Below are 57671 nucleotides of genomic sequence, written 5' to 3'. Positions count from 1 at the left end.
ATGGAATATCTACTGCAATGATTTTCTGTTCATCTATTCCTTCCCATGAACAACCCATTTCTTCAATAGCCTTTGTTACATTTTTTATTTTTTCCTCATTAAAAAATACAATCTGTATAGTACTATGTTCTGAAGCTTGAATTAGATCCTCAAAATATAACTCTCCTTCATCATTCTCAACCGAGATAATATCATCATATGCTAAATTCGGTGCAAAAAAGGGTATGTTTTTTATTTGATATTCCAAATCACTTTTCTTTTCGACCCACAGCTTTTCTTCAGCTATCTCTTGATTAACATCGTAGTACACAACTGTTACTTTATTTTCCATTTTACTAATTTTTAATGTTTATCTAAATTACAACCTCTACACAATACCTGTCCATTATCTGGGTTTCCTCTTCCTCCTTCTCTTTTTCTTTTTATATGATCTACCTGAGTTTCAGTCTTCTCAGGAACTACACCTTTTTTAGACTGCTTTGCTGGTGTAGTTTCAATACCACACATTTCACATTTTACTTTTCCATACTTTAATTCAGACTTTTTGATAACGACTTGTTTACCTGCCTTTGTGAAATCCTTACCTTCTCTTCCAATCTTATTAAGTCTTGCTGCTCTTGCTTCATTCTTTTGAATTGCTTTAACTGATTCGAAAGCTCTTAAAGCAGGAACTTTTCCTCCTTGTACTGTCAACATTCCTTCAGGCCCACCTCCAATGGATAGGGCAATAGTACCCCAATCAAGGGCTCCATTTGCCACTTTTTCTTTGAAGGATTCCTTAGGAACCCCTGTAAGCAAAGTCAGTCCACCATCTCCATCAACTACATATTTATTCCTTACAGCATCATTCGAGAAAAAGTTTGCTGTTCTCACCACATTATTGGAAACAGCAGCCCTTAGACTATTAATACCTCCGCCAATCATCTCCGCAAATTCTACAGGATCACTTGGAAGACTAACCTCATTAACCTTTTTAGCCTCCAAGCCTTCCAGTTCCCTTGCATCAACAACTCTGTTTTCTGAGAAATTATAATGTGATTGATAGTCGTACTGTTCACTTAATGGATCAGCATTAAAGAACCTCGCCATTCCGGCATCATAGTTCCTCCATCTGTAAGAACTCCATTTAGTGTCAATCTGATTTTCCTGTCCTTGTGTAGAGTATCTATAGCTTGGGGTTACTGTACCATTAATATTTAGATCTCCCCCAAACTCAAGCCCGAAAGGATAGTAATGATTGGTCCTGTCTATTTTCAGGCTTCCGGAAGCATCTTTATAATACGCCAGTCTGATGTTTCCTACCTGATCAGTATAGTTGTAAATATACAGATTTTTAACAAAGTCATAATAGCCTTCTGCAGTAGGAACAAAGCTTAATATGTCATCAGTATATTGAAATCCATCCAGATAATCAGTTTTGCTGACGGCTTCCGTCTGTCCTCTTCCTGTTCCATAGGTATAGACTTTTCTCAGTTTGGCTCCGGCAGCATTATACAGGTATTTTGTATTGACATTGTAGGTCTCAAAATCATGTGTATTATATAATTTATTAAATTTTATATAGTTGGGAAGATTAAGATAATTATAGTCTATCTGGAGCATCCCCCTATCCTCATGGGTAATCATATTTCCGTTGCCATCATAAGGAATTGCGGTTGATACAGAAGCCGGATAGCCGGCATAGTTACTTGTAGCATCACTTACCGTATTCACCCTGTTTCCGGTATAAGTATAGGTGAGATCGTCAATCTGCTCTGCTCCAAAATTTTGCAACAATCTATTTCTTTTCAGACTTTGGATATTACCATTTACATCATAGGTAAGACTTTCATTAAAATAGTTATTCTTTGGAAGGGCTGCATTGGGTTCAGAATAAATTCCATTTTTGAGCCTGTCCAATCCATCGTACTGATAATTATATCTTCTAAGCATCCCACCATCAGCAGCCTGCCAGTCTATTTCTGCAATATTCCCATTGTATTTTCCGGTAGAAACCTCCGAATAAACAGGATTATGGTATTTAAGCTCATAGGCAAAAAGTTTTCCATTTAGGTTAGTCGGATCATTCACTTTCGATAGCCAACCTCGGATATTGTAAGTCTGGTCTATAGACTGTAAAGGAGTACCTGTAGTATTTCCTGTTTTTTTATTGGTAAGCTGTCCCAGATCATTGTATGTGTTTTCTACTAATAGTTCTTCTGTTAGACTGTTCACCTTATGATAGAGCTTCAGCAGTCTTTTCTGGTCATCATATACAAATCTTTCTTTGATAAACACCTCCGCATCTGCACTTCCTTTTTTGTGATAAGTATAGCTTTCATCTACCGCGCCGGAAAAATCAAGTTTAAATTCCTTTTTAGTATACCCCCCTAAATGATTCCAGCTTTTTTCACTTACTTTTTCCCCTTTAGTGTTGTAGTAGAAATAGGTTTTCGTCCAGTTATCATCTTCAATGTTTTTTACATAAGCTGCTGTTGACAAACCTTGGGTATTGGCACCTCCGTTCAGAGCCCTGTCTTCGTTCACTACATATTGATCAAGGATTTTTGCAGGTGGAAACTCTTTAGTATCCCTTGGGTAAGAGTCATAGTAATTAACCGTTAAAAGCGTCGTAAAGCCGGACAGAAAATTATTGGTGTAATATACAATGAAGCCATTTTTATCAAACCCATTGGCTGTCTGGCTTTCACTGACCACCTGAGAAGCAAGTGGACTTTGCATTGAAGCTCTTTCTCCACCTGTAATAAGTCCGGTATAGGCAACGCGACCAAATGCATCATACTTGGTCAGCAGCCACAGCCCTTTATTCTTCAGGTTCACATCCTGGGTAAGCACCGGGCGGTCGGCAGCATCGTACACCACAGATTCCCAATCGTCTCTTCCAGGCAGTCTTTTTTCAACCTGCCTGTCCAATCCATCATATCGGTACTGGTAACATAAAGTGTTTACAATATCTGTGGTAACAACATTGCTGTTTTGCTCAATTTTTTTTACCGCCAGAGGGGGAATTACAAATGCTTTTTGTCCGTATTCATTATAGACATAATAGGTATCAACGTTTTGTGTTCCGTCCGTCCGACGTACCAGCACCGTTTCACCACGTCCGTTCTGAAACTGGATAACCGGAGTTCCATCTTCATCGGTTACCGAATTTTTATATAATGTTCCAGCACCATAAAATTCACTGCCTGGAACTATGTATACAGAGGAAACAGTTTTTTTATCTGTTCCTACCGTTGTAGTTACTGTATTGGTGATAAATTTCTTTACTTCTGAGCCTTGATTTACTTCATATTTAAGCTTTTGGGTATGTCCGGATGCCATTTTCCATGGTTCACCCGGCTGAGCTACTTGTTTTACCCTGTCCAATGGAGAATTTTCAATCTCTTTTTCTGTATACGCATTGGTGACACCGTAATAAGAATTAGCCACAGTTTCATTCATAATCCCGGTATGAATGGCAGAATTGAGAGTATTGGCAGGAACAGGAAGAATATCTTTAACCTGTCTTCCAAACCCATCATACGTAATAGGAGTCACCAGATCCTTTCCGGTAGTGGTAGCTTTTACACTAACAATCTGCTTAGGTCGTCCCAAGCCGTCAAAATAGGTAATAGTTTCAGTTTTCTTACTGCAATCACCACTCAGGCAGGTTTTAGATTGGATGTAATTTTCGGTTGTGCTTTGTGCATAGGTCATCATCGCTGTAAACAGCAGACCTAAAAATTTTATTTTTTTCATTTGTGTTTACTGCTTATAGTTATACTTGAATTCTTTAACGACCTTATAGCTGTACGTTCCAGCGTTGTCTCTTTCCCTTACCTGAACCTGTTTCAATCGATTAGCAGTATCATAAACATAAAGTTCTCTTTTTCCTGATGGGGGTGTTATGGTCGTTACCCCTACCAAAGGATTATAGGTATATTTGGTCGTCATTCCAACGGGCTGAAAAGCATCCAGAGCCAATAAGAGTTCAGCTTCTTTGGTGGGATCAACAGCATCTTCATTGGATTTGGTTACAATAGTACTGATCATCCCTTCTACCTGGCTATATAGTGCACCTACAATTTTTGCAATCGGTCTGGTTTTGTTATATCCCCAAACTATACTTACCGGAGTACCGTCTTTCTCCCTGTATTGAAGAATATTTCCTTTTTCATCATATTTTTCATACGTGACATCCTTAGAGGAAACAGTAGGGTTTAAAGTATCATACGAATATTCAGACAGAGGAAGCATTAAGTTTCCGGTAACTGCGTGAGGCAGAGCCGTTGGATAAATAGTTTCTTCCCTGGAAGTCACTTTGGTGATGCTGTTTGCCGTCTGCTGTGTCTGGGTTTCCAATGGAATACCCACCATGTTTTTACCAATCATCAGCTGGTTGTTTTTCTCATGGGCGTACTGATATGTTTTGCCCGCAGAAGTCAGATCAGGGAAAATCGTTTTCTCACTGGTCAGTTGATGATGTTTGGGATGGGCGTAGAAATACTGGGTTTCCGTTTTCATGGCAGTCCCGTTCAGGTAATCTATCGCTTTCTGAGATTTCAGGTACTCAAAACGGGAAATATTCTTATACTGCATAATGTCAAGATTATCCAGTTGATCAGCATAAGTCATTACTGTTCCTATACCTTGCCCGAAACAAATATCTTTATAAGTGGCAGTTTGGTTATTAGCTCCGGGATTAATGCAGTTTTTATATCCGTCAAATGCTGTATAGTGATGTGAATGGCTGGCACTACAATAGGTGTAATCCATAGTTCTTACAACATCCTCTGCTGTGCAGGTTCTTGTTACATTTTGCGAAACCGGATTATCATAATTTTTTCTGATCGAAAAACCATCTACCTGATATTTGCGGCTGTCATCCTCTTCATAGTTCATTTCAACTGTACGAACCAGATTATTTCCGCTGTCCAAATATTTTGTCAGTTTCTCTTTTCCGTTATTCCATCCAAAATTGGTCAGCACAGAGTTTCTGATATTGTTTCCATAGATCACTTTACCAAAATCATCCGACTCTGTTGAATAATAATGGATGATATTTGATTTTCCCTCTACAATTTCCTGTACCGTTTTATAAAATACATTGGGATGGGTAGCAAAGAGCTGATTGATATTGGTTGAAGTGATGGTATAGTATGGGAACCTCTCTACTCCAGTGGGAAAGCCTCCGCCATTATTCCCCGGATTAGGAGTGGTACTACATGTCCTTGTATAGTACAGCTGTTCTTCAAATTGAGGCTCTCTTAATACAGTAGCTTCTGTATTCTGTTCACCCAGATCATGGTAAACAAAATTTCTGGTCGAAGCCACTCCGTTTTCGGTAGTGTCCACAATTTTAGCAATCCTTAACCCACCAATAGGTACCTCTCTGTCTCCTCTTACTTCAAGCGCTTCAGTATAGCTTGCTGCTGCCTCTGCCTGTACGCAGAGAAAAAGTGTTGTAAGATTTAGAGTGAGTACTTCGTTTTTGGAAACCATTGCATAATAGGCATAGGGGGAGGGAAATGTAAGGGAAGTGGTTGGGCTTGTCATCATGCCACTGGATGTTTTTTGATATAGCGTAACACTTTCTCCATTGGCACGTTTAAGATTAGCAACAGCTCGGTGTTTACCGGCAACCTCCCATTGGGAATCACAAGCATCACTATTGAACCATGCTCCTCCACCTATGGTGATCTCCTCATTTTTAACGGGTATAAACGTAGTTGAATTAGTTACCTGCGGACCGCTGCTTCCTTTCTCTGCTCCAATCTGAACACCCGTTTTCTTTTCAGGAATAAGCACAACATTCTTTTCTACGGATGTATTATTTTCGTAGAAAAATTCTGAATATCCTTTAGTCGGATACGTAATCTTTTGCAGTATTCCGATAGATGTTTTAGAAGGATTAACACTTCTCATAGAAGATTGGTAGCCGCTCCAATTTATGATTTCTATAATTGAAGGGATCAGATTGGTATTATTTGTAGCGCCATTGAAATACCCCCAGTCATCCCTGCCGAATGAAAGTCTGGGTGGGAATTGGTCAGGCTGGTTATATTGAAAACTGTATACACTGCCTGCCACACTATCAGAAACAGAATTCAGAAACAATCGGTTATTAGAGGTTAAGGTATAATTTAAGGTAACATCATTGATAATACTATTATTGATCTTTTTGGTGACTTTTTGCAATCGCTTGTAATCCGCACTTCCTCCAGACTGGAAGTAATCAAATATAATTTCGCCATAGGAAGGGTTATTACTGTATATTCTTTTAATCTGCTTACCATTGACCGTCTGGTTGTGGCTTATCAGTTCGCTGACCTGCGGGTATCTGATAAATGCAGGGTTTCCGCAGGAAGACAACATAGGTCCTCCATTAGGGCTCGTATAGGATAAAGTCTGTGACTGGCTCATGGTGGCTGTATATCCGCCATCCACATTTTCAATAAATACAGTTTCTCCGGTAGAGATATCTTCAATCTTTGTCAGATACCAGGCTGTGGTAGAAATACTGATCAAAGAATGTCCTGCACCAGCAGTACGGTTGGAAGTGGATTCTTTATCTGTAAAATAGTATTTGGTTCCATTATCAACAGTTATGGTAAATGAATCTCCACCGCTCACCCCTTCAATAATGACATCTTTTTGAGAATAAATAACAGGAATTCCTTTCTTGTCAAACACAAATTTGATTTGCATTCCACCAAAGTTAGCCATATATAAATCCTGCTCTGTATCTACATTATCATTGGAAGCATCCTGAAAAAATTGCATGGCAATAGGATTATTAGGCCCTATATCATCAAAATTGGTCGGAATAGAAACATTAGATAGATTGTTTTCATCCGGAAGATCACGGATGACTCGTGTAATCACTCCTCCTGAAACCATAGTCCAACCGAGTCCAGTAGAACCGTTCATATCATCTACTTTGATTCCATTGGAAAAATAATTAAGTCTGATGGGAATAGTAATATTTCCGGCCGCAAAGGACGTTACAGGAATATCTACATTAGCATTTCCTGTAAACAAACTTACCGGAAGGTTTCCAAAGGAGCCCAGTTTATAGGACTCCGCTGATGGTGGGATGATATTCGGAAGGGTGGATGATTTGCTTCCTGTAGTTTGTGCTAATGCTGTTCCAAGGGACAAGCAAAAAAACAAACTGGTTATATTTTTTTTCATTGTGTTTTTATTTCTTAATTAATTTGGCATTCGCCGTTTTATTGGTATCAGTTTTTATCGTCACCAGATAGGCTCCCTGCACCAAAGCTTGGGTATTGATCTTCGTGACTCTGTTTTTGGTTTTTATACTTTGAAGTTGTCTTCCGCTCATATCGTACAACAGAATATCAGCATCTTTGAAGTCAAATCCGATTTCCACGTAAGCATAATCAGACACAGGATTCGGATAGATTTTGATATCGTATTTTTCGATTAACTGGTCTACCTGTTTATCGCCCAGTTTTACAATTTTCCAGTTTTCTTTACCCAGTTCTTCTGCGCTAGTTCCGGCCAGAATAATTGAACCGTCTCTGTTGAGTTTCAGATCTGAAAGTCTTTCTTCTTTTTGTCTGGATTCTCCTTTTACATGTTTTCTCCACTGCTCATTTCCATTCTGATCAAGGTAGAGCATCCAGAAGGTTTCATCATCGGTTTGGATTCTTCCTTCAGCCTGGGTGTACCCCCCCAACAGAATGCCTTTAGACTTATCGCTTCCATCTTCCAGCCTCCCACTTACCACACTCATTCCCATCAAAATATCTCTGTTCTTGAAATTATAGGATTTCTGCCACTGCTCTTCACCTCTTTCATTGAGAGCAATCAGCCAAAGGTCTGTTCCTTCTTCCAATCCAACGGTTTTATTTCCCGATCTTTCTGATCTGGATTCTCCACCAATGATAAAACCCGTAGAGGTTAGTGCCAGGGTTCTCAAATGATCATCTCCTTTACCTCCGAAGTTCTTTTCCCATTCTACTTTTCCGTTTTTATCGAGTTTTACGATCCAGTAATCTCCTTCACCGTAATTGTTACTAGCCTTGGAATAAGAGTCGATCTTCAAACTGCTTCCAGCCTCCAGCTTCCCGCTTCCCGCCTTTACTTCAGAACTCCTTGAATAAATCCCCAGTAATGCTCCTCCATCTCTCGTTGGAATCATCTTTTCCAATTCATCTAAACCTTTTCCGCCTAAAATTAATTGGGAGAGTTCTTTTCCGTTTTTGTCTAATCGGGTAATTAAAACATCTTTTGAACCGTATCCTTTGGGTGAGTTCTGTACGTTTCCGACCACAAAGAATCCTAAATCAGTAGCCTGGATAACCGCTCTGGCTTCTTCATCGGAAGAGCTTCCTAACGTTTTCTGCCATAATTCATCACCGAATTCATTGATCCGGATCAGCCAGATATCTGAACCGCCTTTGGAATCGTCTTTCTTATCCAAACCTTTCCCCGAATACGAAGTACCTGCTAACAAACTTCCACCATCCTGTGTAGTAACGGTTGCTGACAGATAATCATGATTCCGCCCGGAAAAATATTTTTCCCACACTTCTTCTCCCTGCTGGTTTAGTTTTACTAAGTGAAAATCATAACCGTTGTTTTGCTTATTTGCTTGCAGAAGTTTGTCGCTCTGAATTGAGCTTCCCGTGATCACATACTGCTGATCGATGGTTGTAGTAACCTGGCTTAAAAAATTCTGGGTGGAGGATTTTATATCCTTCTGCCACACCACTTCCTGAGCAGATATTCCCAGGATTGTGCATAACATAAATGCACACTGATAAATTTTTCTCATTGATTGTGTAATTGACGTGTAAAAATATAGCTAATACTTAATATACGTACTCCGTAAAAAACCCATATTTTCATGAATTTTTCTTAACATATATAGTATTGCATAAATAAAATTGGATCATGGTACAAAGCTATATTAGCATGGCGTCAAACTATGTCGCATTAATAATAAGTTTTGTTGACTACACAGTTGAAGAAAAAAGAAAAAAGGAAAATGTATTTATAATTTATAATGAATATAGACTTGTACATACATTTATATTTGAAAACAAAGACAACAACATTAAACTTAATGTTATTGTTCTATATGATTTAAGTTAATACCATCGAATGGATCTATGGTATTAATAAAAAAGCATAAAATTAGTCGTACAATAAATAGTACTTAAAGATAAAGAAACATTATTAATATATGCTTACACTCATAATATCTAATCAAAATTTCTTACCGATTCAAAAGTCTCACAGAGCGAAGCAGCAACTTTGTTAGGACGTAAGGACTTTCAAAGTTGCGAATGAGCTCCTAACTTCTCCGTGTAGTTGTAAAATCGCACGCATTTTTAATAAACAATAGATTTGTTCTTAAAACAAAATTTAAAATAAATTACTTTTCACAAAGTACCCTTAATTTTGATTAATGGTTTAAAAAGCACAAACCTACTTTAAGGTTTCCTCCTAAAAGGTGAGTTTCTAAAAATAGGTATATACTTACTTGGCTACAACAGAAAAATTTTTAAGCTCAATCCTTAATATCTGCATCAATAAAAGGCTTCTAATTTTGACTTTCATTGACAATCGAAGCCAAATAGTTCCTCGCACTGCCATTGTACAGACATACCTCATTTTCAGGATTAATTTTCTGAAAAATGAAATTATGCTCCATAAGGAAACTGTCAGTAAGGAAATGTGGGAACTTCTCCAAAGGTTGATGAAAGATGAAATACTAAAAGATTTTAATCTCGTTGGAGGAACTTCTTTGAGCCTTCAAATCGGTCATAGATTGAGCATCGATATAGACCTGTTCTCCACTAAAGAGTTTGATGAGCAAGCCCTGCTAAAACATTTGACAGGCAAACATCCTACGGTGAAGGTAAGGGATATATTTAGCAATACAATCCTGCTTGATATAGGTGAGGTCAAGGTCGATATTCTAGCACATCAATATCCATTACAAAAAGCTTTTGAGACAAAGGAAGGTGTAAGGTTAGTATCACTAGAGGATATAGGAGCGATGAAACTTCATGCTATTTTTCAAAATGGTACACGGATAAAAGATTTCATCGATATGCATTTTCTCTTGGAACACAATCCGCTTAAGATTTATCTGGAATCTTATCAAAACAAATACAATGGCAACCCTGTAATGGCTTCATACGCTTTATTGTACCATGACAACATAGACATGGATGCAAAAGTGAATATACTGAAAGGAAAGAAAGTTGATATGGATACGATGAGTGAGCGATTAAAAAAAGCGGTCAATGATCCATTGCTAAAATTCGGAGAAAGGCAAGAATCTCCTAAAAAAAGCAGAGGATTTAGACGCTGAAATACATAATGTAAAGCTGAAAAATCGTATATTTATAGTATGGAATCAAGAGCAAAAATAAATAAAATTCCAAATCTCGACCGTGTTTTTTTCTGGGATTTTGACATTGATGCAATGGACTTTATGCAAGCCTATAAGACCATTATTGCCCGAATTGTAGAACGTGGAGGTCAACAGGAGATTGATGAGATCATCCATTTTTACGGGTATGAAAAAGTAATCACTGCTATCCGCGACGAAATTTACTTTCTGCCCAATTATGCTATCGAAAAAGCCCTGAAATTTTTCCCTGAACTTAAAAAAGAAGAAATGCATTGCTATCTAAATAGAAAGGGCAAACCTTATCACTGGATATAATTTTTGCAAACTTTATTCCGAAACTCAAAAGCAATCGTTTTTTGAGCTTTTATTGTTTAATTTTTTGTTATGGTACTAATAACCCTCATGAAAGGAATTTAATATTTCTTCAGTAAACATATCTATTAATAGATAATCAGAAATTACTTGGAATATTTATTTCTACTTAATAGTTTTCAGCCAACTTTGATAAATTGGAAACCAAACTCGATCACCATTTGACCCGTTGCATAGAATAATAATACCGTTTTTAGTTGGGAGATCCAAAAACATAGCCGCACTCCAGCCTGCATTTTCACCCGTATGTCCAATGGTTCTAAAACCTTCATAATTCATAAACCGATAGCCCAGGCCGCTTTCGCCTTCATTGGAGCTTGGAAGAACAGGTGTCTCCATTAACTTGATGGTGCTTGGCTTCAAGACTTTATTCAATTGATGATAATTAGGTTTGATAGACAATTCTGCAAAATGTGCCAGATCTTTAACTGTGGTCTGAAGTCCTGCCGCTGCTTTTTCAGTGAAGATCCGGTTTTTTATAGGATTACCATTCTCGTCATATGCCGTTGCTGAAGTAGCCATCATTTCTACTGTCCATTCATAATTGGTATGCTTCATTCCAAGCGGCATGAAGATATTATTTTTCATATATGTGGCAAAACTTTGGTTTGTTTTCTCTTCCAGAAGCAGTTGTGCAAGAGTATAGCCTCCCCCGGAATAGTCCCATTTAATTCCTGGCTCACTGATAAGATGTACGGTTTCACCATTCCGTTTGGTTTTTCCGTTCAGTGATTCTTCCAGACTTAGCAGTGGTATTCCTTGGTCCGATCCGCCGTAGCCGTGTACAGAAAGTCCTGCAGTATGGCTCAAGATCCGTCTCAGTGTTACTTTTGATCTGTCAAATTCAGATTCCGGCAGATGCCATCGGGTTAGATATTGATCAATTGGATCATCCAGCTTGACAAGATCTTTTTCACTAAGTTGCATAAAGCCCCAGGCAGAGATCAGCTTGGAGATAGAGCCAATATTAAAGATCGTTTCAGAAGTTACAGGTTTTTTGCTTGCAAGATCCGCATAACCAATCGATTGTAACCAGGCGACCTTTCCATCCCGGATCACAGCTACTGCAACTCCGGGAACTTTATTCTTTAAAGTAAGTTCATGACCTAACTTCTCAATTTCAACATATAGAGAATCTGTCTTATACGGAATTTTATTCTGTAATAAGCTTGCTGTCGAACAAGAAAAAATGATTCCCGAAAAAACAATTATAAAAGCACTAAAAAAACAAGTTTTCGAACAAATATTATTTCTCATTCTCCAATTTTCAGGTTTATAGACTATACTAAACATTCAGCAATTTATTAAAAATTACGATAGTACTATCTAATCGTTTTTTGAGATTCAGTTATATCTATTATTAACATCGTAGCTTGGCGCAGTTGCAGGCTGTTTTATTTTTTACATTGTTTGCACCATTTATTATTTCTAATTACCTTTTCTGGAATTGCTTCCCATTGATGATTATTTTCACAAATCCAATTTAGTTTTATTTTGTAACCCAGATATTCACTTGATATACATTTACCATTTTTGCTTTCAGCAATTTTATGCATAAATTCAATATCATATTTTCTTCTGCTCAATCCAGACTTATTTCTACCACAAATTGGACACCAATATCCAGTTGTTACATTTGATGGCTTTGATGAAAACTGATGTCCAAGTTTGCATTGCCATAAAAGATGCGTGTTATTGTTAATATATTTTTCAGATAAACATTTTCCTTCGAATTTGTTTGCTAAAATTTGCATATCTTTTATTGTTTGATTTCTACCTAAACAATTTGGACACCAAGAATTACTATTTTTTATATTATTTGCAGCAGCTCTCCATTTATGACCTTTTTCACATTGCCATTCTAACGGTTCAAAAATCCCTAAATATTGTTTTGATAACAACTTACCTTTTTTACTTTCTGCAATAATTGATAGTTCTTTAAGCTTGTTTGGACAATAAACATCTTTTAAGTCTACAATTTTTTGTTCAAAATTTTCAGGAATCATTATTTTATTTTTTAAGCATTCATCCTTAATAAAGGCTTTAAGGTTTTCAACTCCGAGTTTTTCTAGAATTGATGGAACTTGAATAAGAATTACGTTGTTTTTAGAGCAAAGCTCTAACTTGAGTTTGTCTCGGTTTAGAGTTTGTTGAAATTTTTCAGGCTTTGCCGAATAAAAAAAATTGATTTTCTTATAATGTTGTTCTCCCTGATGTTCAAATGCTATTTTTAGTTTTTCTGAAAAACCATCTAATTCCATCCAGTTATCTTTTTCAGTTTTTAGCCAACTTGGTCTAGCTTTTTCAAATTCAGTTTCAAACAATTGTTCAAAATATTCACGACATATTTTTTCGCCAATGCCTTGACTACATTTTGGACACCAAGCACCACGCTTAATTAAACTTGGCATTGCTTTCCATCTATGACCTTCGGAACATTGCCATTCTAATTTAGTTGATGAATTTTTATAAATAGAGGATAAACATTTTCCATTTCTCTCTTTTGCAATTAAATCCATTTGTAGAATATTGCCTATATAATTTCCAGCACAAAATGGACACCATTTGTTACTATTAATTACATTATCGGCTACTGCTTCCCAAATGTGACCATTTATACATTCCCATTTATATTTAGATTTGATATTAATGAATTTTTCAGAATTACAAAACCCTCCTTTTTTTATTGCGAAGTCTTTTAAATCTTCAATAGTATATTTAATTCTATTTCTTGCACAGTTAATAACTGCACAAGTCGGACACCAATTTCCACCATTTTTAATTTTATGAAATGAAGCTTTCCAAATATGACCTTCTGAACATTCCCAGTCATATTTTTTTTCTACACCTAAAAAAACATTCGACAAACATTTTCCATTTTTGGCTAAAGCAAATTCTTTCAAATCTTCTATAGAATATTTCATTTTTCTATTTTGCAAAAATTCAATTTTATTAATTTTTATACTTTTAGAAAAATTTGGCACTTTATTCTTCTAAAATTTATATAAATATACTAATAGCCAAATTGTTATTTTGGTTTTCACCTCTAAACTTCTTACTTGATTCTCTGGTAATCCAACGTTATTATTTAATCTTTTTTAGGATTTAATTATTGATACATTTTTCGTTTTGAAGTTCTTTAAGTAAAATAATCAGCTTTGAAAAACTATCATTAAAGTCCCGGTTATAATCTATAGCAAATATTTTTACTCCATATTTTAAAGATTTTTACGTTTTTGATTATCGAAAAACTGCGTTTTGGCTAGACCTTCTTTTCCTCCAAAAAAAATCTATGGGATGAAAATGTTAAATACCATTATATTCTATTGCAATATTTAGTTCTTTAATAAATATATCGAACCTCTGCCCATTTAACCATTCCGGAGAATATTGGCTAATAATTCTGTAAGTAGGAAATTCGATAGTAAGTAGATTTAAACTTCAATTGGAATTTGTAAAAGAACTGGAGTGTAAATATCCACATTTATATCTGATGTCTCAATTGTTACGATTAAGCTATAGCGAATTTGATTGGGGTAGCGAGCAAGTTGCTTTCTATTTTTCCACCATCCTCCTACGGGATAAATTGCAATTTTATTTCGCGTTGAAAGATCTATAGCTGTCCCTTCCCAAATATCTTTATGGATAGATCCTTTATCTCGAGCTTTTGAGCCAAGAATCCAATGCTCATTTCCTTCAGGAATATAATTGTCATCGCGGGCTGCTTTACTTACTCTTGCAGAAAATGCCTCTTCACTCTCGTTTGTATCAATCGTTTTTTGAGATTATTTTACAAAATAAGGTTCAATAACTAATGTCATAACTCCACCGTTATTTTCATTATCATCATCAGAAATAAACATTCGACCAACTATTTCAAAATAAAAGGTTTTAAAGTCTTCTTCCAAATTTGCACTATAAGACTTATTTCTAAGATTAATAACATCTCCTTTGCTTAGATTATATGTTGTTTCTAAATCTAATAAATCATATAGTTCAGTTTTAGATTTATCTTTTGATGAGATTTTCAGAAAGTAAATATTTGAATTTCCATTTATCGTTTTTTGAGATTTTAATAGCAATAGCAAAGTCCTTTGGCTTTGCGGGAGTTGAGGAAATTAAAATTGAGTTTGCTCGGCTGGACTAAACAACAGCAATTTTGCAAAACCATTGTTAGGCAGTTTTAGGTATTTTTCTCATTTATTAAAATCTTCAAATTTAATATTGAAATGGTAACTCATATCGTATTGGTCTTTTAAAATTTTTGCAATATGAGCCTTTCCAATATCCGTAATATTTTCCCAATCATTTATGGCATCAAATTTTTTTAAGGTTTCTATATCTGATGCCTCTAACAATACTTTTCTTTTTTCGAAACTATCATTCATATAAACATTAAAATTAGCTCCATTAAGCATTCGTAAATCTATATTCTCGCTACTGAAGATTTTTGCGAAAATTTCTGAAATATTATCAATCTTAAGTGATTCTATTATTTCATTTTTTAAAAATCCAAGTTTATGTTGGCGACTATATTCCAAAGTCTGTTTTGAAATTCTTGTGGCTAAATCACCATTAAACGGATTGATAGTTTTGTCAAAACAATTAACTATAGCTTTCATCGTAGCTTCTTCAAAGTGCTCTGGTCGAGTGTCCACAACATGAATTCCAATATTTGTTATTTCAAATTTCAGAAAAGTTGTTTTTCCTTTTATTCCTGAAACATAATTTGTAAAAAATGTTAATGTTTCATCTACAATTGATCTATGTCCAAAGTTGTAAGGAATTTGATTTTCACTTATGTTCCATAAAACTTCAGATCCATAATCAATATCGGACTTCTGCATAATTAATTCTATATGCGCATATCTATCGCTTCCGGTAAATTTTGCAACTAAACCTTTTCCTTCTATTGGTAATAAGTCCCATCCTACAATTTTTTGATTTATAGGGAATAAACTAGCAGATTGATAATTTCTTTTAAGATAAGTTTTCATTTATAGTCGATCGTTTTTTGAGATTTATATAATTTATAATCTCTCATTGAAGAGATTATATCTAAAATCTAAATCTTCCATTCTATGAATTTATACTAAAGTTGATAAATTCATACTATTTTTATTTTTCAACACGACTTCTGCATTATATTTATTGATATGTAGATCCTGCATAAATGCATTAGTATGAAGCAGGTAGCTATATCCTCCATAATAAAACTCGTACAATCTGTATTTTCTATGTAGTTCCAGATCTGACTCCATAAAGTGAAGTTTAGGATTATCCAACTGCTCCTGATCAATAAGTAAAATAGGATACCGAGGCTTTAAGTAATATAAAGGTACATCATTTAAATTATATCGTGAAAACTCCCTGATAAAATTAAACTCTTCAGAATGAGAATCTCCACAGATTCTTTCTCTTTCTTCTAAGAATATTTTATATATACCCCGCTTGAAACTTCTAGCAAAATTTTCTTGAAATTTGCTTTGAAGCTTATACTTCATTTTGATATTAATCTGTCTTCGTTGCAGATTTACCTTAAAATATTCTGAGCTGAACCTTTTGTAAGAAGAAATATTTTTACTATCTGAAATTAAAAATCTTGAAAGATTAAAAATCTCTTTGACTGCCAAATCCACAGATGGTTGAAAGCTTTGTTTTTTCCCAAACTCAAAGTTGCAGGAGTCACATACATTTAAGCAGATGTTTTTTCCTCCTAATGATTGAGGAAAAGTGTGTGCTAGAGTATTAAAATTTACATCATGATCATTTCGGCTACACCAAATACATTTTTTCATTTATTGTCATAATTTAAATTATGTAGTCAACGAAATAAAATTTCGTACTTTAAGATTAAACACTTACAAATTGTTCTTTTGAGATTTTTATATTTTCTATTACTTACATAGCGATGTATATTATTATTCATAAGATTCTGGCTTCCAAAAATCATTAAAGTTTTCTAATTCTGCAATCATCGTCTTTTCAACATCTTTCAATTCGGTTGAAGTAGAAATACCAATTTCAGTTAATGCATCTGTTATCTTATCAGTTTTTTTTAATATTAATCGTCCAGTTCTTGAATGAAAATCTCTTTTTAAATAAGAAAAATTCTTAGTATAAGTATTATCCCTTCCTATAATAATTATATTTTCTTTAACATTTGAAAGAACAACTTCCCAATTAATCTCATCGCCAATAGAATAATTAGGTGATGTCGGAGGATTGCCAATAAGCTTTCTTTTATGAGCTTTATTTAATATCTCATCAGTTGTATACAATAAAGTATTTAATCTTGTACATTCTCTTACCATATCTGTAAAAAATGCATAAACAGGATCTTTTTCAGGAGCTTCAAGTATCATATCCATAGCTCCAATAACCAATTTTCTTTTTTTATGATAATCACTTAATGATTTGACTAATTCTGTAAATTCTTGTAAGTTTTCTAAAAATGCACTCGGTTTGTACAGGATATTTGAATCAAGTTCAAAAGCCTTTTTCATTTCATTTATGACAACTTCTCTATTTCTTTCAAATTCTTGAATTATTTGATCAGTCAAAATAATTTTGTCAAAATGTTTCGCTAGTTCACTTAGTAATTTTATTGAATCTTTTTTACTTCTATAAAAATCTAAATAGATATTTGTATCGATGAGAATTTTTACTTTAGCAGATAGAGCTTCAGGAGTTTCTTTTTTTATTGCTTTCATAGTGTATAATCTTCAATTATAGCCGATGAAGCGTTCATTTTCACAGACTCAATTCCTATTTCCATCCCATTTTTAGATTCATACATCTGGCTGGTTCCGATGATTTCTCCACTAGATGCTTTTAGATTAAAATAATATCTACCATCTTTTGCAGATCTTCTTTCATATTTATCATCATTTTGAGAATTGAGCACAACAGATTCAATTCCTTTTTTACAACCTTCTTTAGAGGAATAGCCTTCACTCACCAAAATAATTTGACCATTAATAGCTTTTAGGTTAAATTGATAATCTCCTGTAAATCTTTTTGATATTACGAACTTTCCCATTTATTTCTTTTATTTTTTAAGATTTTATTATTTTATTATTTTATAAAATGTTGCTTTACTGCCTATACTAAAAGCTTTCATAATTTCCTCAATTGAAACATTCTTACTTTCATAAGAGCTCTTTACTAAAGGTGCGATTTTTTTATATTTTTCGGTCATACCCTTTGGTCTTCCTCCGTTTTTACCTCTTGCCCTAGCAGATTTCAATCCAGCATTTGTTCTTTCAATCAAAACATTTCTTTCGTGCTCAGCTAAAACACAGAAAATCTGGAAAATTAATTTTCCACTTGCTGAACTTGTATCAATGTTTTCAGAAATAGATTTAAAATGTATTCCTTTTTCGTTCAGCTCTGTCACAAACTGAATTAACCCAACTGTAGTCCTCCCAATCCTATCTAATCTCCATACGGTTAAGGTATCCCCTTTACGTACGAAATTTAATAAATCGTTAAGTTGCGGTTTTTCTGATTTAACACCACTAACTTTATCGTTTTTTGAGATTTAATTTTATCTAGAACGTTTCGGGGCTTTGCGATGGTGGGGCAATCGAAGCATAAATCTTCAATTTTGAACAAATGTTGAACCGAAGAAATACCGTTGAACTTTGCAGTTTCGCCTCACTATTGCAAAACCCTTGTTATAGGCAGCTCTTCTGTCAATCAACGTTACCATAGTTTCCATCTACTTTTGTTCTTTATCAATTCCTTTATAGTTAGTTTAGTTGTCGAACGAGGTTTTGTTTCTTCGGATTTAATTTGTTCGTCAACCGCCTGAATTATGTGGATGTCAAAATCCGCTACAAAACCAAACGTTGAACTATTTATGTCATACTTTTTCTGGACTTCTAAACTATCAGTTGTTTCAATTAGCTGAGCTATATGCTTATGTCGAATTGGAAGATACCATTTTACATTCGGTTTATTGTTCCAAATTGCAAAATTCATTACAAGAACTTCGGCATCTTCAAAGTCTTTTTTTGTCGGTTTATTCGATTGGTTTATTCTTGTTGTTGCAATTAAATTATGTCCATACTCATTATCTCTAATTGCTTCTAAAACAACTGCTCCACCAAAATTTCCGTTTTCGAGCTTAAAAGTCAAGCAGTCTCCTTTTTCAAAAACGGGCTGGCGAATTATTTTCTTTTTTCTTGATTTCGCTTTTGGTCTTTCTGTTTCTAAGTCCGCAAGAAATTTGTCGAGAACTACTTTACGTTTTTTAATTTCCTTTTCGTCAGCGTCAAGTTGTTGCCAAACTTCAAGTTCTGCTCCTGTTTCAATAATTGTTTTTACACGGTCAAAAATGTCTTTGTTGAGTTGTTTGCATTCCCATTGTGCTTTTGCCAACGCAAACCAAAAATTATTACAATCATCATTATCGCTGATGATTTCTTGATTTTCAGCAATTAACTTGTTCGAAATTTCTGCCACGTCAAGTCCATCATTATACAGGCCGAAAAACTCACTGTAAATGTCAGCATAGGTGTCATTAGATGATATTGCTGTTCCCCAAGTTCCCATATTCTCTGTGTTGTGTCTGTCTTTTAGAGTTGCCTATAAAGTTCAAATTTACGCATTATGTCAATCCAAACTATATGATATTCGCAAAGCCATTTATGCTACTAATATAAAATTTAATTTTGATCATTTTTTGAGAATTATTATTCAGTTAAGTCTAGTAATTTTTTGTCAATATTAATCATAATTCCATAGACTGTAATAAAGTAGTTAAGAGCCATTTGTTCCGAATATTTTTGTTGATATAGTTGAGAAAAAGTTGATGATAAAGTTGTTATTTTCTTTTTTTCTCCGAGTTGGATAGGCTCTCCTTTAATTAATGATTCTTTTACGTCATTTATATTAAACATAAATCCTGTGAAATTTTCAGGAGCATCAATTAGTATTTTTTTTATTTCTGCATGAGAGAAAGGATTTCGTATTTTTTGTCTTAATGCAGTAAGTATAACTTTTTCAGATTCCGTTATCAAATTTTGTTCTTCTGCAGCATCCAATGATTTAAATAAAATAAGATTATCGTACAAATCAATAGCCTCTAAAGTTTTTTGATTATATGTTTCATGATTTGAATAATCTAAGCCCAAAGTATGTTTTTCAATTAGAGCAAATTTTATCATCCTTTCCAAAAAATGGTTTGTTCCTAAAATTGCTGTTTGAAATAATTCAAGTTGTAAATTCTGTAAAATTTCATTTCTTAAACTTGTTAATGGTAAGAAATGACGGGGTTTATGTAAAAAATAAGTTTTTAAATTTCCATAATTTATTTCAACCATTTTAGTGTAATTAGGAATAAAATATGTTTTCATTGGCACCTTTTATTTTATTTATTAAGAAAAATATTATATCTAATTTATAATCCAAGAAGCAAGATTTCTGAACAGCTCGTATTTTGGAATCTAAAGATTTACTTATATAGCTCTTTAGTACGTTTTTTCCAATACTCATGTAATTCATACCGTGTTGTAATAATTAAATTTATGATTTCTTTTAAAGAATCTTCAGAGAACTGTATATACTCTTGTTCCATCCCATTACTTGAAATCTTTAAGTTTACATAGGTATAACCATCGTCATCAGTATTTTCCCAATCAGCATGTACTACAAGGTTTCGTAATCTCCCCGTCTCTCTTAGATCTGCTATTAATTTTTGGTAGCCTTCAATCTTAATAGCACAACCGAGATGAAAATCATCACTAAATCTTTTAAATAAATCTACCTTAGTAGCATATGCCATTTTATGTAATACAATTAGGCCCGTAGAATCTGATCTGTCTGTAAATATTTCACATATTATACTATCTAACGATTTTTCTAAACCATTAAAATACATTACTACTAGGCCGATAAGTGAGAGAGAACTATCCAAATATTTTTCTGCCTTTTCCTCATCTTCTATTTCATGATATAAATGTTGTACAAATACTTTCCTCTTTTGTTTCATAATATTGTAGATATTTCACCAAAAATATATTCTGTCTGCGTAATCTATTTGCGTATATTATTGTTTTTTAATTGCCATTTTCTTTATTTCTTCATTTGTATGATTATCAAGAATTTTAGCATAACGATAAAACGTTGCTCTAGTCAAACCAAGTGGCTTGTAAATCTCCTCTGGAGCCTTAGTTGGATCTTTATACACAGACCGCATAATTATTAACTTAGAAATTGTTTCTTTTGTATAACCTTTTGGTCTACCTCCCAATCTACCTCTCGCTCTGGCAGCTTGCAAACCAGCATTAGTTCTTTCTCTTATAAGTTCTCGTTCATATTCTGCTAGAGAAGCCATGAGGTTTAGAAATAATCTGCCATTAATAGTAGAAGTATCTACACCATCAACAAGACCTTTTATTATAATTCCTTTGTCACTTAAACTTAGCACAAGATCAATAATATTTTTCAGGCTTCTCCCCAGCCGGTCTAATCTCCAAACATAAAGTTCATCACCTTCTCTAAACTGCTCTATCATTTTATCAAGTTCAGGACGATTCTTTGTTGCACCCGAAATTTTCTCTTGATAAATTTTCTCACAACCAACTTTTTCTAAGGCTTCAATTTGTAAATCCAAATTTTGGTCTTTGGTTGAAACCCGTGCATACCCAATTTTCATATTTTGTTACATTAAACTCATACTCTATAAATTTATGAAACTTTGTTTAATGATACGAGATTTTGAGAAATTAAAATAAAAAATAAAGTGTTCCGAATCAGTCAATTGTAAAAATCTCAAAATACCACCGAATAATCTATGCTACATTATAAGGGGAAATGGTCTAAAATATAAGATTAATAATTGGGGTAATAAATAGTAGTATTAAGAATTTAACTTTACCAATATTTCCAAATCATCAACTAATTAATTCGATAATTGTTCATCTTGGATTACAAAAGCGTTGATTTTTAACGCTTTTGTAATTTAATAACTCCAAAATTCATTATTAAAAATACTCGAAGTATTTTTAGAATATGCACGAAATATGTACGAATCAATTTATTCAGATATTTTTCAGACATTTTTATCGAACCTTCTTTATGATGAAAGAGGTAATATTCTCAAAAGCGGGATTAATGTTCTTTCATTGAAGTTTTTACCTATATTTGCGTGGTTTAATTCTGCTGAATTTCAGGATAAAACCGCTGACTCTATCGTCAAATATCAGAAATTAGTTAAATAAATAATTATGAAATATCAAGCGATATTTATCGTTTTGTTATCATCTGTACACCTCTTTTTTGCTCAGGTACTTGATAATAATTTTGGAACCAATGGAAAAATGGTTTATGATATCAATGCAAACTCAAATCTTGAAAAAATAGGGTCGATGATTGCTGTGAGCAACAGTAAAATACTGGTTGGAGGTACTGACAATACCAGCGCTTATCTTGTGAGACAGAATTCTGACGGTTCTATTGACACTTCTTTTCAGAGCAACGGAATCAAACAGCTTCCGTTTAAATCAATTGAAAAAATATTAAAGACAAGCAACAACGAGATGATCATTCTCGGAACTAAGCTTGCCACCGACGGCTATTTTAACATCATCGTCTGTAAAGTTGATGAAAATGGAAATTATGTTACAAATTTCGGCACAAACGGTATTCTGGAAATCAATTTTGGCGCTCAATCAGATGACAATGTCTTTAACGGTGAACTGCAATCTGACGGAAAAATAATTGTGGTCGGTAACAAAAGAGGCACGAATGCATTTACAGAAGGTTACGTTTTGCGTTTATTACAGAACGGTCAATTTGATACTACGTTTAATAATACCGGACTATTCACTATTGCACCTGTTAATCACCGCCATTATTTGAATGCCGTAAATATTGCTCCAAATGGAACAATAGTTTGTTCAGGCTATCTTTTGCTGACGACAGGCTCCAACCAAGATAGAATGTTTATATTAAGATTGTTACCAAACGGAACTTTGGATACTTCATTTGCCACCGTAGGATACAGATATTTTAATGTTACGAATATAGGTGGCTCACTGTCAAATACCAATATTGTTTTAAGTGACGGAAGTATTTTATTGGGCGGAGAATCATTCTCATCAAGCAATAACAATGTTTCATCTAACTTTACAATAATAAAATTCAATGTGGATGGTTCTTTTGAAAATTCTTTCGGAACGAACGGTGTTGTACAGACACTTCTTCCAAGTATCGGAGGTCAGCTGAGAAATATGAAATTAGATTCTTCAAATAATATTATCGCAGTTGGTTCTACGTACTCGGCGACCAATGGTAATGAAAATTTTGCGATGATGAAATTTAATCTATCTGGGATTTTAGATACACAATTCGGAAATTCCGGTGTTGTAATTACAGATTTTTCAGGATTTCAGGATATTCCGTACTCATCGTTGGTTTTTGATTCAAAAATAATTCTTGCAGGATTTGCTTCTTCTTCAGATTTTCCCAGCAACAGCAAATTTGCACTTGCACAATACACATACAATAACTTAGGAATTGTTGAGCCTAAAAAAGCAGATAATTTCAAGATTTTCCCGACAGTTTTTTCAGACAATATTAATATAAAATGTGAAAAAGAGACCAAAGTAAGCGTTGGTATTTTTGATTATTCGGGTAAACTTATTTATGAAAAAGAAAATTTCAGATGCTCTCAAACTCCGGAACAGCTGCAACTGCCGATCTCAAAGCAAGGAGTATATTGGTCACAAATCAATTCAGGAAATAAAATTTCTGTTCAGAAATTGATAAAGAAGTAATATTGGAGTTGCTAACTTTGTTAGGACATAATTCTTATACTCTTTAACGTTAAGAGTATGAAAAAGATCAGAAAAAAGTACCATATTTCTAATTATCTATTCCACTATTCAAACTAACTTCTTATAACTGTAACGTTGATAAAATTTCAAAATCATCAAAGAATTGGTTCGAGATTTGTTCGTGGGGGTCTACAAAAACTAGAAGTAGCAACTTGGCTTCCTGTTTATTATACAAAATAACCATGGCATTTTAACCATTTTTCCAGAACATGTCTGACTTTTACACAATATATATCTTTGAGTTGTCAGCATCTGCTTACATTATCTATAAATATGAATGTCTTTTTATTATCGGTTCAAATCCATCTTTAAGATCTGTACTATTATGATCTTGCTCATATCATTCCTAAAGTTAAATTTCGAAATTTGATTTTCAACCCATACACCCATACAATATATTATGAAAAAATTATTTTTATCAATAGCAGCAGCAGGTTTCATTATTTCGGCATGTAAAAAAAAGGATACAACAAATAATGTCTCTGCTAACGACTCCGCTTACCCTCAGAAGAATTACTCTGATACTGCAGTTTCAACAGCTGGAGATACTCAAAGTATTAAAACAAGCAATGACAGTATTAATACAAAGACTCACGTCGGAGGAAGAAAAACCAGTAATAATAATACAGGTAATGGTACGGGCAATATCAACGCTGCAGTTTCAGACAGTGCGCATAACCTGCAGGGAAGATCCCGAAATGTAAACAAAAAGTAATTGAAATTCAATTACTTTTACATGTCAAAACCGATATAAAAAAACATTTTTTTATATCGGTTGTACTGAACCACACAAAAAGAATTACATTTTTAACCGCGCGGTTATATTTTTAACCCTCTAAATGGTGTGTATAATTGAGTTCAGAAAATAATACAATTATTTAATTGTTATTGTCATATTAGGTACTACGATGTCCCCTATTATCCCTGTATAACGCTGTGCAAATATTTCAATATAATCATTGGTGGATAATTCGGTTGTACCGTTGATAGGCACTACCACAATATCATTTATAGCAGCTCCTCGTCCATATACTTTATACTGGCTGATTGCAGTTCCGTTTTTTGCGATATAGATGATATAAGTTCCGGCAGCGGGCACCTGGAATGACACAGAACCCGTTACCTGGAAAATTCTTTTCTTTTTCCCGACGTACTTTAGTCTGTTAGGAACTCCATCCGTAGTAAATCTGAAAAGATTTGAAGAAGTAGAAACAGATGAAGCAGTACCGATTTTTACAATATTGCTGGGATTAGAACTGTTAAAACTCACACCTATTCCCGTCCCCACTGTATAATCTACTGAAAAATCTCCGACTGCATTGGTATCCGCTTCAGTAGGAAGTCCTGCCGCTCTTACCGTCCAGCTGTTATTAAAATTATATCCGGAATACGTTCCTGTAGTATAAGGCTTAACATACCCTGCTGTATTGGTTCCTGTAAATACAACGGATTCTATCACCGCATCTCCTGTAATGGTTAGCCCGCTTGTAGAAACATCAAAACCGATGGCTGAGCCATTGACCTGGCTGAATCCTCCCTGTTTTTCAACCGATGTAAAGGTTCCCGTAAGCTTTTCATAGGTACCTGAATTATTAGCCGCCCATCCCATATTGCTGAGCAGAAGCTGCCCGATATTATTATAGGTAATACCATTGCTGTTTCCAACAAACTGGATAATACTGAGAAACACCAGTCCAAGCCCTGAAATGGTTCCCACACTGCTCGAGTTTGCTACTACACTATCTCTGAAAATAAGGTTCTGGGTAGCAGTACCTGATATATTAAAAACACTTCCGGATGCTGCACTAAGGGTAACACTCTTAATGCTTCCACCTGTAGATCCTTCGAAAATATTTCCGGTGGTCCTGACAATAATATCATTATTGGTATCAAGCCCATGTACATAAGCATTATTAAGCTCTATCGGTTTGTCAAAAACTACCTGTCCATTAATTTCATATAATGTATCAGCATTCAAAAGGTACTTTGCTCCTCCTCCTGCACTTAGCTCCGCTGCGAGTACCGTGGCTAAAACATCAGTAGACGTTATGAGTTTAAAGTTTAATCTGTCGGAGGTATTACTTCCTACAGGATACCACGCTGCCGTATTGGCGGCATAATAATAAAGCAATTTGAGGGTAGTATCGTACACGACTAGTCCATCCGCAGGCGAAACAATAGCAATCCTCTGCGATGTTGTCAGACGGGGAGGCAGAAGCCCGCGGGTTGTGGAATTAAGATCTAAAATAGAGCTGGGGTGAGGAGTTGTTGTATTGATCCCAACCTGCCCACTAACTGAAAATACAGTAAGGAAAGCCATTAACATCATAAAAAGTTTTCCTGTAAAAGAAATTGTTTGCGTTTTCATATTAAAAGATTTTGGTGTTTTGGTATTGTTACAGTGGATGTTCAGGGATACGGTTCATCGGGATAACACTAATTTTGTGTTATCCAAGGGTTATCCCAAGTAAGAATCAGTAAATCGATAAGAGTCTACAGTACTGTATACTTTTCGTAAAATGGCGTAATCCGTGTTCTGACAATAATTAAAGATACCAGATCATTGGAAACCAAACAGGATATGGTCATCGTTTTGTACCATTTGTAGATCATAACTGTAATCCATCTGCCTTTATCAATCAGTCTATACATCTTTTTTTTAAAGTACATTATGACAATGTCTTTCCTCTTGCCTTTTAGTGAAAATAAGTCTATCATAATCTTTGGTAATTTTTAGTTTAACAAGTTTTTATGTTGTCCTTATTTCATGGATAGTTTTATTATTCCAAATATGGTGAAATAGTTAATACTTTCTTATGACGCAGATCATAAAAATTCATGGTTAGTTACTTTTTATTAATAAAATAATATTATGACTATATTCAAAATATATTGTCACCTAATTAACAAAAGAAACCGAGCCCTATTTTTTCATAAATTTTAAATGCTAATATATTTTTTAAGTACTTCAAGAAGATCCGCCTGCCTTATAGGTTTGGGAAGAAAATCATTCATTCCGGCTTCAATGCATTTTTCTTTTTCACCCAGCACATTTCCAGCTGTAACGCCTATGATAGGGACATGTTCATATCCCGGCAGCATTCTAATATTTTGTGTTGCCTCAATACCGCTCATTATCGGCATCTGTACGTCCATCATGATAATGGAAAACTGTTTTTTCCTGCATTCTTCCAAAGCCTGCAGCCCATTGACTGCTTCCGTTAGATGGATACCGGGAGCAAGAGATTTCATTATTCTGTTATTCAGGACCATATTCACGACGTTATCATCAACCAAAAGCACTTCTAATTCTGAGGCAAATACAGGCGAAACTTTCTCAGACTGATCCTTCGTAATTTCTACTTTATTACTTTGGTCTACCTTTTTTAAAGTTTTGTATAGATCATGTGATTTGATGGGTTTCAACAGTAAATGTGCATTTTCTATTTTCCTGACTGAACTAAGTATGCCCAGCTCTTCAGAGGAAGAAGAAAGTACTATAAACGGAGAAGTCTCATTTCGCTGATTGAACAGCCCCGTTATTTTATCTATTGTTTCCAATCCGGACATAACAGGCATATGATAATCCATCAGGATCACATCAAACCACTCTCCTTTCAACAGGATCTCTAAAGCTTCCATCCCATTGGAAGCTAAGGTAGACTTGATATTTTTATAGGTAAGCATGTGCTCAAGAATGATCCTGTTGGTTTCATTATCATCAACCACCAGGGCCGTCTTAATAGTTATTTCCTCCTCCTCTTTCAATTGAGGGATCTCGTAAGGAATCTCAATATCAAAGAAAAATACAGAACCTTTTTCCATTGTGCTGCTCAGCGACAAATGGCTTCCCATATATCCCAGGATATTGTTCGAGATCGTAAGCCCCAGACCCGTGCCACCATATCGTTTACTGATGGAACTGTTTTCCTGAGTAAAGGCATTAAAAATGTATTTCTGTTTCTCAACAGGAATACCGATCCCTGTATCCCTTACCGAGAAGCGCAAAGCAATGATGTTATCATCCATGCGTAATTTCTCTACTTTTAGCTCGATCTCACCCTTTTCTGTAAATTTTACAGCATTCCCCAAAAGATTAATCAAGATCTGTTTTAACCTTGCTTCATCGGTAAAAAGTATTTTTGGAAGACCTGGTTCAATATTGAGAAGAAGTTCGATATTTTTTTTCTGGGACTGATAAATAATAACATTGATTACCTGACTCAACATATCATAAACATCACATTTTTCAATCAAAAGCTCCATTTTTCCGGATTCTATTTTAGAAAAATCCAATATATCATTGATGATGCTCAGAAGATTTTCTCCTGACTCATTGATGTAATTCAGATATTGCTTCTGTGTTTCATTCAGTGGTGTTGTGAGGAGAAGATCTGAAAATCCAATAACTCCGTTTAAAGGAGTTCTGATCTCATGACTCATATTAGCAAGAAATTCGGATTTTGCTTTGCTGGCTATATCTGCTGTTTCTTTGGCATTTTTCAGCTCTTCAGTTATCTTTACAGCATTTGTAATATTCTGGATGGAAATAATTACGCCCCCTACTTCATCTTTTGTAAGATACCAAGGTCCGACTTTAAGGTCGTAATGCTGAATTTCTTCTTTTCCTTCCACCTTTAACATAAAGTCACTGTTGATGTATGTTTTTCCCAACAGCGCATTGTCATAGATCTCATTTCGTTCTTTGGGAATATTCGGTGATATTGTGAAAAGATTATTACCGATAAGATCTACATTATTCATATTAAATTCCTCTCTCCATCTGCTGCTTACAGCAATATAGTTAAGGTCTTTATCAAACATCGCCAAAGGAACAGGAACATCAGTGGCAAAAGACTTCATTATAGCCTCTTTCCGGGTAACCTCAAGAAACATTTTTTTGAAGGCATCAATGTCCTGAATGATTCCGAAAACCCTTTTACAGGTATCATCTTCAAATTCAGGAATACCTTTTACTCTTACCCAGATCGTAGCGCCATCATTACGCAAAAGCTGAAGCTCCTCATCAAAAGGAATTCCTTGTTGTATTGCCCTGTTAAAAAGATATTTTATTCTCTCACTACTCTTTCCTCTGTAAAATTCAAAAGCATTTTCAAAAGTAGGCTGGAAATTATTTTCTACTTTGTGAATTTCCCTTGTACTTTGAGACCAGAAGAGCTTTCTGGTCTTCATATTGGCTTCCCAACCTCCTACCTGGGCTACTGAGCCTGTTTCCTCAAGCATTTCCTTGGTATAAAACAGATCGTTTTCTAACTTACCACGCCGGATAAGGTCAGATTTTAGTTGTATATAAACAAAAACGGTTACACCAATGGCAGCAATGGCAGAAAAGATAATAAACAAAACAGTCCAATTGGAAGATTTGTCCAGATCTTCGTTTTTTATGGCAAGTTGAACTTCCTCCTGTTGTACAAATTTCTGAACGAGCATGCGGCATCTGTCCATAGCCTTCTTGTTTTGTACAAGTTCTTCCGGACTCACTACTATTCCTTTTTTACGGTTTTCAATAAGCAAGGCATATTCTTTCATCAACATTTCTGAAGTATGCAGCAATTCATTTAGGACATTAATCTGATCTTTATCTTTAAGATTAAGTCTATCTTTGTGAGAAACAAACTGCGGATATTCATTTCTGCTTTCATTGAAAGGCTCAAGAAAATTTTCCTGTCCGGTAAGCTGATATCCCCGATTACCCGTTTCAGCATCTAAAAGAGTATTTAAGATATCTTTTGCCAGGCTAATAGATTCCTTACTTTTTAATAAGTTTTCTCTATTCTCCATCTGCTTATGTATGCTTATATAAGATGCTATAGAACTAGCAATCAGAAGTATCAAAGAAATAACTACTCCTATTTGAAGATTTCTTATAATTTTTTTCGGCATTGAATAGTATTTTTGTAATAAAATACTAAAAATAGGTCATTTTGTAATATTATCAAATTAATTTAAAAATTTGTCAGCAGATATTGGAAATGAAGTGCAATTAAAGTTGCTTAAAGATGGATTTACCAACTTTACAAAAGCTTATTTTGAATGGTATTCTTAGTATTTTTCTCCAAGCAATCCTTTAGGACTCAAATTCAGGTTTCTAATACAAAGAACAATTAAAAATATTCTATTCCAGCTGCTTACATCCAGGAAAGGTAATGCCCTACTTCAATGAATATATTTTCGAACCAGAAGTAGAAAGCATAGCTGTTCCTAATTTTTCTGGGTGACTGCTGTATTGCTATACCATCTTTAATCAATTTTTGATACAGATCATCAACCTCATCCAGGTGATTTAAAATAAAACCTATATGGAAGTCTTTGGGATAGGTGGTATCTTCATTTTTACTGTTCATCAGGACGAGGGTAAAATTTTCTTTATTGCTTAATATAGCAATTATGTGTTCTCCTTTTATAAGCTCACAAGTGAACTCAAAATATTTCTCAAAAAAAAGAACCGATTTACGTACATCGGTAACGACGAGGTTCAAGTGATTAATTGTCATAGTATCAATTTAAATGGTTATATATTATCGAACATTCATTCGATTAAAAATTAAAATTTTTATGTTTGTAACGCTTTTGCGACCAGCTCGAAAGTTTGCCGTAAATTTTGGGCAGTTAATGAAAATGGCTTACCAGACATCGTAGCTTTATCAAGATGGAATTTGATGAGTGTATAAAAAGGTCCATAAGCGACAGTCCAAAACACTTCAACTGGTAACTCCGGTATCTCTTTACGCATCACAGCGTTTTTAACAAAGTCACTCATTATTTTCCTGAAAACAGTTTGCTGCATGCCCTTTGTATTGATTAGTGGCGAATTCCTGAATTGTTCATGGAAACGGTATTCCAAAGGATTTTGTAGGATATTTTCAAGTCGGTTTTTCCATTGAAGCCACAATCCTTCTTTAAACTTTAACTGAGCATCAAACCCGATCAATGCTTCCCTTTCAAATTTATTATGTACCTCAATATAGAGCTGATTCACCAGATCTTCACGGTTTTTAAAATAAACATAAATGGTAGATGGAGATATGGCAGCCTTTTTTGCCAGTTTCTGCATACTAAACCCATCAAAGCCATTTTCCACGATCATCTTTATGGCCTCCCGGCGAATGATCAGTTCTTTTTTGTCATCTTTCAATCTCACTCTGCAAATATAAACGAATAATCATTCGATTAAAAAAAATTAACACTTTTTCGTATATATACATCCGGGACCGCTGTTTTAAAATTACCACCTGATTAAATCTCTACAGCTATAATACAACTTTAAAAGTTATTCTTTTACTTTCAATTTTTTTATATAGAAATCAGGATCAATATCAATTTGATCAATAAATGTATTTCCCAAATCATATGACTGCCAGGAAGTACTTGGTGAAAGCCAGTCTTCAATACCGATAATCTTCATTGGCATTGAAAAATTATGAATACAATTTGTAAATCGATACTGCAGTTGATGGTCTTTTATAAAATATTCCAGTACTGGAATTTGGGTAGTTCTCAGATACTGATCAAACACAGCATTAAAATCTATTCCTGACTGACTATTGATATAATTTTCAATTTGTTTTGTGGTGACGACCTTATGATAAAATTGTGTATTTAGCCCATGTAGAATTTTTAAAAATTTCTCATCATCATTTATAATAGTCTTAATCATATGGAAATATTGGTTATTTTAAAACAGGAACCTCAACAAAACTATCATTAAACCATTGGACAATCAAGGGTTCTTTTGCATCGGCAATGGTTTCCGTGGTTACTGTTTTTCCGCTTCCGTAGTTCAGTTCTGAGAAAGGATTTTTGTTGACATTCAGCACCACTACCAACCGGCTTCCTTTCTGCAGCTGTTTGCTGATCAGGTGGGTATTTTCAAATATGATGGTTTCTTTTTTACCTGGGGTCAACAATTTTCTTTTAGTATTGTCTTTGCTATAGCTCGCACGGCCGATATAATAGGAAAGATGAAAATATTGGCCTCCAGGTGTGAGTTCATAAAGGGTAACTCCCAGATCTACATCTTTTTTGTTGATACTCAGTTTTATATTTCCTAAAAATGATCCGTTCACAATCATAGCATCCAGAGGGTCACTCATGAAAATATAACCGTTATCGGATACACTTTCCCGAATAACAGGATCAGGATAATAATCATTATTATTGATTGTACGATCTGCAAAATCTATTTTCTGAATCAAAAACTGATTGGGTTCAGGCTTATTTCGTCTTAGCAAATACTCATTATTGCTGACTTTATACGAACTTAGATAGAATTTCAAATAAGTGTTATGCATAGCCTCCAGTGAAGCTGCACTTCGCCATTCATCTGTTCCCATGACCTGATAATTGATTTTATCTTTCAGAAAAGCCGGTTTTTCTGTACCGTTCAGAATATAATCCAGCCACTGATATGTGTATTCCTTGATAGGGAATAAAGCATTTTTACTGACTGTATATCCATTGATAACTTCCTGTCCCCCCATTTGTGTTCCAAAGTGACCATAAGGCCCAATCACCAGATAAGCCGGAGTGTGAGGACTGTATTTATTGAGCTCGCGCAGATAATAAATTCCTGAATTCTGAGAATCATTATAATAACCGTCAAATGCCAATACGGGAATAGTAATCCTTGCAAAATCTTCTTTATACGGAGCCATATTCTGCCAATAAGAATCAAAGGCAGGATGACTTATCCAACGCTGAAAAAGCCGGTTTGGTGTACCATCAATACTGTCCATTTTATTGTAGGCTACTCCGGTTTCCCACCATCTGAACATCATATCACGGAACCTCTTCCTGTCATCCCCCGTTTTATTATCCAGATATTTATTATTGCTTACGTAAAAAGACCATTCGTAATTGGGATTGATAAAAATATTATTTTCCATGGGAAGTCCCATTCCCGGACGATTGGCAACGTAAGGAACAATCGTTTTCAGTGCAGGATGAAGATTTTTTGCTGCTGCCCATTGTGTGAAGCCATTGTAGCTTCCTCCATACATTCCTACTTTGCCATTACACCATGGCTGTCTGCTGATCCAGTCAATGACATCATAGGCATCTTTTCCATCAGTTTCATACGGATAAATTTCAGATTTGCTGAAGCGCTTTCCTCTTGTATACGCCATAACACCTACATAACCTCTATCTGCAGCTTCTTTAAGCGACTGCATATCGCGTCCCTGATCCCGAACATAGATTGTGAATTGTAATATGACAGGTCGTGGAGTATGGTCATCTTTTTTACTTACCACCATTGCAGAAATCTCCTCTCCATCTTTTGTACGGATCATTACACTATCCTGAATACTGTACAGACTTCCCTTTTCCTGCTGACTACCCCATACTGTTTGTTGAGCCTGTACGGCGGGTATCGGAAAAAAAATCAATAGAATCAGAATAAATGTATATACTTTCATGAGGTTATTGTTAGAGAATTAATAAATCTTTCTGTAATCATTAGTATCTAATGGTTAAGATGCTGGCTAAAGGCTTCATATTAGTTTCTGTTAAAACGTTTTCCATTTTATTTAACTCAATACTTTGCAGCCTGTGTAAGGATGGTTATATTATTTTAACTATATAATGAAGACAATTATCATCTCAAAACTGTTACATCAGAGTCAATTGCTTTTCCAGACTTCATCTGACCGTTTTTTAACAAAGTATCATAAGGTGAAAGTAGAAAATTTGGATCTAGTATATTCACAGGATCTGTGTCTACAGCCGCTTGAATATTGTATGGTCATCCATTTGATTTTTACCCTAAGTTATAAAAAGAAAAACCCCCGGACTTACCGGGGATAAAAAAACTAATAACCATGAAAACTCAAATATGAGATGAGTTGCTTTTTATGAATAGACAAAGTTTTCAACTTTGTTCATCAATTTAATACATTTTGTATAAGGGCTATTGATACTATACGCTGATTATTTCTTAATCACTTTCAGCGTTTGTTTAGAGCCATCTTTCTGGTGCAAAGTAATGAAATATCCTCCTTGTTTCAGATCTTCTAAATAAAGAACAGCATTGGGTTTATCTATAGTTTTGATCAGCTTCCCTGAAGTATCAAGGATCGAAATTGACCTTACTTTGGTACTATCTGAAATATGTAATGCATCTATGAAAGGATTGGGATATAATTTAATAAGGCTGCCAGCTTTTGAACCAGAAATTTCATTAGTAGCCAGTGAAGCTTCTGTAGTGATCTCAATAATGAAATTTCCCTCTTTTGCATCAGTATTACCTTCATTCTGGCCAACATTTATATAATATTTAGTTCCCGGTACAGTGGAAATGGTAAGTGTTTCAACTTTTCCTATACCAGATTGTATTTCATTATCTACTGTTTCTACACATACAAGATCATTACAATTTCCGGTATATACTCCTATTTGATGATCCCACTCAGAAAGAGTAATAGCTTTAATGGTTGTATTCTTTCCGTCTCCTGTAAAAGAATACCAAAGACCATCATTCATTGTATCCGGACAAGTATTTTTCAAGCCATCAGCTGGAGATGTTATTCCATCTGCCTGATCAAACGTATAGGGGAATTGGGAGACCTCTCCGGCAGTAGAACAGGTATAATTGGTCTGCCCGAAGCTTATCCCTGAAAATGCTAAAAGAAGCAGAAAATACAAATTTTTCATTCTGTAATAATTTTAGTTGAGATATAAATTAATGAACGATCGTTTTGATAAGGTACCTTTTATTATGGGGCAAATCTACAATGATGATTACTGTAGTCACGAAGCAATTCTGTAGATATAAATTATAGTGGGTGTAGATTTTAATGGTGCTTCTTATCAACCTATTTAGAATAATAAATTCTACATGAATGAGAAGTAATGCCCTTTATACATCAGAATTTAATGTATTATCATAAAAATCCCCGGATCTCTCCGGGGATAAAATCAAATCAATATAACATGAAATATGTTATTTCTTTATTAATATATGGACGTTTATTAATGTTAAATTATGTAACCGCTTTCAAAGGAAGTGATGAATTTTCATCAGTACTTTTTATTATGTGCAAATGTACAATGATCATTAAGGAAGTAACAAAGCAATTCTGTAGGTATAAAATTGCAGTCGTGTAGATTTTGTTTGTAAATTTCTCCGTTTTGTTTGATCCCTGAGGTGTGTTGTTGAATAGTACAATGTTTTGATCTGCCTATTTTTTATTCCACGTGAGGCTATAATTTAAAAGAAAAATCCCCGGATTTCTCCAAGGATAAAAAACTTATAAAAAAAAATTTGATTAACATTTCAAAATTAATAAATCTCTATTAATAGAGTTATGATTATGGTCATAAAAAAAAATCTGTACTTTGTAAGTATAGCTACCGATCTGCGCAAAGATTATTTATTTAATTTTCCCACAAAAAAACCTCCCGAATCAATGGGAGGTCATACTGTAATTTGTCAGAAATATGAAATTTTCAATGCCCAAATATAATTAAGTGTTGATACCACCGAATATGATTTCAATCATATGCCAGCTAAAAAGTATAAACAGGTTTATTATAAAAATCTTTAAACTTTGGCTGTAATTTTAATTTCCACTTTTTGTCCGGGAAGTGCCAGCGCAGTCACTCCCACTATGGTACTGGCCACGATGCAGGACTCACCATAAAATTCCTTTCCAAAAACTTTTCTGCTTTCAAATCCTTCCTGCATATCCGTGACATAGATGACTTCTTCTGTGACGTGGCCGGCATTGAGTCCAAACTCAATCAGCAACTTTCCTATATTCTGATAAGTCTGCCTGAATTGATTGTCCATTCCTTCTGCGAGATTTCCTTCCATATCGTGGCCTAATTGTCCGGAAATCCACACCGTGTCACCGCTTTTAACAGATTGTACATAGCCATATCCCTTTTCCCAGGGCATATCAAAAGTTCTGAATTCTTTAGTATTCATAATGTATTTATTTTTACAATACTTCAGAATCAATAACCAGGCGCCAAAGCAAAACAAACTGACTAATAAATATTTACAATACAAACCTATCTGCAAAAACGTACGAAATACCGTAGTTTTTTATATTTACTTTATCTCATATCAGTAATCTATCGGTATTGCTTCAAACTCAAAAAGAAAATTTTCCGATCCATGAAATGATAGTAAGAACTGAATTTATTGTTGCTTTTTAGAAGAAAATATCTCGTACTTTTCTTTATCATTCAATTTTTATCAAATTAAATTGTACATTTGCTTTTCTATTATGCAAAAATTTCTCAGAGTCTTTTTTGTTTTTTCTTTACTTCTGATATTTGTTTCAAATGTCAGCGGGGTAACTACATGTCTTGATCATGCCAGACACACCAAAAGTAAAGTAATCTATAAAAAGGGGTCAAAAGAAGAGAAAATTCCTTCCTTTTCACAGGACGACGAATGCCAGTGTGCCCTTCATATGCATATGGCTAATGTTCTTCTCCCTGAACCCTTAAATCTGGATTTTGCCATTGATACTACCAATGATAACGAAATGCCACAGCCAAAAGCCGTTTCTTATCGTTGTCTTCTCGATTTTTTCAGCTCCAGAGCTCCCCCAGCCTTATTTTCCGCGGTAGCTTAATCAATGCTGCCCTGATTTTTCGTTTACAGATTTCCTAGTCTGTACTGTGATTCAGTGGATACCTGTGTTTTCACACAATTAAAGATATCCTTTTATTAATGGGCATTTTTACTGCCCGTATATCCCTGTTCATGATTACCAGTAATTTTAATTATTCGGGAATAATTCATTGTATTTCCCCAAACTCTGCGAAACTTTTTAGTTTAAGTTTCCTCACCGCCTCTTCATTTCTGTATGCTCAGTCCCATTCTGAAGATTCCTTATCTACAGTGGTTCAAACTGTTGAGGTTATCGGAAGAAAGTCTAAAGATTATACTTCCGGCTACTCTTTCGCCGCTACTAAGATTGCGATGAAAAATAAAGATCTCCCTTTAACGCTCAATACCGTTACCAAGGAACTGATTAATGACCGCCAGGCTTTCCAGCTTGGAGATGTTATGAAAAATGTGAACGGAGTTTCTCCTTCCAGCTATTATAATCAATACAACATCCGTGGAATCAGCCAGAATGAAGAAGGCCAGATCATCAATGGAATGCGGACAAGACAATATTATTTTTTACAACCTATGACTTCCAATATAGAACGGGTGGAAGTTTTCAAAGGTCCGGCCAGTATTACCATGTCCAGTGTAGATCCCGGCGGAACAATCAATATGGTTACGAAAAAACCGTTATCCAATCCCCGTTACGAAATCAGTTTGTCAGGGGGGAGTTTTGATACCCACCGTATCACCACGGACCTCACAGGTCCTTTAAATAAGAGCAAAACCTTACTATACCGTTTTAACGGAGCATATCAGAATGCTCATTCATTCAGGGATCATGTTAAAAACAGTGGTATTCTGATCTCTCCTTCTATCACTTTTGTTCCTAATGAAAAAACATCCGTGAATGTAGAGATGATTTTCAATGATCTGTATGGAAATTTAGACCGTGGACAGCCTATTTTCGGTGCTGTTGCAGGAAAAACAGATTTGTACAGTACGCCTAGATCTTTGAATCTGGGAGCTCCAGACGATTTTTTTAAAACCAGGGAATTAATTTTAATGGGAAGCGTTGCCCATCATTTCAATCAGTCTATCAGCTTTAATGCTTCTTATATGAAACAATACTGGAGAGAAAACCTGCAGGAGCACAGAACTACCAATTCTTTTGTCCCGGATGTGGATAACAAACCGATTTCCAGCCTTGCCATGATGCAGTTTGTACAAAGGAATCAAAACTGGGCAACAGATAATATCAATGCTTATTTTAATTTTAAATTCAAAACCGGTTCAGTTCAGCATCAGGCTTTGATAGGCTATGACAGTCAGATCTGGGAAAAACGCAAAGGAGGACAGCAAAATGCAGCAAGAGGTTTTCTTTTAAAAAACGGATCTGTGGTTTCCACTTATAATCCTGCAAAAGCTTCAGATTATCAGACTATCAATTACAATGGAACAATCCTCCCTAAGCCTAATGTGACACCATTTGACCTGAATCCGGGAGCGGTCAATTATCACGGCACTGATTTTAATACGCTTAATGTGATCACTGCTCTGCCTTCTGCCCTTACTACCACTCATGCAGCGTATATTCAGCATCTTTTTACCTGGAAAAAGTTTACAATATTATCGGGAATTCGTCAGGAATGGTTTCAGGATATAACCAATTTCAAAGAAACGAATGAGACGTCTTTTAACAACAACAAACTTCTTTACAGATTCGGGATTACCTATAGCTTAACGGATTATATCAATGTTTATGGGACTTATCTTACAGGCTACCAACCACAATCCAACACCGTAACGCTGATGCCTAATACCTCCAGTCTTACGGGATCGGCAGCCAGATTCAAACCTTTAACTTCTGCTCTTAAAGAACTGGGAATCAAAGCACAGCTTTTGGGAAAGATTTCAATAAATCTTGCCGTGTATGAGATTAACCAGAAAAATATGATCATCAATGCCAATAACCCGTCTGAACCTGATGAACTTGTACAAAGAGGAGCTGACCGAAGCCGCGGATTTGAAGCTGAATTTTCAGGGCATATTCTTCCTCAATGGCATATCTACGGAGGCTACAGCTATATTGATGCTAAAATACTGGATGATACCAACAGTGATCTCGTAGGAAAAAGGAAAGAAAACACTTCTAAAAATTCAGTGAATATCTGGACACGCTACAATTTTTCAACTATTGAATTTCTAAAAGACTTTGGAGTCGGTGCAGGAATTTTATATCAAAGCTCTAAAGTTCCATGGTTTACAAGAAGTTTTGAACTTCCCGCTTATACTACATTCGATACGGCACTGTATTACACTCCGGCAAAATCTATCCAGCTTTCTTTTAATCTGAATAATATCACGAACAAAGTCTACTGGATCGGTGCTCAGAACTACTTAAGGCTGTTTCCTGGAACTCCGAGAAATTTTTTACTAACTGCTACTTATAAATTTTAAATTATGGCTATTTCAAACTTACAACTGATGGTGAGAAAAACCTGGCAGGATTTGTTTAAAGGAAAACAAAATCTCCTCACCACTATTGCTGTACTTTTATTCTGTATGCTAAGTATTGGCATAGGATATACAAAATACACGGACTCCTTTTCCAAAATAAAAGAATACCGGAAGGATGTACGGGAAAGCTGGGAGCACAGACCTGATAAGCATCCGCATCGTATGGCTCACTATGGCTATCTGGTTTTCAGAATCGGGCATCCTTTGAATATTTTTGATAACGGACTGGATGATTATCTTGGAAATGTGATATTCCTGGAAGCGCATAAACAGAATACCGCTAATCTTTCGGAAGCCGGAAGTTCGGGTACTCTGGTAAGATTCGGCGCCTTTAGCAGTGCCTTTATTCTGCAGAGTATTGTGCCCTTGATTATCCTTTTTTCAGGATTTGGATTAATTGTACAGGAGCGTGAAAATGCCACTTTAAAAATCATCAGTGTACAGGGAACTTCCGGAAGGGATATTGTCTGGGGGAAAATCCTGGGACTCTGGCTGTTTTCATTATGCTTCCTGATTCCGGTAATTCCTGTTGTTTTCATCGCTGCATTCCTGTCTGAGACCACAGATTCGACGGATATTATAGTACGCTTATCACTTCTGTTACCTGCTTATATGATCTATTACTTTTTTGTCTGCTCGTTAACCGTTGTCATTTCTGCAAATAGTAAAAGAACCTCATCAGCATTGATCAGCCTTATTGGTTTCTGGCTTCTTTTTATAATCGTTTTGCCTAAAGGAATTCAGTTTGCAGCACAGAATTTATATCCGGCCCCTTCCCGTATTGCTTTTGAAACGACCCTGGAAAAGGATATTTTAAAATCTGGGGACAGTCATAATCCTGATGATCCTCATTTTAAAAAGATCAAAGATTCTTTACTGGCAAAGTATCAGGTAAAAACAACCAATGAACTCCCTTTCAATTATGGTGGATTCGTCATGAAGGAAGGGGAAAAAATAAGCTCACAAATCTATATCAGGCATCAGAAAGAATTGCAGAACATTTACCATAACCAGCAAAATCTGACTGATATTTCAGGATTCATTAATCCCGCCATTGCCATTAAAAATTTTTCCATGATAGCAACAGGAACAGATTTCTTCTCCTATAACGAGTTTCAGAAACAGGCAGAAGAGTATCGCTATAAAATGGCTCAGCATTTAAATGATTTACAGATTGAGCATATCAGCAATATTAAACCGGAAAACGGCGGACCGCCAGCTGTCATTGACAAACACAACTGGGAAAAGTTCCCGGACTTTCAGTATCAGTATACTCCTGTTCTGAAAAGTTTACAACAACAGCCGATATCTGCTGCTGCATTAGTTTTATGGATGGTTATCTGCATCATTGCCATCGAAATAAGTGGAAGAAAATTAAAACTCATCTAAATGAATCGTTATTTATATACCCAATTTTACCGTAACAGGTCGTACATCATTGCACTCCTGTTTTTACTGATGGCCGGACTTATGGCTATTTATACAGGCAAAAAATTTCTGGACAGGAACGAAGATATCATCTCCAAAAGCGGAGCATTTCAGAAGGAAAGTATTGAAAGAAACACAAAATTTCATAAGGATGATCTGGGACTGGTCCTTTATTATATTAAGTTTAACCTGGTGAATGAAACACCAAGATTGGCAGCTTTAAATATCGGAATGCGAGATTTAAATCCTTCAATTCAGGGAGTAACCATCCGGAATCTGGAAGAACAGCGCTATAATGGAGATTTTTATAATCCCGCTAATGCTGCAGTTGGAAATTTCGACTTTAGTTTTGTCATAGTTTTCCTGTTTCCACTGGTAATTGTCGCATTCTGTTATAACCTGATTTCTGAGGAAGAAGAAAGGGGAACCTGGAAACTGCTTTCAGTTCAAAGCGGTAATTTACAAAAGCTGCTGGATCATAAGATGTTCATACGTCTTTTAGCTGTAACCATTGTTTATGTTGTATTAATTATCATCGCATCAGTTTGGATAAAAATACCGTTAGACTCCTACTATATTGCCTTTGTGATCTGTGGCTGGCTGTATATTCTGCTTTGGTTTACTTTGTGCAGGTGGATTGTTTCTTTCCGTAAATCATCAGCTCAGAATGCATTAATTCTTCTGATTGTATGGGTGGGCATCAATTTCATTATCCCGATGAGCAGTAATATTCTGATACAGAAACTTTATCCTGTTCATGAATCTCTTAAAGCAGTAATGGAACAGAGAGAAGGCTATCATAACAAATGGGATGAGGCTAAACAGCCTACTATGGAAAAATTCTACAAAGCCTATCCCCAATACAGAAATTTCACCGTGGAAGAAAATGATGCTTTCACCTGGACCTGGTATTATGCCATGCAGCATATGGGAGACCTGGAATCTGCAAAATCATCTGAACAATACACTGAAAAAATGCAGAAACGGAACCAGGCAGCAACTTACTTAGGGTACTTCCTGCCAAATCTACATACCCAGCTGACGGAAAGCCACTTAGCAAAATCTGACATGAATAATCATTTGCAGTATGCTTTAGCGCTCAGGAAATTTCATGAGAAAAAAAGGCTGTTATTCTACCCTCTTATTTTCTCAGGTAAGAATGCGGAATCTGTCAACTGGGCACAGCAAACCATAGAGGTATTCAAATTTTCTTCATCTATTAAATGGGTAAGAATGTTTCTGCCTTACTTCATCTTCATCGCTTTATTCATCATCCTTTCACAATACAAATACAGAAAACTATGTTAAAAACGGTCAACTTACATAAAAAATATAACGATTTTACGGCACTCCATTCCCTTAATCTGGAAGTAAAGAAAGGCGAAATTTTTGCGCTGCTCGGACAGAACGGAGCAGGAAAAAGTACAACGATCAATATTCTTCTCGGACTCATTAAAGCGACTTCCGGAGATGCTTTCATTAATGATATTTCGGTTCAGAAGGAACCTCAGAAAATTAAAAAGCATCTTGCTTACATCCCTGAAACGGTTCTTTTGTATCCCCATCTCACGGGAATAGAAAACCTTGATTTTTTCTCCAAAATTGCAGGATTTGATTATCAGAAAGATGAACTGTCTGCTTTACTTAAGCGTACCGGTCTGCAGGAAACAGCACACCAAAAAGCTTTGGGAGGTTATTCCAAAGGGATGCGCCAGAAAGTAGGAATTGCGATCGCTCTGGCCAAAGATGCCAAAGTACTTCTCCTGGATGAGCCTACCAGCGGACTGGATCCTATAGCAACAGCAGAATTTACCGAAATTGTAAGACAGCTGGGTAAAGAAGGCAGAACTGTTTTAATGGCAACTCATGACATCTTCAATGCGGTAAGTGTTGCGACTAACATCGGTATTATGAAACAGGGAGAACTTGTACAGAACTTACCTTCCAAAGCATTTACCGCACAGGAATTACAGGAGCTCTATCTGAAAACAATCTGATGATTCCGTTACTTCAGTAAGTAACTTTTCATATTAAATATCAATGGGTTGATGCCCGGTGACGATTTTGTTACCGGGCATTTTGCTTAACCTGCTATTTATGTCAAAGCTTTTTTATATTCGGATAAAGCTCTTTCACGGGCAAAGGAATGTTCCACTATGGGTGACGGATATGCTGATGTATTCCATTCCGGAAGCCATTTTTTGATATACAATAAGTCTTTATCAAATTTTTCAACCTGAGCTGCCGGATTAAAAACCCTGAAATAAGGAGCTGCATCACAGCCGGAACCTGCGGCCCACTGCCAGTTTCCATTATTTGCAGAAAGATCATAATCATTCAGTTTTAAGGCAAAATATGCCTCGCCCCAACGCCAGTCGATCAACAAATGTTTACATAAGAAACTCGCAACAATCATTCTTACCCGGTTATGCATATAGCCTGTCTCATTCAGTTCCCTCATTCCGGCATCTACGATCGGATATCCTGTAGTTCCGTCACACCAGTGTTTAAACTCTTTTTCATTATTCCGCCAGTGGATATTGTCATACTGTTTTTTGAAAGATTGATGAACCACCTGTGGAAAATGATATAAAATCTGCATAAAAAATTCACGCCAGATCAGTTCCGAAAGCCAGACAGCATTATGCTTCAGTGCAAAATCCACACATTTTCTGATACTGATGGTTCCAAAGCGTAAAGCAATTCCGAGTTGTGTGGTATGCTGTAATGCAGGAAAATCACGGTATTTATCGTAATCGTCTATAATGGAAGCAACCAAAATCGGCTTTTTAAAATCAAAATCTGTTTTTTTGAAACCTATTTGCTTTAGAGTCACAATCTCAGAATATTCCTGAGGAAAGAGATTTTTAAAGTCTGATTCAATGGTTTTATAATGTTCAGGAGTTAAGGCTTCCCGCCACTTCTTTGCAAATGGAGTATACACCGTATATGGCGAACCGTCCTTTTTAACAATCTGATCTTTATCAAAAATCACCTGATCTTTACTGGCTTTAAAAGGGATATTCTTTTCTTTAAAAAAATAATAGATTTCCTTATCTCTCTCAATCGCCTGTGGTTCATAATCCCTGTTGCAGAAAACACCTTGAATAGTATACTCTTCGGACAATTTTCTGAATATTTCCATAGGTTTACCCAAATAGGTATTAAGTTTTGAATGGTATTTCTTCAGTGAAATATTAATATCCGTCAAAGCCTGGTGGATATAATCTACCCTGCGGTCCTCTTTATCCTCGAGTTTTCCAAGAATATCGGTATCAAATATAAAAATAGGCATTACCGGAGCGTCAGACTGAAGAGCATGGTAAAGTCCGATATTGTCTTCCAATCTCAGGTCACGTCTGAACCAGAAAATGGTGATTGTATTTTTCATAGTAGCTTAATTCAAATTCATTGATCATTCCTGCTTTGGAATGACTTCATAACTAAGGATAAATATACAGATTTTAGCCCATAAATATTTTTAATAATTTGCATTATCCGGCGTTATCATTACAGTTTCCATGATGATATCAATTAAAATTTTCCGACATTTGCCGAGTTATAATTGAAATTTAAAGCATGGAAGAATTTGAAGTACCGGTAACCTATAAGGGTAAAGAACTGCTTTTCAACGGAAAGCTTGCCACGTTCTCTTATGGATATAAACTGTATGTGGATGTAGACGGAACTGAAGTCGTTATTGAGCGTGATGATCACGGAGACTTAAGAGCTCTTCTGCCGGATGCTGCTTCGGAGAAAAATATAGATAAAGGGCTTATAGAAGCTATTATTGAGGTATTTAAAGAGCTTCAGGTTTTATAATTCGTTTTCTGAATGCCAGAATTATTTGAAATTCTTTCTGTATTCACCAGGTGTTATTCCCCTATATTTCTTAAAAAGTTTGGAAAGATGGCTTTCATCACTGAACTGAAGTTCATAAGCAATTTCACTTAAACGTACACTGCTGTATTTCAAATAGGTTTCAACCAGTTTCAGTCTGTAATCCAGCAGATAATCCTGATAGGAAATTCCCGTCTGCTGTTTAAAATATTCCCCGAAATAATTCCCGGAAATCCCAAAATGATCAGCAATAACCTGAATTCCTGTTTTCTCACGATCTTTGATATGCTGTTGGATATAAGCAATAATTTTCATGATGGAGAAAGCCTTTCGGTTTTCCTGCAGGTCTGAAGTTTCACTTTGAATGATATTTCTGGCAATCAGGTTGAGAAGAATCGACATACAATTGCGGATAATAAGATAATCTTCCGCTTTATTTTTAAACTCATTCGTTATCTGCTGAATCAGGGTTTTGGCAAATTGTTCATCATTTGTATTTCTGAAGATGCAGCCTGCCCTTGCATGATAATTATGGCTGATGTATTGCAGCTTATATAAATTCTCGCAGCTCTCAATACGGTCTGCTTCCAAACGGATCTTATCAATAAACTCCACCGGACACTGAATACTGATAAACTGAGCAGTTTCACTCTCAAAACGGTACTCTTCCTGTTGAGGAATAATGAAAAGCTTACCCTCAGAAAAATTAATACTGCGGCCATCATACACAAGTGTACCATTCCCTTTGACAATATAAACGAATGAGAGGGAGTTTTTTGTTTTAAATACAATCTCTCCTTTCAAGTCCAATTCTCTTACATCAAGCTCTTCAAGAGGCAATCCTTTCATAATACACCATATTTTCCTCCAAAAGTACAATTTTAACAGAACACAAAGCGGGTAATTTTGCATAAAAAAATATGAATGCACATCCGAAACGCTGGCAGGCACTTAATTTTCTGATTGCCGGAGCTTTTCTTTCTCCCCTGGATTATTTTATTGTCAACATGGCGCTGCCATCAATTAAAAATGCATTCAGCGCCAGTGACCATCAACTTCAGATGGTTATCGCCATCTACGGACTTACTTATGCGGCGCTCGTGGTTTGTGGTGGACGTCTGGGAGATATTTATGGGCGTAAAAAAGTTTTTATTTCGGGGTTATATACGTTCCTGTTTTCATCACTTGCCTGTGCTTTTTCTCCTGATGTTACATGGCTGATTGTTTTCAGAATGTTTCAGGGGATTGGTGCTTCATTGCTTGCTCCTCAGGTATTAGCGTCCATAAAAGATCTTTTCAGCAGTCAGGAACAGCCAAAAGCTGTAAGTCTTTTTAGTTCAGTATTTGGTCTTGCTTCAGTGATCGGGCAGTTGTTTGGTGGAATTCTCCTAAGCATGCATTGGGGGCGTTTTTCCTGGGAAATGGTATTTCTTGTGAATGTACCGATTACAATTATCTGCATTCTGGGGATTCATTTTACGATGGATAACAGTAATAAGAAAGAGCAAACAGCAATAGATTTTATAGGAGCATTGTTATTAATCATGGCATTACTCCTACTCATCTGCCCACTTATTTTCGGGCAGAAGTTCCGCTGGGCGTGGTGGATCTTCGGAATTCTTTTTGCCGGAATTTTATTATTAATTTCATTTTTACAATATGAGACGAAACAACTTCAAAATAATCGTCCGATCCTTATAGATCCGGCATTGCTGAAGCAAAAACCATTTGCATTAAGCCTTATGATTATCTTCTTCTACAATTTCACTGCAGGATTATTCATTTGCTATCCTTATTATCTTCAGCAGTTTCTTCATCAAGACTCTATGCAGACAGGATTAGCTATTGTTCCTTACGGACTGGCTTTCTTCATGGCACCGTTGATTACCTCACGGATCCGTTTGAAATCTTCAAAAATAATCTACGGCGGATTGGGGTTATTGATAACGGGTTTTTTAACGGGTGCAGTAACTTTTTATTTTAAGCAAAAACCTTCTTTTATCACTCATGTTACCCTGTTTATAGCCGGATTTGGGCATGGTACTATTATGCCGGTTATGATGCGAACCGCTATTTCTTTGGTTTCCAAGGACAAAGCAGGACAGGCTTCAGGGCTGGTAAGCATAGGAATTCAGATAGGAAGCGTCACCGGAGGCGCTATTATTGGTACCTTATTTTTTAATCTGATATCCATTCTGGGATTCACCGAGGCATTTGCCGCAGCTGTTGGAATGATTGGTGCTTTTCAGGTGGCCGGATTATGGGCAGGAAGCAGATTAAGAAAGAGTATTGATGAAAAATCAATTTAATTTTAAAAATATATACATTTAAAATATGAACAATACAGAAAAAATCATTGGTGAAATTGAAGGATTTCACAGGAATATTGAAAAATGGTTTCAGGGGAAAACAGAAGATCAGGAAAGTCTTTATAAAGAATTATTATCGGGATTTTCAACGGATTTCAAGATGATTAGCGGAAACGGAGATACGGTTACATTATCTATGCTTGAAGACTGGCTTCCTTCCGTATTTGGAAAATTTCCGGAACGCAATATTGAAGTTGAAAATATAGAAGTACAGTATTCTGATCATCATGGTCTTGCCACTTATACTGAGACTCAGGTGACCGGAGAAACTGCAAATAAGAGACAGTCTTCAGCTGTTTTTCTATTAAATGAAGAAAAAGCGCTGTGGCTTCATCTTATTGAAAACTGGATATAAACAGTCTGTAAAAGCCCTGATCATTTTGCTGATGATCAGGGCTGTTGTTTTAACAATACCATTCTTTTTCCTATTCAGACCACGGAGAATGTAAAATACAGTCGCAGAAATTTTTCCTTTCAAAATTAGGAATCATGAAGGCACAGACATCTGCTTTTATATTCCCAAAAGTAGTTTCTGTTTTATGTTCAAAACCACTGAAAAAAGCCGGAATAATCTTCTTTTTAAAGTCATTTCTCGGAAAAGCTTTAATAATCTCTTCACGATGTTCCGTACTCAGGTTTTCATATCCTTCTCCCATTACGTCCAATCCTACACCGGAATACATTAAAGCGACTTCATTTTCTTTGTGTTCTGCAATTCCAATAGTGGTGTGAAGCGCAATAGTATCCCAAACCAGCTGAAGTTTATCCTGAGCAATACCATGACCTTTCAGAAAGTCTCTGGCTGCATTGGCTCCATCTACCTCAAACCTCAGATCAGGGCTGCTGTAATGAGAGACAAGTCCCAGATCATGAAATACAGATGCCACATACAATAATTCCGAATCATGAGTTTTATTTCCGCGCTTGGCATTTAATGATGAAAAGAGGAAAACACGCAGGGAGTGATTGTAAATAAATTCTGTTCCGTGTTCCAGCAGAAGTTCTGTGGCTTCAGTTGCAATTTTACTGTCCGGAATAGTGATTCCAGCCACTTCTTTCATACGATTTACTGACATATCTTATAATTTTATCCAAAGATATCCTGATTATTGAAGCCCCGGAATATCAATAAATACCGATGAGATGTCAAAATTTCAGAGAGGATTATATTCCGATATGAATGAATTTGCTGCGGTAGTGTACCGGAGATATTTCCGTATTTTTTTTAAAAAAATGACTGAACTGTTCCGATGTAGCAAAATTAAGCTGACAGGCAATGTCTTTTACAGAATAAGAACTGAACTGAAGAAGTCTTTTGGCTTCTGCAATGATCTGTCCGTTGATGATTTCTTTGGCACTTTTATTAGCACAACGTTTACACAATTCACTTAACCTTCTGGGTGTTATATTCAACCTCTCAGAATAGTCATTCACGGCATGAAGACTGCGGTACTGACTGCTCAAAAGCTCCAAAAATTTACGGTAAATAATATAATCCTGAGTATCAAAGGTTTCTTCTTTTACCATTTTTATATTAGCCAGCTTGATCATTATGATTTTTAAATAGGCAGCCAGCACATCCATCTGATTGGTATAAGAATCGGCATTGTATTCCGTCAGTAAGTTTGCAAACAACCTTAAAAATTCTTCTGTTTCAACCCCATCTGGTAGTAGCTTTTGGTTTGCAGCAGCGTTATTAAACAGAACAGCCTTGCAATTGCTGGCGCTGGAAGGCACTCTTTCCCAGAAACAGTCGCCGAAAGAGATATGATAGCCACAGACTGAAGCATCGTTCTCAAACCTGCAGATCTGACCTTTAGCCAATAAGAAAATTTCATGATCCTTTATATCAAAAGAAAATTCGTCTATCTTCAGAACTCCCTTACCATTTTCAATAACTATAATATGATGATAATTAAGCCTTACAAGGTCTCCTGAATATGGAATATCATTCTCAAGTCTTTTTATTGAAAAAGAATGATCAATGGCAGCTTCGGTTACAATTCCTGAGACTGGCTTCATAAAGGAAATTTTTTAATAAAGATAGAAAGATTTTAAAATGCAAGATTAACAAGGAATAATGAACCGGAAAATGTCAAAATCCTCCAAACACATGTCAAAATATTCTGAAAAAATGTAGTATTATTTTCTGAAAACCTTCATCTGACCTGCCATAATCGCCAGTAAAATTCCAAAACAGGCAAAAAGACCATAGGAATATCTGAGATCAAAGCTTTCTGCAATATATCCGATAAGTGGCGGTCCCATTAGAAATCCCAAAAATGAAATACTGGAAACAAATGACAAAGCAATACTCGGCGCTACCGTACTCACCTTTCCTACCGTACTGTACACGGACGGCACACTCAAGGAACTTCCAAGGCCGATAATCATAAAGGCAATAATGCAGATCCACAGTTCCGGGAAGAAAACGCTTAGAAAAAGTCCGCTGCTCATCAATAGTCCACAACATTGCAAAACAATCTTTTTCCCATATTTCTCAATGATTTTATTCCCGATAAACCTACCTAAAGTCATCATTAAGATAAAACTTGTATACCCCAGTATCACAAGGTTTTCAGGTGCTTTAACTATAGTTTGAAAATAAACCCCGCTCCAGTCGAACATAGCTCCTTCAATGGCCATACTCAGGAAGCCTATAATCCCCAATCCAAATAAGGTAGGATTCACCGCTTTGAATATGGACCGGGTCTGAGGTTCTGCTTTATGGATGATATTGGTAAGATTTCTTTTACTGTAGAACCAAAGTATTCCTACAAGAATGAAAATAAAAACAAAATGATAAAAAGTTCCTACATGAAGATTAATCATCAGCAATCCGATTACCGCTCCTGTAAGTCCTGCAAAACACCACGCTCCGTGATAGGAAGACAAAAGCGTTCTTTTCGTTATAGATTCTATTTCTATCGCCTGCGTATTAATGGCAATATTGCACAGGTTCCCGGACACGCCGAAAAAGAACAGAACAGCACCTAAGGTCCAGTAAGAAGGTGATAAACCAATCAAGAGAAGAAAAAAAGGATAGAGTAAAAAACATCTTTTAATGATCCCGCTGCTTCCGTAGATACTGATCAGTTTTCCAGCCAGAACCATTGTTGAAAGCTGCCCTATCGGCATCAAAAGCAAGAGTGTTCCCAATTGTGCTTCATTAATGGAAAGAGCCGTTTTAATGATGGGAATCCGGCTCGCCCAGGAGGAAAAAACAATCCCATGGGCAAAGAAAAGTAAAAAACAGGCGGTCGGCATTTTTGCATTAAAAGATTGGGTCTCGTTCATCATTAAAGGGGAATAAAAATTCTTTTTGCAAATTTAGACACGCTGTGCTATTAAAATGTAGTTCATTTTTGTCATTTTTATGCTACATTTTGACCAATAGCAAAAAAATACCCGGCTTAAAATGCCGGGTGCTTGTATTAATTGAAAGACTGCCTGTAGCTCAGCGGCGTCTTATCTGTTTTCTTTTTAAAAAGTTTATTGAAAGACTGTGGATGTTCAAATCCCAGGGCATACGCTACTTCTGATACTGAAAAACCTGTGGTAGTAAGATATTCTTTTGCTTTTTCAATCAGTTTTTCGTGAATATGCTGTTGAGCATTCAATCCCGTAAGGTTACGAAGCATATCACTCAGATAATGGGGAGACAGATTGAGTGTGGAAGCCAGAAATTCTACCGTTGGAAGTCCTTTATTCAGTGTTTCCTGCTCATTGAAATACTTTTCCAGCACCATATCCATTTTAGCCAGTACATCATTATTAACCGCCTTTCTTGTGATAAACTGTCTTTTATAAAAACGGTTGCTGTAATTGAGAAGAACATCAATATAAGAAACAATAACGTCCTGGCTCACTTCATCAATGGCTGTATTCAGCTCATTTCCAATGTTATCAAGCAGTCCGGTTATCGTTGTTTTTTCCTGATCAGACAAGTGCAGCGCTTCATTCGTATCATAAGAAAAGAAGCCGAAGTTTTTGATATTCCTGGCTAAAGGATAACTTCTGATAAAATCCGGATGCACCAGCAAAGTATACCCGCAGTATTCTGCATTTTCATCGGTGGAAAGAACCTGTCCGGGTGCCGTAAACATCATTCCTCCTTCATTGAAATCATAATATCCCTGCCCATAGCCCATTTTCCCGACCGTGGAATATTTATACGAGATCTTATAAAAATTCAGGATAAAGCTTCTCTTCAGCATATCTTTTTTGATGCTCATTTTCGTATTATCCACAAGACTTACCAGAGGATGAAGCGGCTTGGGCAGCTGTAACATGTCGTGCAGTTCTGATATGGATGAAATTTTCAAAGGAATATTATCTTTCTTTTCCATGATATAAAATTATAAATTATTTGGTGGAAAAGACAGTACAAATGCGATTTACTTTATACTGTCTTTCAAAGCCTGATTATATAAACTGTTTTCCAAACTGCTCTCTGAATGCTTCATCACCTAATTCAAGACGCTGTGCGTAGATGGCTTTAGCATCCTCACCTGCCACATATCTCAGCTGTTTTTTGCCGTCTGTAGCAGCCTCGTACACTACTTCCGCAATCTGTTCCGGTGCAGAAGCAGCTTCCATCATCCCTTCCATTTTAGAAAACAGAGAATTCGTCATATCTTCATACGCCGGACTGGATGCTGAGTCCAGAGAACGGCTTACAAAATCCGTTTTGATTCCTCCGGGAGACACCGTTTTAATGTCAATTCCCAATGTATTAAGCTCAAAAGCTAAGCTTTCACTCCATCCTTCAAGCGCCCACTTCGTTGCGTGATAAGTAGAACTCAATGGAAATGCTACCAGTCCTCCTATAGACGTTGTAGAAATGAACATCCCTTTTTTCTGTTCTCTGAAATAAGGAATAAATGCCTGTGTAACGCGTATAACCCCTAATAAATTCGTGTTCAGCTGTTTTACGATCTGATCATCAGAAAGCGCTTCCAACGGTCCTATTAAGCCATATCCTGCATTATTGTACACCACATCAACGTCTCCAAGTTCCAGTGCCTTCTTTACAGCAGACTTAATCTGTTCCGGGTTGGTAACATCCAGCGGAAGGACGGTTACATTCTCCAAAGCCGCAAGATCAGCTGCTGCTTCAGGATTTCTCATCGTAGCGATTACTTTCCATCCTTTGTTTTGAAATAATTGGGCAGTTGCTTTTCCTAATCCTGTAGAAGCACCTGTTATAAAAATTGTTTTCATTTTTCTTGGTTTAAAATTACAGGACAAAGTTCTGCATTAAAACAAACCGCAGAGTTGCCAAAATGGGGTAAGCTGTAGCCAAAACGGATTCTTCAATAGATTTGTTTTTTGTAAGTTTGTCCCCATCTATTTTTATGGCAGAATATATTCTTGACAACATCAATATCAGTACACTTTCCGTGTATGACCTGCTGAAACATACTTCAGACAGTGCATTTATCGGAATCAGGGATTTCCGTGAAATCTATCCCGTTGCTATTGAAAACAATACAGGAATATTTACTAAGCAATCCTCATTACAGGATTTCCCGGTAGTTACCATCAGTAAAATAAACAGCTCGCTGCTCTGTTCCTGCACCTGCGGAAATGAAAAGAATATGCTTTGTTCTCATCAGACAGAAATAATCCACTGCATTATTGAGAATAAAAATTATCGGCTGTTTTTTGATGAAGTACTCCGCAAAAAAACTTTTCTTCCTATAGCAAAAGGATATGGCCTGGAAAATGAGCCGGATCTGGATCAGTATTTTGAACTGGAATACAATGATGGTAAAATTGAAGTCCATCCCAGAATCAAGGAAATGCTTCCTGTAGATGCTGTGATGTTTCAAAGAGATCTTCTTCCCCAACATTCTTCTCAACTTGACCAGCTGGCCATGCTGGAAACAGGCAAAAAACAGATATTGGTTATCGGGAAGCACCGTTATTACAACCATATGACGTTTTCGCTGATGGAGGCAGAAATCACGCAGGCAGGAAAAATAAAAAATCCTGTTAATCCTGTAGATGCCATGCAGCTGATATGGAAAGCGGAAAAGCCTGCAGACATTAAATTTTATACTGCCATTACTTCTTTCCAGAATAATTACAATGAAGATTATAATCCGTCGGAACTGGAAGCTTTAAAGCTCATTGTACAGAATCCTTTGGAACTGGAAGTCTATTATCACGATCGGGAAATTGCAGAAACGGTGTTGGCAAAATCACTTTTTCAGGTTGAATTAAACACTTTAGATGCAGAGGTTCAATTATCTGTATTTAAGAAAGATCCGTTTTTTGAAATCACCGGAGAATTGCTGTTTAATGACATTTCCATTCCTTTTAAAAATATTGTTCTCAGAAATGAGTATTTCGTCTATAACCGAAACATTTTCAGCTTTGTAGACGATCCGGATATGCTCAGAATCATCCGGTTCTTTAAGGCTAATAATGAAATTTTACTGGTTCATTCCTCAAAATATGATGCTTTTATGAAGGATATCCTCTCTAATTTAGAGGAACGTATTCACATTAATTACAGCTATATACAACCCGCAACCAAAGTACAGCTTGAAGATAAAAACTATCAGATTGAAAAAGTCATTTATCTCCGTCAGCAGGAAAACTATATAGGAATTACACCCGTCATGAAATACGGTGATGTAGAAGTTCCTGTCTATTCCAGGAAGCAGCTCTTCGATACAGATCAGAATGGAAATCCGTTTAAAATAGAAAGAAACGAACCGGCTGAAGCCCGCTTTACTTCTTTAGTGATGCAGCAGCATCCTGATTTTGAGGAACAGATGGACGGCTATCAGTATTTTTATCTCCACAGGGATAAGTTCCTGAATAATAACTGGTTTCTTGATGCATTTGAAACCTGGAGAAATGAGGGAATCATCATCCTTGGCTTTAATGAATTAAAAAACAATAAATTAAACCCTCACCGCGCTAAAATCAATATCCAGATCACAAGCGGGCTGGATTGGTTTAATGCTAAATTAAAAGTGAGCTTTGGTCCTAAAGAAGCTTCATTGAAACAGCTTCACCGTGCCATCCGGAATAAAAGTAAATTTATTCAGCTGGATGACGGCAGCATGGGAATTCTCCCTGAGGAATGGATGGAAAAAATATCCGCTTACTTCCAGGCAGGAGAAATTGATGAAGAGCTTTTAAAGATTCCGAAAATCAACTTTTCGGAGGTAACCTCACTGTTTGAAAAAGAAGTGCTGAGCCAGGAGATTCAGGAAGAAATTGCCTCCTATTCCACAAAGTTTTCAAAAGTAAAAAACATTCCGGAAACGGCTGTTCCCGCTGAACTGAATGGTGAACTGAGGGATTATCAGCATGACGGTCTGAACTGGCTTAATTTTTTAGACAGTTTCAACTTCGGAGGCTGCCTTGCAGATGATATGGGATTGGGAAAAACCATTCAGATCATTGCTTTCATCCTTTCTCAAAGGGAAAAACGGGGTCATACCACCAACCTGATTGTGGTTTCTACTTCCCTGCTTTTCAACTGGCAGGAAGAGCTCAGCAGGTTTGCACCTTCCATAAAAGTATTGCTTCATTATGGTGCAGACCGACCGAAAGCAACGGCTCATATGTCTGATTATGAAGTAATCCTTACCACTTATGGAATGCTTCTTTCGGACATTCAGTTTTTGAAAAATTTTAATTTTAATTATGTGTTTCTGGATGAATCACAAGTGATTAAAAATCCCAATTCTGAAAGATATAAAGCAGCAAGACTTCTTCAATCGAGAAACAGGATTGTGCTGACCGGAACACCTGTTGAAAACAGCACTTTTGACCTTTACAGCCAGCTTTCATTTGCCTGTCCGGGATTATTGGGAAGCAAACAATATTTTAAAGATATCTATGCAATTCCCATTGATAAATTTGAATATAGCAAACGTGCTGTGGAACTTCAGCAAAAGATAAAGCCGTTTATCCTCAGAAGAACGAAAAAGCAGGTTGCCAAAGAGCTCCCGGAAAAAACAGAAACGGTAATCTACTGTGAGATGAATACGGAACAGCGCAAGATTTATGATGCTTATGAAAAAGAGCTTCGCGAGTTTATTGCCGCCAATGATGACGATGATCTGAACAAGAACAGTATGCACGTTCTTACGGGGCTTACAAGACTCAGACAGATCTGTAATTCCCCTGTTCTGATGAAAGAGGGATATTCCGGTGAAAATGCCGTTAAAATCGAAATTCTGATGGAACAGATCCTTGGAAAGTCCAAAGATCATAAAATTCTTGTTTTCTCACAGTTTGTGGGCATGCTGGATCTCATAAAGACAGAACTGGAGCGCCACAACATCCGGTTTGAATATTTAACGGGCCAAACGAAAGACAGAGGGGATAAAGTATCGAATTTCCAGAAAAATAAAGATATCCGGGTATTTCTGATCAGCTTAAAGGCCGGAGGTGTCGGCCTCAATCTTACCCAGGCAGATTATATTTATCTCGTTGATCCATGGTGGAATCCTGCAGCTGAAAACCAGGCTATTGACCGAAGTTACCGTATAGGCCAGACTAAAAATGTAATTGCGGTAAGGATGATCTGCTCCAATACCGTGGAGGAAAAAATTCTTACGCTGCAGAAAAAGAAAAAACAGCTGGCTCAGAATCTGCTTGCCGCTGACGGAAAAAAACTTCAGGGATTGTCTAAACAGGATCTTATGGATTTGCTGGAGTCCGGCTCATAGCACAATATATAAAACTATCAATCAGTCAATTAAATCATAAAAAAACCGACAGGTAAAAAACCTGTCGATAAAAAAACAAAAATTGATATGGATATGATTTAGATATGATGTGTCTATTTTTTAATAATCTTTTCTGTAACGGTTTTTTGATTCTTCGTCTGAATTTTAATCAGATAAGTTCCCGGAACAAAACTGTCCATAGAAACCGTCTTAGAGTTTCCTTCCTGCATCTTTTGCCCGGACATATTGTAAATTTCATATTTCGCCAGTCCTTCTTTCATCTGTATTGTTACAGAATTTGCTGTAGGATTTGGATATAGGGTAACAAGGCTTGATGCCTCTTTAGAAACTTCAAGGGTTGAAAGACTTTCAGGCTGAATATTTATGGTATAATCCTCTGCCTGACCGATAAACCAATCTGAAGGGCACGGAAGATTCTTCAAAGCTCCCATCCATGAATTGGATTCATAGGCTTTTACCAGTCTGAAACGGGTTTCTCCCAACTGTGCTCCTGCCGGAATGGTGATATTGCCTGTTGTAATCCCGGACTGCTGGCCAGGAACAGGATTGGAGTTATCCAGATAGCCCAGATTAAATTGCTCATAAGCATCAAACTGATTATTATGGTTAAAATCAATATAAGCATAGGCTGATACTGTATTCTGACCATGCGTACCTCCTGTTACGGTTATCGGATAACTATTTCCACGGTTAACATTGAAAACTGTTGCTGTGAAGTTTTCAAGTACATCAGAATTCCCGTCAAGCGCACTGTTTCTAACAACTCCGGCAAATTCTACCGTACTGATCTCACTCACGGTCAAACTTGTAATATTTTCTGTACCACAGTAAGGAGCCGGGAAATTTGGGGTATTCCCTATTATATTGACTGTATAATCTTCTGTCTGTCCTGCTCTCAAGCTGGCATCACAAGCTGAACTGATAGAATTAGCAGCTGACGGATTTGAATAAGCCTGAACATTGGTATTCTTAAGAACTCTCATTCTGGTACTCCCACTGGCAGCATTCGCAGGGACTATTATCGTACTATTGATTGTAAAAGCATTGGCCGGATTGGCCGCTTCAAGTCTTCCAATATAAAAGCTTTCTCCTGCGTCGTCGAAATTACCATTCTGATTAAAGTCTATAAAAACTACTACATCACTTGGAAAGGTACTGGATGGGCCTTTCACAGATATAGAATAGGAACTTCCTGACTGCAGATCTGTGGATATTGCGGTAAAGTTCTCATAAATCTGTACATTCGAAGACTGAACAGGTGATGAATTATTAATCGTTCCGAAAGTAACATTACTGATCATATTACTGTCAGCACCATACTGAAAGGTGGGCATACAGTATTGTAACTGCGCATTCATTACTGATGCAAGTACAATACCAGAAAGAGTAGTTATTTTTTTCATTTTCTTTGTTCAATTTCTTGTGACAAATTTATATTTATTTAGAATGAATAAAAATAACAATGTAATGATATTTATCAGTTTAATAAAAATAGAATATTTAAAGCGTGTTTAGCCCTATCAAATAATTTTATTTACTATTAGATAATCAATGCAATATCAAAAAAAAGCTCTTTCTCAGATTTGACTTTAAGAAGGAGCTTTTTTTGATTATAATTAAAATCTAAGGTATTTTATGCCTTTCAAATACTGTTTTCAATAAGAACTGCGGAAGCACCTCCTCCTCCATTGCATATGGCAGCAATACCATACTTTCCTTTTTCCTGGTGCAAAACATTCACCAAAGTGGTCATAATTCTGGCACCTGAAGCGCCAATCGGATGTCCTAACGCAACAGCTCCTCCATACACATTAACCTTATTCAGATCATAGCCGAGAATATGCTGATTGGATAGAATTACTGAGGAATAGGCTTCATTAATTTCGAAAAAATCGATATCAGAAAGGCTGAGACCGGTTTGCTTCAACAGTTTTTCAAGGGCTATGGAAGGTGAAGTGGTAAACCATTCCGGAGATTGTGCCGCATCTGCATAGGCCACTATTTTTGCCAGCGGTTTCAAATTATGGTTTTCTATAGCTTCTGAAGAGGCTAATAACAAAGTTGCTGCACCATCATTCAGATTGCTTGAATTGGCAGCTGTAAGCGTTCCGTCTGCCTCAAATGCAGGTTTCAACTGAGAGATTTTTTCTGGGATCAGCTTGTCAATATCTTCATCCTTATCAACAATTGTAGTTCCTTTTTTACTTTCAATCGATATCCGGATCAGTTCGCTATCAAACTTGCCGTTTTTTGCTGCTTCCTGAGCTCTATGATAGGATAATAAGGCATAATCATCAAGTTGCTGTCTGGTAAGTCCATATTTTTTCACCCCCAATTCGGCTGCACTTCCCATGTGGAAATCATTGTAGACATCCCATAATCCATCTTTGATCAATCCGTCAGTAAGGTTGGTATCTCCCAGCTTTGTTCCCTGGCGGATTTTGACATAATGCGGAACATTGCTCATACTTTCCATGCCACCAGTCATAACGATATGATCCAGTCCAAGCTGGATCTGCTGTGCTCCAATCATCGCTGATTTCATTCCGGAAGCACAGACTTTGTTAATTGTCGTCGCATCTTTATCAACAGGAATTTCAGCAAAAATAGCAGCCT

At 36.1% G+C, this 57671-nt stretch carries 47 protein-coding genes (2 of these 47 only partly in view); 13 read left to right on the top strand and 34 right to left on the bottom strand.

What is annotated here, in order from left to right; translation table 11 throughout:
• The 4 genes in view from J2786_RS04095 to J2786_RS04080 are tightly spaced (at most 11 nt apart) and all read right to left on the bottom strand, a layout consistent with a single transcriptional unit that may run on beyond the window.
• A protein-coding gene (locus tag J2786_RS04095; RefSeq protein ID WP_142017827.1) for a DUF4265 domain-containing protein crosses the window boundary here: on the bottom strand, window positions 1-331 show its 5' portion. 110 nt of this gene lie to the left of the window's left edge; the window shows 331 of its 441 coding nt (coding positions 1-331); the start codon lies at window positions 329-331; its stop codon lies off the left edge, out of view.
• A gap of 11 nt (window positions 332-342) precedes the next feature.
• Entirely contained in the window at window positions 343-3741 is a 3399-nt protein-coding gene (locus tag J2786_RS04090; RefSeq protein WP_142017828.1) for a DUF6443 domain-containing protein, read from the bottom strand.
• Window positions 3742-3747: 6 nt separating this feature from the next.
• Complete coding sequence (locus tag J2786_RS04085) at window positions 3748-7176, bottom strand: hypothetical protein (RefSeq protein ID WP_142017829.1); 3429 nt, start codon at window positions 7174-7176, stop codon at window positions 3748-3750.
• A 7-nt stretch (window positions 7177-7183) separates the two neighbouring features.
• On the bottom strand, window positions 7184-8785 hold the full coding sequence (locus J2786_RS04080) for a T9SS type A sorting domain-containing protein (RefSeq protein ID WP_142017830.1): 1602 nt from the start codon (window positions 8783-8785) through the stop codon (window positions 7184-7186).
• Between the two features lie 711 nt (window positions 8786-9496).
• Here J2786_RS04080 and J2786_RS04075 point away from each other — a divergent pair.
• Together J2786_RS04075 and J2786_RS04070 are read left to right on the top strand one after the other, a co-directional pair.
• The gene (locus tag J2786_RS04075; RefSeq protein WP_226798689.1) at window positions 9497-10333 is read left to right on the top strand and encodes a nucleotidyl transferase AbiEii/AbiGii toxin family protein; all 837 of its coding nucleotides are present in this window, start codon (window positions 9497-9499) and stop codon (window positions 10331-10333) included.
• A 39-nt stretch (window positions 10334-10372) separates the two neighbouring features.
• Entirely contained in the window at window positions 10373-10690 is a 318-nt protein-coding gene (locus J2786_RS04070; RefSeq protein WP_142017831.1) for a DUF6922 domain-containing protein, read from the top strand.
• Between the two features lie 162 nt (window positions 10691-10852).
• Here the strand turns inward: J2786_RS04070 and J2786_RS04065 are convergent, their stop codons facing one another.
• The 12 genes from J2786_RS04065 to J2786_RS04010 all read right to left on the bottom strand — a co-directional run bounded on the left by J2786_RS04065 (window position 10853) and on the right by J2786_RS04010 (window position 21410).
• Complete coding sequence (locus J2786_RS04065; RefSeq protein WP_167497853.1) at window positions 10853-12004, bottom strand: serine hydrolase domain-containing protein; 1152 nt, start codon at window positions 12002-12004, stop codon at window positions 10853-10855.
• A gap of 137 nt (window positions 12005-12141) precedes the next feature.
• Window positions 12142-13671 carry a zinc-ribbon domain-containing protein gene (locus tag J2786_RS04060; protein WP_142017833.1) on the bottom strand — a complete coding sequence of 510 codons (1530 nt, stop codon included), beginning with the start codon at window positions 13669-13671 and terminating at the stop codon, window positions 12142-12144.
• Between the two features lie 861 nt (window positions 13672-14532).
• A complete protein-coding gene (locus J2786_RS04055; RefSeq protein WP_226798690.1) occupies window positions 14533-14835 on the bottom strand; it encodes a hypothetical protein in 303 nt (100 codons plus the stop codon).
• A 108-nt stretch (window positions 14836-14943) separates the two neighbouring features.
• Window positions 14944-15744: a hypothetical protein gene (locus J2786_RS04050; protein ID WP_142017835.1), complete on the bottom strand. Its 801-nt coding sequence runs from the start codon at window positions 15742-15744 to the stop codon at window positions 14944-14946.
• Window positions 15745-15834: 90 nt separating this feature from the next.
• Window positions 15835-16545: an HNH endonuclease gene (locus J2786_RS04045; protein ID WP_142017836.1), complete on the bottom strand. Its 711-nt coding sequence runs from the start codon at window positions 16543-16545 to the stop codon at window positions 15835-15837.
• A 123-nt stretch (window positions 16546-16668) separates the two neighbouring features.
• On the bottom strand, window positions 16669-17460 hold the full coding sequence (locus tag J2786_RS04040) for a PIN domain-containing protein (RefSeq protein ID WP_142017837.1): 792 nt from the start codon (window positions 17458-17460) through the stop codon (window positions 16669-16671).
• The gene (locus J2786_RS04035; RefSeq protein WP_142017838.1) at window positions 17457-17789 is read right to left on the bottom strand and encodes a YegP family protein; all 333 of its coding nucleotides are present in this window, start codon (window positions 17787-17789) and stop codon (window positions 17457-17459) included. Before J2786_RS04035 ends, J2786_RS04040 begins: the two co-directional genes overlap by 4 nt.
• Window positions 17790-17816: 27 nt before the next feature.
• A complete protein-coding gene (locus J2786_RS04030; protein ID WP_142017839.1) occupies window positions 17817-18290 on the bottom strand; it encodes a recombinase family protein in 474 nt (157 codons plus the stop codon).
• Window positions 18291-18454: 164 nt separating this feature from the next.
• Window positions 18455-19306 (bottom strand): hypothetical protein, encoded by an 852-nt coding sequence (locus J2786_RS04025; RefSeq protein ID WP_142017840.1) that lies wholly within the window; start codon window positions 19304-19306, stop codon window positions 18455-18457.
• A gap of 140 nt (window positions 19307-19446) precedes the next feature.
• Window positions 19447-20109 carry a hypothetical protein gene (locus J2786_RS04020; RefSeq protein WP_142017841.1) on the bottom strand — a complete coding sequence of 221 codons (663 nt, stop codon included), beginning with the start codon at window positions 20107-20109 and terminating at the stop codon, window positions 19447-19449.
• A gap of 98 nt (window positions 20110-20207) precedes the next feature.
• Entirely contained in the window at window positions 20208-20744 is a 537-nt protein-coding gene (locus J2786_RS04015; protein ID WP_142017842.1) for a hypothetical protein, read from the bottom strand.
• Between the two features lie 57 nt (window positions 20745-20801).
• A complete protein-coding gene (locus tag J2786_RS04010; protein WP_142017843.1) occupies window positions 20802-21410 on the bottom strand; it encodes a recombinase family protein in 609 nt (202 codons plus the stop codon).
• Between the two features lie 571 nt (window positions 21411-21981).
• Here J2786_RS04010 and J2786_RS04005 point away from each other — a divergent pair.
• Both J2786_RS04005 and J2786_RS04000 read left to right on the top strand, forming a co-directional pair.
• Window positions 21982-23532, top strand: coding sequence for a T9SS type A sorting domain-containing protein (locus J2786_RS04005; protein WP_142017844.1), 1551 nt, complete (start codon window positions 21982-21984; stop codon window positions 23530-23532).
• Window positions 23533-23992: 460 nt separating this feature from the next.
• Window positions 23993-24307 (top strand): hypothetical protein, encoded by a 315-nt coding sequence (locus tag J2786_RS04000; protein ID WP_047431135.1) that lies wholly within the window; start codon window positions 23993-23995, stop codon window positions 24305-24307.
• 159 nt (window positions 24308-24466) lie between these two features.
• On the opposite strand, the gene J2786_RS03995 is transcribed toward J2786_RS04000, so the two are convergent.
• The 9 genes from J2786_RS03995 to J2786_RS03955 form a co-directional block, all read right to left on the bottom strand.
• Window positions 24467-25960, bottom strand: a complete 1494-nt coding sequence (locus J2786_RS03995) for a phage tail-like protein (RefSeq protein WP_047431137.1) — start codon at window positions 25958-25960, stop codon at window positions 24467-24469.
• Between the two features lie 125 nt (window positions 25961-26085).
• Window positions 26086-26244: a hypothetical protein gene (locus J2786_RS03990; RefSeq protein WP_156121424.1), complete on the bottom strand. Its 159-nt coding sequence runs from the start codon at window positions 26242-26244 to the stop codon at window positions 26086-26088.
• 288 nt (window positions 26245-26532) lie between these two features.
• Window positions 26533-29496, bottom strand: a complete 2964-nt coding sequence (locus J2786_RS03985) for a response regulator (RefSeq protein WP_310024059.1) — start codon at window positions 29494-29496, stop codon at window positions 26533-26535.
• A gap of 245 nt (window positions 29497-29741) precedes the next feature.
• A complete protein-coding gene (locus tag J2786_RS03980; RefSeq protein ID WP_047431139.1) occupies window positions 29742-30107 on the bottom strand; it encodes a VOC family protein in 366 nt (121 codons plus the stop codon).
• A 59-nt stretch (window positions 30108-30166) separates the two neighbouring features.
• Window positions 30167-30748 carry a TetR/AcrR family transcriptional regulator gene (locus J2786_RS03975; RefSeq protein ID WP_310024055.1) on the bottom strand — a complete coding sequence of 194 codons (582 nt, stop codon included), beginning with the start codon at window positions 30746-30748 and terminating at the stop codon, window positions 30167-30169.
• A gap of 135 nt (window positions 30749-30883) precedes the next feature.
• Window positions 30884-31270: a hypothetical protein gene (locus J2786_RS03970; protein WP_047431143.1), complete on the bottom strand. Its 387-nt coding sequence runs from the start codon at window positions 31268-31270 to the stop codon at window positions 30884-30886.
• A gap of 13 nt (window positions 31271-31283) precedes the next feature.
• The gene (locus J2786_RS03965; protein ID WP_047431145.1) at window positions 31284-33029 is read right to left on the bottom strand and encodes a CocE/NonD family hydrolase; all 1746 of its coding nucleotides are present in this window, start codon (window positions 33027-33029) and stop codon (window positions 31284-31286) included.
• A gap of 511 nt (window positions 33030-33540) precedes the next feature.
• Window positions 33541-34263 (bottom strand): T9SS type A sorting domain-containing protein, encoded by a 723-nt coding sequence (locus J2786_RS03960; RefSeq protein WP_047431146.1) that lies wholly within the window; start codon window positions 34261-34263, stop codon window positions 33541-33543.
• A gap of 889 nt (window positions 34264-35152) precedes the next feature.
• The gene (locus tag J2786_RS03955; protein ID WP_310024052.1) at window positions 35153-35539 is read right to left on the bottom strand and encodes a Rid family hydrolase; all 387 of its coding nucleotides are present in this window, start codon (window positions 35537-35539) and stop codon (window positions 35153-35155) included.
• Window positions 35540-35843: 304 nt separating this feature from the next.
• On the opposite strand from J2786_RS03955, the gene J2786_RS03950 reads away from it, so the two are divergent.
• The 5 genes from J2786_RS03950 to J2786_RS03930 all read left to right on the top strand — a co-directional run bounded on the left by J2786_RS03950 (window position 35844) and on the right by J2786_RS03930 (window position 42123).
• Complete coding sequence (locus tag J2786_RS03950) at window positions 35844-36197, top strand: hypothetical protein (protein WP_047431149.1); 354 nt, start codon at window positions 35844-35846, stop codon at window positions 36195-36197.
• A gap of 131 nt (window positions 36198-36328) precedes the next feature.
• Window positions 36329-38638, top strand: a complete 2310-nt coding sequence (locus J2786_RS03945) for a TonB-dependent siderophore receptor (RefSeq protein ID WP_310024048.1) — start codon at window positions 36329-36331, stop codon at window positions 38636-38638.
• A 3-nt stretch (window positions 38639-38641) separates the two neighbouring features.
• Complete coding sequence (locus J2786_RS03940) at window positions 38642-40087, top strand: ABC transporter permease (protein WP_047431152.1); 1446 nt, start codon at window positions 38642-38644, stop codon at window positions 40085-40087.
• Window positions 40088-41434, top strand: coding sequence for a DUF3526 domain-containing protein (locus J2786_RS03935; RefSeq protein WP_047431155.1), 1347 nt, complete (start codon window positions 40088-40090; stop codon window positions 41432-41434).
• Complete coding sequence (locus J2786_RS03930) at window positions 41428-42123, top strand: ABC transporter ATP-binding protein (RefSeq protein ID WP_047431160.1); 696 nt, start codon at window positions 41428-41430, stop codon at window positions 42121-42123. Before J2786_RS03935 ends, J2786_RS03930 begins: the two co-directional genes overlap by 7 nt.
• A gap of 98 nt (window positions 42124-42221) precedes the next feature.
• Here the strand turns inward: J2786_RS03930 and J2786_RS03925 are convergent, their stop codons facing one another.
• Window positions 42222-43517 carry a cryptochrome/photolyase family protein gene (locus tag J2786_RS03925; protein ID WP_047431163.1) on the bottom strand — a complete coding sequence of 432 codons (1296 nt, stop codon included), beginning with the start codon at window positions 43515-43517 and terminating at the stop codon, window positions 42222-42224.
• A 188-nt stretch (window positions 43518-43705) separates the two neighbouring features.
• Here J2786_RS03925 and J2786_RS03920 point away from each other — a divergent pair, with 188 nt between their 5' ends.
• The gene (locus J2786_RS03920; protein WP_047431165.1) at window positions 43706-43948 is read left to right on the top strand and encodes a hypothetical protein; all 243 of its coding nucleotides are present in this window, start codon (window positions 43706-43708) and stop codon (window positions 43946-43948) included.
• Window positions 43949-43969: 21 nt separating this feature from the next.
• Here J2786_RS03920 and J2786_RS03915 read toward each other — a convergent pair whose 3' ends face one another.
• Window positions 43970-44815, bottom strand: coding sequence for an AraC family transcriptional regulator (locus tag J2786_RS03915; RefSeq protein WP_047431168.1), 846 nt, complete (start codon window positions 44813-44815; stop codon window positions 43970-43972).
• A gap of 71 nt (window positions 44816-44886) precedes the next feature.
• Here J2786_RS03915 and J2786_RS03910 point away from each other — a divergent pair, with 71 nt between their 5' ends.
• Together J2786_RS03910 and J2786_RS03905 are read left to right on the top strand one after the other, a co-directional pair.
• Entirely contained in the window at window positions 44887-46275 is a 1389-nt protein-coding gene (locus J2786_RS03910; protein WP_047431171.1) for an MFS transporter, read from the top strand.
• Window positions 46276-46300: 25 nt separating this feature from the next.
• Entirely contained in the window at window positions 46301-46690 is a 390-nt protein-coding gene (locus J2786_RS03905) for a hypothetical protein (protein WP_310024042.1), read from the top strand.
• Window positions 46691-46760: 70 nt separating this feature from the next.
• Here J2786_RS03905 and J2786_RS03900 read toward each other — a convergent pair whose 3' ends face one another.
• From J2786_RS03900 to J2786_RS03880, 5 genes are all read right to left on the bottom strand, one after another.
• On the bottom strand, window positions 46761-47411 hold the full coding sequence (locus J2786_RS03900; protein ID WP_047431175.1) for an HD domain-containing protein: 651 nt from the start codon (window positions 47409-47411) through the stop codon (window positions 46761-46763).
• Window positions 47412-47499: 88 nt separating this feature from the next.
• Window positions 47500-48357, bottom strand: coding sequence for a helix-turn-helix domain-containing protein (locus J2786_RS03895; protein ID WP_047431177.1), 858 nt, complete (start codon window positions 48355-48357; stop codon window positions 47500-47502).
• Between the two features lie 120 nt (window positions 48358-48477).
• Window positions 48478-49632, bottom strand: a complete 1155-nt coding sequence (locus tag J2786_RS03890; RefSeq protein WP_052187050.1) for an MFS transporter — start codon at window positions 49630-49632, stop codon at window positions 48478-48480.
• Between the two features lie 137 nt (window positions 49633-49769).
• A complete protein-coding gene (locus tag J2786_RS03885) occupies window positions 49770-50684 on the bottom strand; it encodes a helix-turn-helix domain-containing protein (protein WP_047431180.1) in 915 nt (304 codons plus the stop codon).
• A gap of 76 nt (window positions 50685-50760) precedes the next feature.
• Window positions 50761-51558 carry an SDR family oxidoreductase gene (locus J2786_RS03880; protein ID WP_047431183.1) on the bottom strand — a complete coding sequence of 266 codons (798 nt, stop codon included), beginning with the start codon at window positions 51556-51558 and terminating at the stop codon, window positions 50761-50763.
• 134 nt (window positions 51559-51692) lie between these two features.
• Between J2786_RS03880 and J2786_RS03875 the strand changes: the two genes are divergently transcribed.
• Window positions 51693-55034, top strand: a complete 3342-nt coding sequence (locus tag J2786_RS03875; RefSeq protein WP_047431186.1) for a DEAD/DEAH box helicase — start codon at window positions 51693-51695, stop codon at window positions 55032-55034.
• Between the two features lie 113 nt (window positions 55035-55147).
• Here J2786_RS03875 and J2786_RS03870 read toward each other — a convergent pair whose 3' ends face one another.
• Together J2786_RS03870 and J2786_RS03865 are read right to left on the bottom strand one after the other, a co-directional pair.
• Window positions 55148-56458, bottom strand: a complete 1311-nt coding sequence (locus tag J2786_RS03870; protein WP_047431189.1) for a T9SS type A sorting domain-containing protein — start codon at window positions 56456-56458, stop codon at window positions 55148-55150.
• Window positions 56459-56697: 239 nt separating this feature from the next.
• A protein-coding gene (locus tag J2786_RS03865; protein ID WP_156121426.1) for an acetyl-CoA C-acyltransferase crosses the window boundary here: on the bottom strand, window positions 56698-57671 show its 3' portion. The gene runs 202 nt beyond the window's last position; only the last 974 of its 1176 coding nucleotides appear in the window; the start codon falls outside the window, past its right edge — the gene reads right to left on this strand; it ends in the stop codon at window positions 56698-56700.

The organism is Chryseobacterium vietnamense (assembly GCF_031454475.1).
Lineage (GTDB): Bacteria > Bacteroidota > Bacteroidia > Flavobacteriales > Weeksellaceae > Chryseobacterium > Chryseobacterium vietnamense.
Note: the sequence above shows the minus strand (reverse complement) of the source record. Positions and strands in the feature narration are given on the sequence as shown.

Bases quoted from the DNA above. Each gene is read 5' to 3' on its own strand.
- J2786_RS04005 (WP_142017844.1), top strand. From the start codon at position 21,982: ATGAAATATCAAGCGATATTTATCGTTTTGTTATCATCTGTACACCTC.
- J2786_RS03945 (WP_310024048.1), top strand. From the start codon at position 36,329: ATGATTACCAGTAATTTTAATTATTCGGGAATAATTCATTGTATTTCC.
- J2786_RS03955 (WP_310024052.1), bottom strand. From the start codon at position 35,539: ATGAATACTAAAGAATTCAGAACTTTTGATATGCCCTGGGAAAAGGGA.
- J2786_RS04050 (WP_142017835.1), bottom strand. From the start codon at position 15,744: ATGAAAACTTATCTTAAAAGAAATTATCAATCTGCTAGTTTATTCCCT.
- J2786_RS04080 (WP_142017830.1), bottom strand. From the start codon at position 8,785: ATGAGAAAAATTTATCAGTGTGCATTTATGTTATGCACAATCCTGGGA.
- J2786_RS04040 (WP_142017837.1), bottom strand. From the start codon at position 17,460: ATGAAAGCAATAAAAAAAGAAACTCCTGAAGCTCTATCTGCTAAAGTA.
- J2786_RS03880 (WP_047431183.1), bottom strand. From the start codon at position 51,558: ATGAAAACAATTTTTATAACAGGTGCTTCTACAGGATTAGGAAAAGCA.
- J2786_RS04060 (WP_142017833.1), bottom strand. From the start codon at position 13,671: ATGAAATATTCTATAGAAGATTTGAAAGAATTTGCTTTAGCCAAAAAT.
- J2786_RS04020 (WP_142017841.1), bottom strand. From the start codon at position 20,109: ATGAAAACATATTTTATTCCTAATTACACTAAAATGGTTGAAATAAAT.
- J2786_RS04085 (WP_142017829.1), bottom strand. From the start codon at position 7,176: ATGAAAAAAAATATAACCAGTTTGTTTTTTTGCTTGTCCCTTGGAACA.
- J2786_RS03900 (WP_047431175.1), bottom strand. From the start codon at position 47,411: ATGTCAGTAAATCGTATGAAAGAAGTGGCTGGAATCACTATTCCGGAC.
- J2786_RS04000 (WP_047431135.1), top strand. From the start codon at position 23,993: ATGAAAAAATTATTTTTATCAATAGCAGCAGCAGGTTTCATTATTTCG.
- J2786_RS03895 (WP_047431177.1), bottom strand. From the start codon at position 48,357: ATGAAGCCAGTCTCAGGAATTGTAACCGAAGCTGCCATTGATCATTCT.
- J2786_RS03990 (WP_156121424.1), bottom strand. From the start codon at position 26,244: ATGTATAGACTGATTGATAAAGGCAGATGGATTACAGTTATGATCTAC.
- J2786_RS03870 (WP_047431189.1), bottom strand. From the start codon at position 56,458: ATGAAAAAAATAACTACTCTTTCTGGTATTGTACTTGCATCAGTAATG.
- J2786_RS03905 (WP_310024042.1), top strand. From the start codon at position 46,301: ATGAACAATACAGAAAAAATCATTGGTGAAATTGAAGGATTTCACAGG.
- J2786_RS03965 (WP_047431145.1), bottom strand. From the start codon at position 33,029: ATGAAAGTATATACATTTATTCTGATTCTATTGATTTTTTTTCCGATA.
- J2786_RS03960 (WP_047431146.1), bottom strand. From the start codon at position 34,263: ATGAAAAATTTGTATTTTCTGCTTCTTTTAGCATTTTCAGGGATAAGC.
- J2786_RS03950 (WP_047431149.1), top strand. From the start codon at position 35,844: ATGCAAAAATTTCTCAGAGTCTTTTTTGTTTTTTCTTTACTTCTGATA.
- J2786_RS03970 (WP_047431143.1), bottom strand. From the start codon at position 31,270: ATGATTAAGACTATTATAAATGATGATGAGAAATTTTTAAAAATTCTA.
- J2786_RS04015 (WP_142017842.1), bottom strand. From the start codon at position 20,744: ATGAAACAAAAGAGGAAAGTATTTGTACAACATTTATATCATGAAATA.
- J2786_RS04035 (WP_142017838.1), bottom strand. From the start codon at position 17,789: ATGGGAAAGTTCGTAATATCAAAAAGATTTACAGGAGATTATCAATTT.
- J2786_RS04070 (WP_142017831.1), top strand. From the start codon at position 10,373: ATGGAATCAAGAGCAAAAATAAATAAAATTCCAAATCTCGACCGTGTT.
- J2786_RS03925 (WP_047431163.1), bottom strand. From the start codon at position 43,517: ATGAAAAATACAATCACCATTTTCTGGTTCAGACGTGACCTGAGATTG.
- J2786_RS03985 (WP_310024059.1), bottom strand. From the start codon at position 29,496: ATGCCGAAAAAAATTATAAGAAATCTTCAAATAGGAGTAGTTATTTCT.
- J2786_RS03915 (WP_047431168.1), bottom strand. From the start codon at position 44,815: ATGAAAGGATTGCCTCTTGAAGAGCTTGATGTAAGAGAATTGGACTTG.
- J2786_RS04065 (WP_167497853.1), bottom strand. From the start codon at position 12,004: ATGAGAAATAATATTTGTTCGAAAACTTGTTTTTTTAGTGCTTTTATA.
- J2786_RS03995 (WP_047431137.1), bottom strand. From the start codon at position 25,960: ATGAAAACGCAAACAATTTCTTTTACAGGAAAACTTTTTATGATGTTA.
- J2786_RS03885 (WP_047431180.1), bottom strand. From the start codon at position 50,684: ATGGAAAAGAAAGATAATATTCCTTTGAAAATTTCATCCATATCAGAA.
- J2786_RS03940 (WP_047431152.1), top strand. From the start codon at position 38,642: ATGGCTATTTCAAACTTACAACTGATGGTGAGAAAAACCTGGCAGGAT.
- J2786_RS03910 (WP_047431171.1), top strand. From the start codon at position 44,887: ATGAATGCACATCCGAAACGCTGGCAGGCACTTAATTTTCTGATTGCC.
- J2786_RS03920 (WP_047431165.1), top strand. From the start codon at position 43,706: ATGGAAGAATTTGAAGTACCGGTAACCTATAAGGGTAAAGAACTGCTT.
- J2786_RS03930 (WP_047431160.1), top strand. From the start codon at position 41,428: ATGTTAAAAACGGTCAACTTACATAAAAAATATAACGATTTTACGGCA.
- J2786_RS03875 (WP_047431186.1), top strand. From the start codon at position 51,693: ATGGCAGAATATATTCTTGACAACATCAATATCAGTACACTTTCCGTG.
- J2786_RS04090 (WP_142017828.1), bottom strand. From the start codon at position 3,741: ATGAAAAAAATAAAATTTTTAGGTCTGCTGTTTACAGCGATGATGACC.
- J2786_RS04010 (WP_142017843.1), bottom strand. From the start codon at position 21,410: ATGAAAATTGGGTATGCACGGGTTTCAACCAAAGACCAAAATTTGGAT.
- J2786_RS03890 (WP_052187050.1), bottom strand. From the start codon at position 49,632: ATGAACGAGACCCAATCTTTTAATGCAAAAATGCCGACCGCCTGTTTT.
- J2786_RS04025 (WP_142017840.1), bottom strand. From the start codon at position 19,306: ATGGGAACTTGGGGAACAGCAATATCATCTAATGACACCTATGCTGAC.
- J2786_RS03980 (WP_047431139.1), bottom strand. From the start codon at position 30,107: ATGACAATTAATCACTTGAACCTCGTCGTTACCGATGTACGTAAATCG.
- J2786_RS03935 (WP_047431155.1), top strand. From the start codon at position 40,088: ATGAATCGTTATTTATATACCCAATTTTACCGTAACAGGTCGTACATC.
- J2786_RS04045 (WP_142017836.1), bottom strand. From the start codon at position 16,545: ATGAAAAAATGTATTTGGTGTAGCCGAAATGATCATGATGTAAATTTT.